The sequence below is a fragment of the Dyella jiangningensis genome, from assembly GCF_003264855.1.
Lineage (GTDB): Bacteria > Pseudomonadota > Gammaproteobacteria > Xanthomonadales > Rhodanobacteraceae > Dyella > Dyella jiangningensis_C.
This window is the reverse complement of record NZ_NFZS01000004.1, coordinates 511,999-565,627: the sequence shown is the minus strand read 5'-3', so window position 1 is coordinate 565,627 and position 53,629 is coordinate 511,999. Positions and strand designations below refer to the sequence as shown.

Here is a 53,629-nt window from a genome sequence, read left to right as displayed (position 1 = left end):
CGAATGCGTTGATGGGCGGTCGCCTGCTGCAGCCGGCGTTGAAGTAACCCTCCTCGCCGTCGCAGCGAAGGAAGACATGCGGTGAATACCGCACCGTCCATTTCTCAGGAGAGTTCCCATGAAGACCTTGCTTTCGCTGGTTCTTGCAGCTTCGTTCGCCTGCGTGTCGATCGCTTCCGCGCAGGACGCCATGCAACCGGCGAGCGCCGGCAGCGCCATGAAGCCGGACGCGATGAAAAGCGGCGACATGATGATGAAGAAAGATGCTTCAGGCATGAAACACGACAGCATGAAAAAGCCTGACGCCATGAAAAAGGGTGATGCGATGCACCACGGCGACGCCATGAAGAAGGACGGCGGCGGCGACCATGCCGCTGGCGTGTCCGGTGGCCAGTGACCTTGGCGCGTCACCGCAAGAAAACGCGGCTTTGCACGAGGCGTGAGCACCGCAGCAAACCCGCTTGAACATGTGCGGTCTGTCGATATTGACGCTGAACGAAGGTGTCGGCAGGTCGCATTTCGGCCTCGGGCATGGGTATAGGCTTTAGGCCGTTTCGGGCGAGTGCGACAGGGGCTGGCCCGGCGACATGGCTTCTCGAACCAGGGATGGATCGTTCGCATCGGGCAGGACTGCTGATGTGGCATGGCCGGAACCGACGTGAGCCGGTGCCGGATCGTCGGGCCTCTCTGGAAGAGTGGTGCCGGCCGTTCCATGGAAGTGCGGCGCGGCCGCACGGTTACCTCACCGCTTCAGGAGACACGTACTCATGAAAGTTTCCCGTTACGCCGTACTCGCCCTCGCCACTGCCGTCGCTCTTGGCTTCGCCGTGTCACCTGTCATGGCGCAGAGCACGTCGCCGCAGTCCGCCCAGGACACCAGCAAGGACGCGATGAAGTCCAACTCGGATGCCATGAAGTCAAATTCCGATGCGATGAAATCGAATTCCGATGCGATGAAGTCCAACTCCGATGCCATGAAATCCAACGCGGATGAAATGAAGTCCGCCAATGATTCGATGAAGAGCGACACCAACAAGAGCAGCTCGCACCACAAGAAGCACAAGAAGAGCAGCGAGCCGGCGTCATCCTCCACCAGCGGTCACTGATTCCCATTGCATCGCCATGCAAGGCTCCCCCCGCGGGAGCCTTGTTTTTTTGGTCGTGTGGTCATGAGGGCATGGTGTAATGGCGCATCGTCCACGCGACGGAGCACGCGTCATGCCCCACGGTCTGCTGCAACGCCTGGGTATCACCCAGCCGATCGTTCTCGCCCCCATGTCGGGCGCCTCGACACCCGCGCTGGTGGCAGCCGTGTCCCGTGCCGGTGGGCTGGGTTCGCATGGCGTGGGTTATCTCGCGCCACAGGCCATCCTCGACGATGCGGCAAAGATCCGTGCGGCGACCGACCGTCCGTTCGCGCTCAACCTGTTCGCGCTGCCGGATGACGTGCAGGCGGATGAAGCCGCCATCGATCATGCGCGCGCCGCGCTGGATGCGCTGATGGAGCACGAAGGGCTCGCCGCGCGCACGACCCGGCCGGAACGCTGGTCGCCGCGCTTTTCCGATCAGTTCGCCGCGCTGTGCGAGGCGCGCCCCGCCGTGGCGAGCTTCACCTTCAATCTCCTTACGCCGAGGCAGGTGGATGAACTGAAGCGCCGCGATATCGCCGTCGTCGGCAATGCGACCTCGTTGGCGGAGGTGCGTGCCTGGGCAGCGCTGGACGTGGACGCCATCAGCCTGCAGGGTGCGGAGGCAGGCGGCCATCGCGGCACCTTCCTGCACGAGCCGGAGGAGGCCATGATCGGGCTGTTTGCCCTGATCCGGCTGGCGGCGCGCGCGGTGGACGTGCCCCTGATCGCCGGCGGCGGCATCATGGACGGGCGGGGCATGCTGGCAGCCGAAATGCTGGGTGCGGCCGTCAGCCAACTGGGCACCGCATTCCTGGCCTGCCCGGAATCTGCTGCCGCGTCCGCCTGGAAGCAGGACATCCCCACTACCGAGGACACGCGCGTCACCACCATTCGCAGCTTTTCCGGCCGCGCGGCGCGGGGCCGGCGCAATACCTACGTGGAGGCGATGGAGTCGAAGGCAGGGGCTTTCCCCGCCTATCCCGTCATGAACGCGCTCACGTCGCCCTTGCGCAAGGCCGCGGCCGCTGCGGGCCGGAGCGATCTGGTATCCGAGTGGTGCGGCCAGGCGGCGAGCCTGTCCCGTGCCATGCCGGCCGCGGAATTGGTCGCGATCTTGCTTGCGGAATACGCCCAGGCTCGCGCCAGCCTGGCTTGACGTGGGCTTCAGAGTGGGGCGGTATACTGCCCCCGCGCCATTCCGCGCATCGATCATGCATCGAGGCAACCGCACTTGAGTCAGACTTCCCCGCGCAGCACCAAATCCGCCACCACGGCGGTCATTCGCCAGCAAGTCCTCGACGCGCTGGACGAACTGAAGGCCAAGGACATTCGTGAGATCGACGTCCGCGGCAAGACCTCCATCGCCGATCTGCTGGTCATTGCCTCCGGCACTTCCGCGCGCCATGTGAAATCCATCGCCGACGAAGTCGTCAAGTTCGCCAAGAAGGCGGGCGTGATGCCGCTTGGCGTGGAAGGCGAGCAGGAAGCCGAATGGGTACTGGTGGACCTGGGTGACGTGATCGTCCACGTCATGCTTCCGCGCATCCGCGAGTTCTATGGCCTGGAAAGGCTGTGGACCGTCGGTGACCGCGAAATGGACGCCGAAGTCGCCAGCGTGGGCTGATGTCCCGCGCCATGGCGGTCGTTGCCGCGCGCCTTCGGATGCGCGCGGCGGTTCTCTTTGTTTCCCCGCTTTTCGGTGAAGACGCATGCGTGCGCGCCTGATTGCCGTCGGTGAACGCATGCCCGCCTGGGTGGCGGAAGGGTTCGCCGAGTACCGCAAACGACTGTCGCACGACTTGCCGCTCGAACTCATCGAGCTGAAACCCGGCGTGCGCGGCAAGGGACGCGACGATGCTCGGGCCATCCAGGACGAAGGCGCGGCGATCCTCGCCGCCCTGCCGCGCGACATCCACGTCGTTGCGCTGGATGGCCGTGGCAAGACGTGGTCCAGCGAAGATCTCGCCGCGCAGTTGGCGAAATGGCGGATGTCGGGACGCGACCTCGCATTCCTCATTGGCGGGCCGGACGGCCATGCGCCCGAGGTGCTCGCGCGAGCCGACCAGAGCTGGTCGCTGGGACCGCTGACGCTGCCGCACATGCTCGTGCGTCTGGTCCTGGCCGAACAGCTCTATCGCGCCACCACGCTGCTTTCCGGACATCCGTACCATCGCGCCTGATCGCGGGCCTCCGCCACGCACCTGCGGGCCATCGACCACGACGGCCATTTTGCGTGGAAAGTGGTCATATGCCGGCCCGGCATGCTGCCGCATACTGCGCCCACTTCAGCCTCTCGGGACCGGCCCATGTCCTTCACGGTGCGCCAGGCCACCATCCACGACGTCGACCTCGTTGCGCCGCTGTTCGATGCGTATCGCCAGTTCTATGGCAAGCCCGCCGATTCCGAGCTGGCGAGACATTTCTTGCTCGAACGTTTCCGGCACCTTGAGTCGGTGATCCTGCTGGCGATCGACGAGGAAGGGCGCGGCGTAGGTTTTACCCAGCTCTATCCCCTGTTTTCGTCCGTGCGCGCCGCACGCACCTACCTGCTCAACGATCTTTTTGTCGCAGCGAATGCGCGACGAGGCGGGGTGGCTGCGGCGTTGATTCACGAGGCGATGGATTTCTCGCGTGCCGCCGGTGCCGTGGGCATGTCGCTCACCACGGCGCACACGAATGAAGCGGCGCAACGGCTGTACGAGTCGCTGGGGTGGAAACGGGATCAGGAGTTTCGCGAGTACAGCATCGCTTTGTAAGCGAAATCCTGCCTCAGACCATGGTCTAGCTTGCCAAGAGTTTGACGGGACCGGGCGCTACCATGAGTGGATTGCACTTCAGGAGCAACCACCATGGACCATCGCATTCGCCACGCCGGGCTCGGAGCCAAGGTCATGACGGCGACCAAGGCCGCGGAGCTGGTCGACCACGGCATGACGATCGGCATGAGCGGCTTCACCGGCGCGGGTTATCCGAAAGCCGTGCCGCAGGCGCTGGCGGCGCGCATGGTGGCGACGCACGAGCGCGGCGAGTCGTTCCGCGTGCGCGTGCTCACCGGTGCATCCACGGCGCCCGAGCTGGATGGTGCGCTCGCACGCGCCGACGGCATCGACCTGCGCCTGCCTTACCAGTCGGATCCCGAGCTTCGTGCGCGCATCAACCGTGGCGAGATGGACTATCTGGACATCCATCTCAGCCATGTTGCGCAGTACGCGTGGTTCGGCTTCTTCGGCAAGCTCGACCTCGCCGTGGTCGAAGCCACCGCCATCATGCCCGATGGTCGCTTGTTGCCATCGTCGTCGGTGGGCAACAACAAGACCTGGCTCGATCTCGCGGACAAGGTGATCGTCGAGGTCAATCATTGGCAGCCGATGGAAATGGAGGGCATGCACGACGTGTACTACGGCACCGCACTGCCGCCAAATCGCAAGCCGATCCCGCTGCTGAAACCGGACGACCGCATCGGCGAGCCGTACCTGCGGCTCGATCCGGACAAGGTGATCGCCGTGGTCGAGACCAACGCACCGGATCGCAACAGCGCGTTTTCTCCTCCGGACGACTGCTCACGGCAGATCGCGGGACACCTGATCGAGTTCTTCCGCCACGAGATCGCCAAGGGTCGGCTTTCGCCGCAGCTGCTGCCGCTTCAGTCGGGCGTGGGCAACATCGCCAACGCCGTGCTGGGTGGTCTGCGCGATGGTGGCTTCAAGGGGCTCACCGCATTCACCGAGGTGATCCAGGATGGCATGCTCGACCTGCTCGCGAACGACGTGCTTTCGGTGGCGTCGGCGACGTCGTTCTCGCTGAGTCCCGCCGGCATCGAGCGCTTCCTCGCCGACATCGAGTTCTTCCGCAAGCGCATCATCCTGCGCACCCAGGAGATCTCCAACCATCCGGAACTGGTGCGCCGACTCGGCTGCATCGCCATGAACGGCATGGTGGAGGCCGATATCTACGGCAACATCAATTCCACGCATGTGGCCGGCACCAGCATCATCAACGGCATCGGCGGTTCGGGCGATTTCGCGCGCAACGGTTTCATGTCGTGCTTCCTCACGCCGAGCACGGCCAAGAACGGCGCGGTGTCGTGCATCGTGCCGATGGTGAGCCACGTCGACCATACCGAGCACGACGTCGCCGTGGTGGTCACCGAGCAGGGCCTTGCCGACCTGCGCGGGCTGTCGCCGCGGCAGCGCGCCAAGGTCGTCATCGAGCGCTGCGCGCATCCGGATTACCGCCCGTTGTTGCAGGATTACTTCAACCGCGCGCTGCATGACAGCCGTGGCAAGCACACGCCGCACCTGTTGAGCGAGGCGTTGGCCTGGCACCAGCGTTTCCTCGAGACCGGCGATATGCGACCTTAGGGCCTCCTTACGTCATCGGTCGCGCGTCAGCCATGCTCTATCTCGCCTCGCAGTCGCCCCGACGCCGTCAATTGCTCGAGCAGATCGGCGTCGAGTTCCAGGTGGTCGATGTCAACGTGCCGGAACAGCGTGCGCTGGCCGAAGCGCCGCGCGAGTACGTCAGTCGCGTGGCACGCGAGAAAGCGCTGGCGGGCTATGCCGCGTTGAACGATCCGCAGGCCGTCGTGCTCGGGGCCGATACCGAGGTGGTGCTCGACGACGAAGTCTTCGGCAAACCCGCCGACGCCGCCGATGCCGCTGCGATGCTGCGCAGGTTGTCGGCGCGCGTACACGAAGTGATTTCCACCATCTGGCTGGTGGGCCGCAAGGGCGAGTGGAGCGACACCAGCCTGTCGCGCGTACGCATGCCCGAACTCGACGACGCCGTCATCGCCGCCTACATCGCCACCGGCGAACCGTTCGGCAAGGCGGGCGCGTATGCGATCCAGGGACACGGAGCGAAGCTGGTCGAACACCTCGATGGCAGCCACTCGGGCGTCATGGGTTTGCCGGTGTTCGAAACGGCGAGGTTATTGCGCGCGCATGGCGTGATACGCCATGGATGAAACGCTGCCGCGATCGTCGCTTCAGTTGCCCGGCATCATCATGAACCACGACACCACGGCGAGCAGGTTGTTCGCACCGTGAGCCAGTACGGCCGGCCAGATCGAGCCGGACTGTACGCGCAGCCAGCCGAGCACCAGACCCAGCAGCGCGAGGTTCGGCAGCGCGTACCAGAGGAACGACAGGTCGGGCAGGTGCACGCAGGCGAACAGCACGGCCGTGATGACGATGGCCCAGCCACTGCCTACATGGCGACTGATCGCCGAAAGCAGCACGCCGCGGAACAAGAGCTCCTCCACCAGAGGTCCCACGCTGACGACGAGCAGTGCCAACGGCAACCGCAGCAGTGGCGAGATGTGCGCGCCGAGCTGCTTGATGTCCTGGCTGACTTCATGGCCTTGAGCCAGCCATTGCGTCAGCAGGCCGCCGATGAAAGGCATGAGCATGCCGAGCACGACGGCAACGGCATACAGCGTCGGCGCCCGCGTCGGGGTGAATCCCAATCCCGGAAGGTCGCCGCGATGCCAGAGCAATGGCCAGCGTCGGTGGGCGAGATGCACGATCAGTGACGCGGACACCACCAGCGTGGCCATCACTGCCGTGGCGCTGGCATTGGATTGGCCCAGCCAGGCGCGGGCCTGGTGGACCACGTCGCCCAGGCCTCCGCCATGCTGCAGCACGATGGCCACACCGGCCGTGAGCCCGATGAGGCCGCCCACCGCGAGCTGCAAGGCGAAGTACAGCGCGATGAGTCCGAAAGCATGCCAGGCGGTTGGCGCCGGCGTCGGGAAGGACAGGGATGGCGGCGAATCAGAGGCGTATTTCAATCGGTTCGCATCCATCGATGGCGGGTCCAGCAGGCGCGCGTGCAGGTCGATCCGCCAGGGCGCAACGCGCTCGTCGCCTGACGGAACCACGCTAGTCCCTGCCGCGGCGCGGGCGCAATCCTGTCCTTTGGCACGGTCGACGTAGCGGCTTTCGCCGTGTTCACGCGGTCGCCCTGTATAGTGGCGGCAGTTCCAAGGAGGAAAACGGCGCGCCGAGCGCCGACCCATGTTCGCTTTCGATTGGCTGGCCGACCCTACTGCGTGGGCAGGACTCCTCACCCTGGTGGTGCTGGAGATCGTGCTCGGCATCGACAACCTCGTCTTCATCGCGATCCTCGCCGACAAGCTGCCGGCCAAGAAGCGCGACCATGCCCGCGTGCTGGGCCTGTTGCTGGCGCTGGTCATGCGCCTGGTCCTGCTGGGGGCGATGTCCTGGCTGGTGAAGCTCACCGCGCCCATTCTCGAATGGGGCGCGCTGTCATTGTCGTGGCGCGACATCATCCTGCTGCTGGGTGGTGCCTTCCTGCTGTTCAAGGCGACGGTGGAGCTGCACGAGCGGCTTGAGGCAGACGACCACCATGACGCCGCCAAGCGCGCACCGGCGCGCTTCTGGCTGGTGGTCGCGCAGATCGTCGCGCTCGACGCGGTGTTCTCGCTCGATTCGGTGATCACCGCCGTGGGCATGGTCGACCAGCTCTCCGTGATGATGATCGCGGTGGTGGTGGCGATGATCCTGATGATCAGCGCCAGCAAGCCGCTGACGAACTTCGTCAACGCGCGGCCGACGGTGGTGATCCTCTGCCTGTCGTTCCTGTTGATGATCGGCTTCAGCCTGGTGGCGGAAGGGTTCGGCTTCCATATCCCGAAGGGCTATCTGTACGCCGCGATCGGCTTCTCGATCATGATCGAGGCCTTCAACCAGACCATGCGCCGCAATCGCCAGCGCAGCCTGCTGGGCAGCGCACGCACGCTGCGCGATCGCACGGCGATGGCGGTGATCAATCTGCTGGGCGGTGCGGGCAAGGAGGAAGAGGAGGCCGCACCTCATCCCACCGCCGCGAGCCCCGAAGGCAACGTGGCGGTGTTCGGCAAGGATGAACTGGCGATGGTGCAGGGCGTGCTCGATCTCGCGCATCGCCCGGTGCGTTCGATCATGACGCCGCGCCCGGAAATCAACTGGATCGATCCGCGCGAGGGCGTCGATCAGCTTCGCGCGGAAGTGAGCGCGTCCAGCCATGCGTGGCTGCCGGTGGCCGGCGATGATCTCGACCAGTTGGTCGGCGTAGCATCGTCGCGCGACCTGCTGGCAAGCCTGCTCGAGCACGGTCGCATCGACGTGGAAAAAGTGGTGCGCAAGCCGCTGACCGTGCTCGAGTCGCTGAGCGTGCTGCGATTGATCGAGGAGTTCCGCCGTTCACCGTTGCAGGTGGCGTTGGTGGTGGACGAATACGGCAGCGTACTCGGCCTGGTGACGCCGACCGATGTGCTCGAAGTGATTGCCGGTGAATTTCCCGACGATGAAAGCGGCGATCCGTCTGCCGTGCAGGCAGTGGACGGCAGCTGGTTGCTCGATGCCAGCCTGGACCTGCGTCGTGTCGAACACCTGCTGGGCTTCAAGCTGAGCGGTGATGACAGTTTTTCCACGCTCGCCGGCTATGTGCTGCAGCAACTGGGTCGTCTCCCCAGCGTCGGCGATACCTTCGTCAGCGAAGGGCTGCACTTCGAAGTGGTGGCGATGGACGGGGCGCGCATCGAGCGCCTGAAGGTGACGCCGGAAGGATAAGGTGCGCTGTCGCGCACGGGGTGCGCTGCCACAAGAAGCAGCGCTGACTTGCGGGAGCGCACCCTGTGCGCGACAGCCTTTCGCCTCAAGAGGCCATCAGCGCCCGCGCCAATCCGACCACGCCGAGCAACAGCGTGGCGATCCAGCCCATTGAAGCCACCATGTAGCCCGGTCCGCGCTTGGCGGCATCCTGCAGGTAGGCCATCGCGTACCACACGCGGCCGATCACCCACACCAGGCCGGTCAGCCCGCCCCACAGCGGAAACCCGTACTGCACGGCCAGCCACAGCGAAGGCAGGAACATCACGGTCGCTTCCAGCGTGTTCATCTGCACGCGCAACGCGCGTTCGAAGGCCGGATGACCGCTCACCGCCGGCGCCTTGATGCCGTACTTGCCGCGTGCGTGGCCCGCTGCCCACATGGTGCCGAACTGCAGCAGGACGGTGAGCAGGACGACAATGGCGGGCAAGTGCTGAATCATGGCGAGCTCTCGGAGAAAGGTGGCCCACTCTAGGGCAACACTGAATAAGTATCGACGTCGTCCCACGGGACTAGCTTCGCGTCGTCACCCGTCCTGTCGGTTCGCAGGCCACAGGGCCGTTGACGCACGCGGGGAGCGGCCATGGATGGCCGCGGCTTTGAGGAGCGAGGAAGGCAGACTGGCTGTCTGTCGAGACAACGGACCGAAGGCGTGCGGACAGACAGGACGGGCCCCAGCGTATTGAATGGAAAGTGTGGGGTGACGTTTGGAAGGCCCGCTGGCTGCGCCGCGCGACTTGGCAAGACAGCCAGTCTTGCCTGCGCCACGCAACACAGCCAGCGGGCCTTCCAAACGTCATGACGACGGCGATACTTATTCAGTGTTGCCTAGCCATCGACGCTGGGCGGCGGGAGGGGGTATCGTGCTCCGGTAGCACCGTCGCGTGCGGTTGGGAGGGGCATCGGATGGACTGGCAGAAGGGCGAGCGCAGTCAGAATGTCATCGTCGACGACGGCAGTGGCGGGGGCGGTGGCCCACGCTTCGGCGGCGGGCGCGGCATGGGCATCGGCGGCATCATCATCCTGGCCATCCTGGGCCTGGTGTTCTTCAAGGATCCCACCGCGCTGCTCAACCAGGCGGATACGGGTGGCCAGGTGGCGGCGCCGAGTGGGCAGCGCGCCGAAGTCGATCCGCAGACCGAGGATTTCATCCGCGCCGTGCTCGGTTCCACCGAGAAGACCTGGACGGACATCTTCGCCAGCCACGGGCGCCAATACGTCGACCCGCAGCTCAAGCTCTTCAGCGGCGGGGTGAATACGGCGTGCGGCATGGCGTCCACCGCGGTGGGGCCGTTCTACTGCCCTGGTGACCAGATGGTGTATCTGGACGTCGCATTTTTCCGCGAGCTGGAGAACCGCTTCCACGCTTCCGGCGATTTCGCGCGCGCCTATGTGATTGCCCACGAAGTGGGCCATCACGTGCAGAACCAGCTGGGCATCTTCGATCAGGTGGAGCAGGCGCGGCGGCGCGGTGCGCGCATGGAAGGCGCCGACGGCCTTTCGGTGCGGCAGGAGCTGCAGGCCGACTGCTTTGCCGGCGTGTGGGCGAACCGCACCCAGCAACGCCTGCAATGGCTGCAACCGGGTGACATCGAGTCCGCTCTCAACGCGGCCAGCAAGATCGGCGACGATGCCCTGCAGCAGCAGGCGCAGGGACGCGTGGTGCCCGACTCCTTTACCCATGGCACGTCGGAGCAACGCGTGAAGTGGTTCCGCGCCGGATTCGAGGGTGGCGACCTGGGTAGTTGCAACACGTTTGCCGGGGAGCCCTGAGCCGCGGCGCCGCCATCGTTCGGAATCCGGTCCCGGCACCCCGCTGCATGGGCGGCCGGCGCGTTCTAGAATGCCGCTGCTGCGCGCCTTGGGGTGCGCCTCAAAGCCGCCTGCATGCTCCATCCCTGCCTACGTTGCGGCGCCTGTTGCGCCTATTTCCGCGTGGCCTTCCACTGGTCCGAGGCGGATGCCTCGCTGGGCGGCGTGGTGCCACCGGAGCTGGCCGAGACGCTGGACCCTCATCGTCTCGTCATGCGCGGTACGCAGGCGTCCAAGCCGCGTTGCGTGGCGCTGCAGGGCACCGTGGGTGAAGCAGCGCACTGCGGCGTGTACGAGCGCCGGCCGTCGGTGTGCCGCGAGGTGGAACCGGCGTGGGAATCCGGCCGTCCCAGTGCGCAATGCGACAAGGCGCGACTGGCGCACGGCATGCAGCCGTTGGCGCCCTCGGATTGGCCATCCATCGCCCAGCCGGCCTGAGCCGCACTACCTGGCGACGGCGGTGCCACCATCGTTCTGGAAGGCCAGCACGAACTGGCGCAGGTCGCTCTCGTTGACATCGGAGATGGCGATGTACTGCATGCCGGCGTCGGTCCAGCGGATCACCGTGTAGCCGTGCTCCTGCGCGACCGTCTGTGGCGATACGGCACCGGTTTCCACCGGCCACTGGTACAGGTTGATCACGTGCAGCCGGCGCTTGTACACCAGCACGGCGACGCTGCGTCCCTCGACGGCGTCCAACCGTCCGCCGGCCAGCGGGAAGCCTTCGTCGGAGAGGTCCTTCACGCGCGGCGCGAAATCCAGCTTGCCCTCGAACCAGGGCTTGACCGTGTGCTGGTTGGTCGACACCACGTCCATCAGGTGCTGTTGCTGCAGGGAGCGCACATGGCCGGACACCACATCGGCGACCAGTGCATCGGCCGCGCGGCCCGATCGCAGCAGGTGCAGCCACGCCGGTCCGGAAAGCAGCAACGCAGCCACGAAGCCGGCCGCCGCCGCCACCGACAGGGGCGTGCGCGGGCGGCGTGCGCGGGGAGGCGGAGTGACCGCGACTGCCGTGGAAGCGGTCCAGCGCTGGCGTAGCGCGTCGGATGCCCGGTGGTACAGCTCGGGCTGGGACAGCGCCTTGTGCAGCGTGGCGTACGCATCGAAGCGCGCCGTGCATGCCGGGCATTCGCGCATGTGATGGGCGACGGCCGCGCTGTCGCCGGCACCGAGCTCGTCGTCGAGATAGGCGTGGAGCAGCAACTTCGCGTCATCGCACATCATGGCGGCGCACCTCCTTCGGATGATGGCCCAGTTCGGCGCGCAGGCGTTCGCGTGCGCGGGCCAGTCGCGACATCACGGTGCCGATGCGTTGTTCGATGATGGCCGCGATCTCCTTGTACGAGCACTCCTCCAGTTCGCGCAGCACGATGACTTCGCGTAGCGGTGGCGGCATGCGTTCCAATGCGGCGCGCAGGGCGCCCACGTCGACGGCGAGCAGGGTGAGCGTTTCCGGCGAAGGGCTTTCGTCCGCCACCGGATGGAGGTCGTCGTCGAGCTCCGCATGCAGGTCGTCCTGCCGATGCTTGCTGCGCATCGTGTAATAGGTGTGGCGCACGATGGTGAGTAGCCACACCCGCGCATCGCTACCATGGAAACTGTCGAAGTAACGCAGCGCGCGAAGCATCGCTTCCTGCACCACGTCCTGCGCATCGCCGGCATCGCGCGCCAGCCATCGCGCCAGATTGTAGGCCGCGTCGAGATGCGGCAGCACCAGCGACTCGAAGCGGGCGCTTCGCGCGGTGTCAGGGCCGGTCATGCGGGCAGACGAATCCATGGGCATGCAAGGTAATACCTCGACCATGACCACTTTATTCCAAGGACGACCGCAGGCCGCGTGAAGGCGCCAAGGGCGGGAATAAGCGCACGGGCGGAACGGTAGTGGGTAAGGCGGGATGTACCCGTTTCCCCTATCCGGAGAGTCCGACCATGCGTGATTCAGACGACAACACGAGCCCTGGCCGCCGCCAGTTTCTCCAGTGCATGGCGTGGGCGGGCGCCGGCACCCTGTGGCTCATGCAGGGCGGCGTGCTGCGCGCGCAGGCGTTGACCGGGCAGGGCGCCAAGGACGCCGCCGATGCCAGCTTCGCCTTCGTACAGATCAGCGATTCGCACATCGGTTTCCACAAGGCGCCGAACATGGACGTGGCCTCCACGCTGCGCGCTTCGCTGGCGATGGTGAATGCGCAGAAAGCGCGGCCTGACTTCCTGCTGCATACCGGCGATCTCACCCATCTCTCGCGGCCGGACGAATTCGACACGCTGGCCGGCATCATGCAGGAAGCGCATGTGGACAAGACCTTTTACGTGCCCGGCGAGCATGACGTGATCGGCGACAACGGCACGGAGTTCTTCCGCCGCTTCGGCGAGAAGCAGCAAACGGGCGGCTGGTACAGCTTCGATCATCGCGGCGTGCATTTCGTCGGCCTGATCAACGTGCTGAACCTCAAGGCGGGAGGCCTTGGCTCACTGGGCGCCGACCAGCTGGCGTGGCTGAAGAAGGATCTCGCACCGTTGTCGGCGTCGACGCCCTTGGTGGTGTTCGCGCACATGCCGCTGTGGTCGCTCTATCCCGAGTGGGGCTGGGGTACCGACGACAGCGCCGAAGCCATGCGCCTGCTGCAACGTTTCGGCTCGGTGAGCGTGCTCAACGGCCATATCCACCAGATCCAGCAGAAGGTGGAAGGCAACATCACGTTCTACACGGCGCGTTCCACCGCCTATCCGCAACCGGCGCCCGGCGTGGGTCCGGCACCGGGGCCGATGAAGGATGTGCCACCGGAAGCGTTGCATCGTTACCTCGGCATTCGCGAGGTGCGCCACGTGCAGGGCAGCCAGGCGCTCGCGCTCACCGATGAGGTGATGTCATGAAGATGCTACGGCACGCCGCGTTCATGTCGATGCTTTGCCTGAGCTGTGGCGTGACCGCGCCCGCGATCGCGGCCAAGGCGGGGGTGTCTCAGAATGCGGCGGCTACCCAGGTCGAGATCCGCAACTTCGCCTTTGCGCCGAACACGATGACCGTCGCCGTGGGTACGCGGGTGGTGTGGATCAACCGCGACGAGGAACCACACGTGATCACCAGCGCAGGCAAGCAGTTCGCCTCATCGCCTGCGCTGGATACCAGCGACACCTATGCCGTGACGTTCTCCAAGCCCGGCACTTACGTGTACTACTGTTCGATCCATCCGATGATGGTGGGCACCATCATCGTGCAGTGACGGCGCCGTCGAAGCGATAGATGTCCATCGCCAGCAGGCCGTACTCGATGCCGGCGTCGATGCGCGTGGCATGCGCCTGTTCGCCCGCCGCGCCCAGCGCGACGAACAGCGGCAGGAAATGTTCATCGGTGGGATGGGCGCGTTCGGCGAACGGTGCCTGGCGGCGATAGTCGAGCAAGGCCTCGACGTCGCCCTCGGCCAGCTTGCGTTCGACCCACTCGATGAAGGGACGCACGTACGGCGCTTCGCGTTCTTCGCTGTAACCCGAGCGGAAATCGTGCAGGTTGTGCGTGATGCTGCCCGAGCCGATGACCAGCACGCCTTCTTCGCGCAATGGCGCCAAGGCGCGGCCGACGGCGTACTGATGCGCCGGACCGAGCTGGGGCTGGATCGACATCGGTACGACCGGAATGTCGGCTTCGGGGTAGAGCAGGCGCAGCGGCACCCAGGCGCCGTGGTCCAGCCCCTGAGAGGGATCGAGCGTGGTCGGCAGGCCGGCCTTGTCCAGCAGCTCCGTGATGCGCGCGGCGAGCGCGGGCTCGCCCTTGGCCGGGTACTGGATGTCGAACAGCGCCTGCGGAAAGCCGTAGAAATCGTGGATGGTTTCCGGTCGCGTCGCGCCGCCGACATGCGGCTGGCGTGCCAGCCAATGGGCGGTGGCGATGACGATCGCCTTGGGCCGTGGCAACGCCTTGGCCAGCTCCGCCAGGCGCTCGCCTACGCGCCGCGGCTGGATGGCGGTCATCGGCGATCCGTGGGAGATGTAAAGGCTGGGCAGGGTGGTCATGGCGGTTACCTCGAAAGTACCGCCCTAGATTAGGGATATCGGCGCCGATTGCAGCGCGCGTGCGGTGAACGATCCGTCACCGCAGGGGAACGATAAGAGGGACCCCGCGTCCCATGATCCGAAACACCAACTCGTCATTCCGGCGCAGGCCGGAATCCAGCCGCGATGATGGTCGGCTTTCGCGCGAGGCTTTCATGTGCTTGGCGAAAAGCAGACGTGTCGCAACGGGATGACCAGCCTTCGGCTGTTGTAAAGCGCCTCCGGCCTTCGCCGGAATGACGGCGGTGTGGGCCTGGTTACTTCCCGCGACGCGGCGGCTTGCCGCCGCCGTGGCTGTGCGGACGCGGCTTGCCGTGCGGCTTCTTGAAGCCACCCGGACGGTAGCCGCCGGCACGGCGCGGTGCCGGTTCGTCGGCGCCGCTGTCGTCGCCGTCCCACTCCTTGATGCGCAGCTGCTGCTGGCTCACCCACACCTTTTTCAGGTGCTCGAATACTTCCTTGGGCATGCCGTCGGGCAGGTCGATCAGGCTGTATTCGCCGCGAATGCTCAGGCGACCGATGAAGCCGCTTTCCAGACCGGCTTCATTGGCGATGGCACCGATGATGTTGCCGGGCTTCACGCCGTGCTCGTGACCCACCTCGATGCGATAGGTGCGCTTGCCTTCCTCGGTGTGATGCGGCCGCACGGGACGCTGCACGAATTCGCGAGGCGCGCCGTCGCGATCACGCGAGCGGTGCTCACGTTCGCCACGATGCTCGTGCCCGTCTCGCTCACGGCCATGCTCGCGCTCGCGCGGCGCATGTTCGCGTTCGCGCTTGGGTGGCGGCGTCAGCAGCAAGGGCTGGTTGCCCTGCGCAATGCGAGCCAGCGCGGCGGCGATCTCGATGGCGGGAATGTTGTGTTCCTGCTCGTACTGCTCGATCAGCTGCTGGAACAGTTCCAGCTCGCCCACGGCCAGCGTGTCGCTGATGCGCTGCTTGAACTTGGCGATGCGCACGTCGTTGACCGCTTCCACGGTCGGCAGCTTCATTTCCTCGATCGGCTGGCGCGTGGCGCGCTCGATCGCACGCAGCATGCCCTTCTCGCGCGGCGTGACGAACAGGATCGCCTCGCCGCTGCGACCGGCGCGACCGGTGCGGCCGATACGGTGCACGTAGCTTTCCGTGTCGTAGGGAATGTCGTAGTTCATGACGTGGCTGATGCGCTCCACGTCGAGGCCGCGCGCGGCCACGTCGGTGGCGACCAGGATGTCCAGCTTGCCGTCCTTCAGCTGCTGGATCACGCGCTCGCGCTGCGCCTGCGCGATGTCGCCGTTGATGGCGGCAGCGGCGAGGCCGCGCGCCTGCAGCTTCTCGGCGAGCTCTTCGGTGGCTTGCTTGGTGCGGGCGAAGATGATCATCGCGTCGAACGGCTCGGCTTCGAGGATGCGCGTCATCGCATCGAGCTTGTGCATGCCGCTGACGAACCAGTAGCGCTGGCGGATGTTGGCGGCGGTGGTGGTGGCGGCCTTGATGGTCACCTCCACCGGATCCTTCAGGTGCTGCTGCGCGATCTTGCGGATCGGCGCCGGCATGGTGGCGGAGAACAGCGCGACCTGGCGCGTCGGCGGCGTGGCCTCCAGCACCTTCTCCACGTCGTCGATGAAGCCCATGCGCAGCATTTCGTCGGCTTCGTCGAGCACCAGGAACTTCAATTCCGAGAGATCGAGCGTGCCGCGCTCAAGGTGATCGATCACGCGGCCGGGCGTGCCCACCACGATCTGCACGCCACGCTTGAGCGAGTGCAGCTGCGGGCCATAGCTCTGGCCGCCGTAAATCGGCAGCACCTGCAGGCCGGGCATATAGGTGGCGTAGCGCTGGAACGCTTCGGCCACCTGGATGGCCAGCTCGCGCGTGGGCGCGAGGATCAGCGCCTGCGGCTTGCCGGGCTTGAGGTCGATGCGCGAAAGGATCGGCAGCGCGAACGCGGCGGTCTTGCCGGTGCCGGTCTGCGCCTGGCCGAGCACGTCGCGGCCTTCCAGCAGCGGTGGAATGGTGGCGGCCTGGATCGGCGAAGGCGATTCGTAGCCGACGTCGGACAGAGCGCGCAGCAGCTCGGAATGAAGGCCAAGCGCAGCAAAGCCGACGGCTGCCGGCTGGGAATCGGAAGACGGGGAGGACATGGGGAACCTCGACATGGCATGCACGAGGGCATGCGGGAGAATGACGGTATTGTAACAGGCCGGCCCGCCCAAACCGGTGATTTTGTTGCGCCAAAGGCGCCATCGACGAGGAAAATTCATGTCCAAACCCCTGGAAGGCCGTATAGCGCTGGTGACCGGCGCCTCCTCCGGCATCGGCGAGGCCACGGCACTGGCGCTGGCCGAGGCGGGCGCCAAGGTCGCCATTGCCGCACGCCGGCGCGACCGGCTCGAGGTCTTGGCTGCGCAGTTGGCGACGCTCGGCGCCGAGCCGTTCGTGTTGACCGCCGATCTCGCCTCCGAAGACGAAGCGCAGCGGATCGTGAAGGAAACCGAGGCGCATTTCGGACGTCTGGACATCCTGGTGAACAACGCCGGCGTGATGTACCTGGAGCCGGTCGAGGAGGCCGACCTCGGTCGCTGGCGCCGGATGCTGGAACTGAACGTGCTCAGCCTCATTGCCTCGACGCAGGCGGCGCTGCCCGGTATGCGCGAGCGACGCGACGGCCATGTCGTGAATATTTCATCGACGGCAGGGCGCGTGGCCAACCCCAACGCGGCGGCCTATTCGGCGACCAAGTTCGGTGTCGGCGCATTTTCCGAAGCGCTGCGGCGCGAGGTGTACAAACACAACATCCGCGTCACGGTGATCGAGCCGGGCGTTGTGCAGACGGAGCTGCGCGATCACATCGGCCACGCCGAGGTGAAGGCCAACCTCAATGCGTGGGCCGACAGCATGCGTCAGCTTCAGGCGCGCGACGTGGCGGACGCCATCGTGTTCTGCGTATCGCGGCCTTCGCACGTCAACATCAACGAAGTGTTGATGCGGCCTACCGACCAGGAGCGTTGATGCCGCAAGCCCCACTATCATGGTGCGCTTGCGTCATCCACGGAGAATTGCCATGACCGAGATCGAAACGATCTCCGAGCAGCGCTGCCACGGCGGCACGCAGGGTTTCTATCGGCATCACTCGGAAAGCTGCGGCGGGCCGATGCGTTTTGCGCTCTACCAGCCGCCGCAGGCCGCCAGCGAAGTGTGTCCGGTGTTGTATTACCTCGCCGGACTCACCTGCACCGAAGAGACCGCCACCATCAAGGCGGGCGCGCAGCGGCTTGCTTCCGAGCTGGGGCTGATCCTGGTGATGCCCGATACCAGTCCACGCAACACCGGCTTCGACGGCGCAACGGGCGATTGGGAATTCGGCGAGGGCGCCGGCTTCTACGTGGATGCCACGCAGGCGCCGTGGTCGTCGCGCTTTCGCATGCACAGCTATGTGGTGGATGAACTGCCGGCGCTCATTGCAGAGCACTTTCCGGCCGACCGCGAGCGCAGCGGCATCATGGGCCATTCGATGGGCGGTCATGGCGCGCTGACCATCGCGCTGAAGCATCCCGGCCGCTATCGCTCGGTATCCGCGTTCGCGCCGATCGTGGCGCCGACGCAGGTACCCTGGGGCGAGAAAGCCCTCCCGCGCTACCTCGGCGAAGACACGTCCGCATGGGCGGCATACGACGCGTGCGAGCTGGTGCGCCGGCAAACCTTCGACGGCACCATCCTGATCGACCAGGGCGAGGCCGACGGCTTCCTGTCCACGCAGCTGAAGCCCGAGTTGTTCGACCAGGCATGCGCGGAAGGAGGCCAGTCGCTGGTGCTTCGTCGCCATGCCGGCTACGACCACAGCTACTACTTCATCAGCACGTTCATCGATGACCATCTGCGTCATCACGCCAGCGCGCTCGGACGTCCGTGAACCTGATCTATCCCATCCACACGCCCCGCACCCTGGTACGTGTGGTTGATGCGGGCGATGCGCAGCGGCTGCTGCGCTATCGCGTGCAGAACCGCGAACATCTGGCGCCGTGGGAGCCGCTGCGCGATTCGTCCTACTACACGCTGGACCACTGCATCCGGACGCTGGCCGACGCACGCGAAGCGATGCGCACGGATCGCGTCTATCCCTTCGTCGTGCTCGACCTCGTCGGCAACGACGTCATCGCCAACTTCACGTTCGCCAACATCGTGCGCGGCGCCTTCCAGGCCTGTCATCTCGGCTACAGCATTGCCGGGAGCAGGGAGGGACAGGGGCTCATGTACGAGGCACTGTCGGCGGTGATGCCCTGGGCGTTCCGCGAGCTGGACATGCATCGCGTGATGGCGAACTTCATGCCGCGCAACGAGCGCAGCGGCAGGCTGCTCGAACGCCTGGGCTTCGAGCGCGAAGGTTACGCGAAACGGTATCTGCAGATCGCCGGCGTGTGGGAAGACCACGTGCTCACCGCCCGCATTCGCGACGATTGATCGCCGGCCGTTGTCGGGATGGCAACCTCTTTTGTAGGAGCGCACCCAGTGCGCGACCGCAGCCTGACAAAATCATCGCTCCGTCGGCTTTTCGCGCACTGGGTGCGCTCCTACAACGGAATCCAGAGGTTAGGCGATAGGCCTCAACAGCACACCCAGGGTCGCCCGCTGCTGCCACGCCAAGGCGAGGTACATCAGCAACAGGAGAAGCCCCGGGCCCAGCAGGTGATCTTCCATTACCGCGTGGTAGCCGAAAATCACCACCACCGGCGCCGCCAGCATTACCAAGGCCAGCGCGACGAAGCGGTTGGCGAGCAGGCAAAGTCCGCTCACGGTGTACAGGATGCCGAGCACGGGGAAGATGTAGCCGCTGCCGGCGAGGCCTTGCATGAAGACCTGCGACTGCGGCGTCACCGGTGCGGGTGGCTGCCAGAAATGCAGCAGGTCATTGAGGCCGGCAAAGACGAACCAGGCGCCGAAAATCAGCCGCAGGGGGAACAACAGCCAGTGGAAAAACGCTTTCATGCAGGGACTCCTCGATACGGAAGGCCCTGCATGATCGGGACGAGAACGCCGGCGTTGTATTCCACGTATCGCCTAGGCCCAACCGTCTAGGACAGTGGTTGGGCCCCGTGCGTGCCGATCGTCACGCCTTGGCGGCGGGCCGGCGCGGGCGACGACGCTTCCGGTTGCCTTCCGCCGGGCGCTCACTGCCGTGTGCGTATCCGTTGTTGTGCGGGCGATGCGAACCCTGCGGACGAGCCTGGCGCGGCTGGCGCTGGCTCTGGCCTTGCACCGGCTTCGGCGCATTGGCGTCGGTGCGCAGCGGATGCGACGGCTCGAAGCCCGGCACGTCGCTCACCGCGATGTCCTGCTTGAGCAGCTTGCGGATATCGCGCAACAGGCCTGCTTCCTCATGACTTACCAGCGACACGGCCATGCCGTCCGCGCCGGCGCGACCGGTGCGTCCGATGCGGTGCACGTAGTCTTCGGCGACCATCGGCAGGTCGAAGTTGATCACGATGGGCAACTGGTCGATATCGATGCCGCGTGCCGCGATGTCGGTGGCGACCAGCACGGTGATGCGGCCGCTCTTGAAGTCGCTGAGCGCGCGCGTGCGGGCGTTCTGGCTCTTGTTGCCGTGAATGGCGGCGGCGCGCAGGCCGGCCATTTCCAGCTGCTTCACCAGCTTGTCGGCGCCATGCTTGGTGCGGCTGAACACCAGGGTCTGGCGGCGGCTGTCCTGCGAAAGCACGTGCAGCAGCAGGTCGCGCTTCTTGGCGGCGTCGACCGGGTGCACATGATGTGTGACCGTGGTGGCCACCGAGTTGGCCGGCGTCACCGACACTTCGCGCGGCTGATGCATGAACTGCATCGCCAGCGCCTTGATCGGCGGCGCGAAGGTGGCCGAGAACAGCAGCGTCTGGCGCTGGCGCGGCAGCGCCGCGAGGATGCGCTTGAGCGCCGGCAGGAAGCCCATGTCGAGCATGCGGTCGGCTTCGTCGAGCACGAGCACTTCCACGCCCGACAGGTCGATGGAGCGCTGCTGCATGTGGTCGATCAGGCGACCCGGCGTGGCGATGACGATGTCCACACCGCGACGCAGGGCCTGCATCTGCGGGCCCATGCTCACGCCACCGAAGATGGTGGTGCTGCTGATGCGCAGGTGCTTGCCGTAATCGCGCAGGTTGTCATGTACCTGGGCGGCGAGCTCGCGGGTCGGAGTCAGTACCAGCGCGCGCGGACGACGCGTCTGCGTGGCGCCGGCGGTGGAAAGGTGCTGCAGCAACGGCAGCGAGAAGGCGGCCGTCTTGCCGGTGCCGGTCTGCGCGGCAGCCAGCAGGTCACCGCCTTCCAGCACGACGGGAATGGCAGCGGCCTGGATCGGGGTAGGTTCGGCGTAGCCCTGTTCGGCAAGCGCGCGCAACAACGCGGGCGCAAGGCCCAGCGATTCGAAAGACATGGAAGCTCCAGAGCAACTCGGAGCGTTCTAACGAACCGCGTTGCAGTATTCAAAAGGGGAGGGAGGCGTTTAGCCCGGCGTGGAGTATAGCGGAAAAGGCGCCGCCACGCTGGGTGGGCGCGGTGGGCCGCTCATTGGCCGCTCAGCAAGGCCTTTCGCCCACGATGAGATAGCAGTCGAACGGGGTCTTTCCGTGCAGCGAACGGATGCTCACGACCAGGCCGGCATCAGCCAGCAGGGCGCGCAGCTCGTCCCCGCTGGGATAGTGCTGCGCGCCCACGCGCATCCAGCCGCTGGCGCTCAGGAAGAACTCCGAGACGCGCGTGGCGGCATAACGCCAGCTGCGCTCGCGCAGCACGCTGCGGACGATCAGCATGCCGCCCGGCGCCAAGTGGGCCGCCGCATTCGCCACCAGTTCGCGCTGGCGTTCCACGTCGAGGTAATGCAGTACGTCGAGCAGGGCGACATGGCCGCGCAGCGAATACGCCGTGGCGCCGTCGGCGAGGCGCAGGGGCAGCACGCCCTCCAGCCCGGCCAGGCGCATGGCGCGACGTCCGGCATCGATCTTGCGGGCATCGTGGTCCACGCCCAGGTATTGCGGCAGCTCGCCGTGTGCGTGCAGGTACTGCCCGAGCAGGCCGATGCCGCAGCCGATATCGAGCAGCGGCATCGGGCGGCGCGCGATCAGGTCGGCCACGGCTGCGTAAGCGGGATCGGCCGCCAACTTGCCCTGGACGTAGCGGCGTTGGAACCAGTGATCGTAGGAGTCGGCGATCCGATCGAGAGCGGTAGCATCCATGGCGGACATGTGAGCCGACTCCGTGACTGCGTGGTGTGAAGAGAGTCTGCGCCGAGCATTTGCCATCCGCCACTTCCCGAAGCGCTCTCTTGCGCCGCGGCCGCCATGATGGTTCGCTTGGCGCCCTGTGCGCCGCAGGGGCGGGCACGACCACACGGAGCCGCCGATGTCGCCGTTTGCACCTCTGCGCGAGTTGAACACCACCCAGCGTCACACCGTATTGGCCAGCTTTCTCGGCTGGACGCTGGATGCGTTCGACTACTTCCTGCTCACCTTCGTGATCGTGAGCGTGGCGCAGGAGTTCCACGTCGGCAAGGAACACGTCACCTATGGGCTCTTCCTTACCCTCGCGGCGCGTCCACTGGGCGCGTTGCTGTTTGGACGCCTGGCCGACCGCTACGGGCGGCGACCCATCTTGATGCTCGACGTGATCCTGTTTTCGCTCTTCGAACTGGCGACCGCGTTTGCCAACTCGCTCACGGCGTTGCTGGTGCTGCGGTTCCTGTTCGGCATCGCGATGGGTGGCGAATGGGGTATCGGCGCCTCGCTGGCGATGGAGTCCATTCCCGCGAAGGCGCGCGGCGTGGTATCGGGCCTGCTGCAAAGCGGCTATCCCGTGGGGTTCTTCCTGGGCGCGTTGGTCAACTGGCTGCTGGTGGACCACATCGGCTGGCGTGGCCTGTTCGTGGTTGGCGCGGCACCGGCCTTGCTGGTGCTCTACATCCGTCGCACCGTGCCCGAGTCGGAGGTATGGCAGCAGGGCCAGGCGACCCAGCCCAGGCGCGGCCTGCTGGAATCGATGCGTGGCCACTGGAAGCTTGCTATCTACCTGATGCTGCTGATGATGGCGTTCAACATGTTCAGCCACGGCTCGCAGGACCTCTATCACACGTTCGAAGAGGAAAGCCTGCACCTGCCGACCGGTTCCGGCGCCGCCTTCATGCTGGTGGCGATGCTCAATCTCGGCGCGCTGGTGGGTGGCCTGTTCTTCGGTGCCCTGTCAGAACGCTTCGGACGGCGGCGGACCATCATCCTGGCGGCGCTGCTGGCCATTCCCGTCATTCCGCTGTGGATGCACGGCGGCTCGCTACCGTTACTGGCCCTGGGCGCCTTCCTGGTCCAGGTGATGGTGCAGGGCGCCTGGGGCGTGGTGCCGACGCACCTGAACGAATTGGCGCCGGAAGGCATGCGCGGCACGTTGCCCGGCTTCGCTTACCAGACCGGCAACCTGCTGGCCGCCGTGACGGCCAACGCCCAGTTGTGGATCGCCGGCTGGCACGGCGGGGACCTGGCCTTCGCCATGTCGGTGTGGATTGCCGGCGTGGCGGTGCTGCTGGCCGTGCTGGCCTGGCTGGGGCCGGAGGCGCGTGGCGTGAGGTTCGGCCAGCCTCGCCCGGAAAAGGGCGTCTAGGCGGCCAGGCTGCTAGAATACGGGGTTTGCATTCCTCACGAGACACGCAATGAAGGCTGGCAAGGACAAAGTCATCTCGCTCCACTACACGCTTACCGTGGACGGCGAGAAGGTCGAGAGCTCGCTCGACCGCAACGAACCGCTGTGGATCCTGCTCGGCCATGGCCAGCTGATCCCGGGCCTGGAGAAGGCGCTGGAAGGCCACGAGGCAGGCGACACCCTGCAGGCCGAGATCGCCCCGGCCGAGGGCTACGGCGAGCGCCAGGAAGGCCTCACCCAGCGCGTGCCGAAGAAGTACTTCCAGCAGGCTGCCAAGCTCAAGCCGGGCATGACCACGGTGCTGGCGCTGAAGGAAGGCGGCCACCGCGTGGTGGTGGTGCAGAAGGTGGGCATGACCACGGTCGACGTGGACCTCAATCATCCGATGGCCGGCAAGACGCTGAACTTTGACGTGACCGTCAATGAAGTGCGTGACGGCACCGAGGAAGAAATCCAGCACGGTCATGCGCATCCGCCGGGTGCCGAGGCGCATTGATGCTTGGCCGCTCCGCTCTCGTTGGATGAGGGCGGACTAGGGGCGTGGCCTGGCCGGAATGGGGGCGGGCCATTGCCTTGGTTAGCTAGTGAACTTTTAGGGGCGCGCGTCGTCTGTGCGAAACCCTGGCCTCAACCCGACGCGGCACCTCCCTGCAGGAGCGCACCCCGTGCGCGACAGCCTTTCCGGTCCGCACGTTTATCGCTCTAGCTAAGAGCGGCCGTTGCCTTCGGTAGCCGTGCTGCCACGAGCATGCCGTTTACGACCGAAGGGAGTCCCCGTGGGACGCAGCGGGCGTTTCGATCCCCTGCCGGCGACGCGAAGCTAGTCCCTGCGGGGCGACGCGAAGCTGGTCCCGTGGGAAGCTCGAGACCCTTTCTTTTGTTGGCCCACGCACGCGTTCTTGGCGTGCGAACGACGAAGCCGGCCCAAAGGGCGGAGGGCGCTAGCCCGGAGTCAAAGTCCCGCGGGATGAGCTTCGCGTCAAAAGTAACCCAAAGTAGTGGCCTTTTAGAGCCAAGGCTCATAGCAGTACGGGGAATGGAAGCGTCGGAGGAACGAGGCCAGCCTTGCTGCGCTCGTTACTACCTCGAACGGAGCGGCTACACCGCAACGCGCCGTAGCGAAGAGGACTTAAAGCAGCTTTGTTTTGCGCCTCGGTGCTCCACTTCTCCCTCTCCCCGCCGGGGAGAGGGCCGGGGTGAGGGGCAGGTGCTCGCGATAACGTTGGTTACCGTGCGTGCAGCACCCTGACTAGTCGAGAGGCAAGCCGCTCAAAATCCGGCCCTCGACGGCACGCGCAAACCCACAAAAAGACAACGGCGCCTCTCGGCGCCGTTATTTTTTCCACGCTACAACCACTCACACCAGCGTGATCTGCACATCCACATTGCCGCGCGTCGCATGCGAATACGGGCAGATGTCGTTGTGCGCGGTGTCCACCAGATCCTGCGCCACGGCGCGGTCGATGCCGGGCAGGCTCACGTCCAGCTTCACGGCGATGCCGAAGCCGGTCGGTTCGCGCGGGCCGATGCCGACGTGCGCGGTTACCGAGGCGTCCTTCAGCGTCACGCCCTTCTGGCGCGCCACGAAGCGCACGGCGCCTTCGAAGCAGGCTGCATAGCCGGCGGCGAACAGCTGTTCCGGATTGCTGCCGGCGCCGCCCGGGCCGCCCAGGCCCTTGGGTACGACCAACTGCAGGTCGAGCACGCCGTCGCCGCTCTTGGCGTGGCCTTCGCGGCCGCCGGTCACGGTAGCGGTGGCGGTGTAGAGAATCTTGCTGATGTTCATGGTCAGTCCTCGATGGGGGAGAGTTGGAGTTGCCGGGTCATTCGCTTCAGTTCATCGCGCAACGTTTGCATCTGTTCGAGCGAAAGCTGCAGGCGTTGGGCCATGCATTTGGGTACGTCGCTGGCCTGGTCGCGCAGGGCGAGGCCGGCGTCGGTCAGGCGGATGTCCACCTCGCGCTCGTCTTCCGTACGCCGTTGACGGTCGACCAGTCCGGCCGCCTGCAACCGCTTCAGCAGCGGTGTGAGCGTTCCCGAATCCAGTTGGAGGCGTTGCCCCAGCTCGCGCACGGTCAGGCCGTCCTGCTCCCACAGCACCAGCATCACCAGGTATTGCGGGTAGGTCAGCCCCAGTGGTTCCAGCAGCGGCCGGTACAGGCCGGTGACGGAACGCGAGGCGGCGTACAGCGCAAAACACAGTTGCTGGTCCAGCAGCAGGTGATTAGGGGTTGGCTTGCGTTTCATGGCTGCAATTCTACGTGCAAAATTAAATTGTATACAATTCAATTTTCCGATCGAAACGATAGGCCATGCCTAAGGCTTGGTCCATGGAGGGGCGGAGGCTAATCGAGCAGGCGTTTGCCGAAGGCGAAATGATCGCGCCAGTAGGGGCCGTCGATATCGTCCAGCCGTACGGTGCCGCCGCTGTTGGGGGCGTGGACGAAGCGACCCTTGCCCACGTAGACGCCGACATGGCTGATGCCCGTATGGCCGCCGAAGAACACCAGGTCGCCGCTTACCAGGTCGGTCATGCGGCGCACGCGTTCGCCGTTCAGTTCCGACATCTCGCGTGAGCTGTGGGGCAGCGAAAGGCCTGCCGCATTGCGATAGATGTAATCGACCAGGCCACTGCAATCGAACCCGCCGTCGGGTGTGTTGCCGCCCCAGCGGTAGGGCGTGCCCACCAGGGCGATCGCGCGGAACAGTACGTCGTTGGCCGTGCCCGCGTTGCCGGCCGGAGCGCGCGCCGGAAGATTGGCCAGGGCGGATTGGGATTCACGCGGTGCCGGCTTGCGCGGGCCGCTCGCGCAGGCGGTCAGCAGCAGGAGGGCCGAACCCAGCAGGAGCAGACGCGCCGATCGCCACGGCGCGTTCGCTGTGGATGGAGCGTCGACCTCCGGGCTCATCGGCTATCCCTTCTGCGTGGATTGGCCGTGAGACTAGCAAATCAATTACTTATCTGAAAGAGCGAAGAGTTTGCGCGAAATAATCTCAGCTAGGGCGAAGATTCCGAGCCATCGACCGTGAGGTTGCGCTGCCCCAGGTTGTGGCCGTCCCGGTTCTTCGCGATCACCCGGTACTCGCCGGGGCGCAGATACAGCGTGTTGATGCTGTTGGCGGTGAGGAAGGTATAGCGGTCGGCGGGAATGGAGTCGTCGCTTTCGTTGGCGTAGTGCGCTTCCACCACGCAAGGCAGTTGGCTCTGGCAAAAATCGGTTGATACCACGCGAGGGACGCGCGCCCCGTTGAGCGTCAGCCAATGCGGGCGGCGCTGGTGGCCGGGCGGCGGCAGGATCACGTCCACGTCGTGCCGATCCGGATCGGAAGACCACACGCTGCCGTTCTGGCGGCTGATCAGCACGGAAGGGTCGGTGACCGGAAACTGGGCGGTGAGTCGCTTGTAGAGATCCTTGTCGGGCATCGGCCCGATGTCGCGCCAGCGCGTCTGGTCGATGCTCAGCGGGTCGAAGCCGGAGAGCTGCTTGAGCAGCATCGCCATCGGCTTGATCGAGCCGCCGAGGTTGCCCGGCGCCTTGTCGATGTGCGCGTAGCCCGCGTGCACGAACAGTTTGGCCTTCGGATCCTTGGCGAACACCTTCTGGTAGAGCAGGTTGGCCTGCCCCTGCTCGCGGTCGGCCAGCACGTCATTCTCGGACTCGTAGGACACGACCTGGAAACCGAGCTTGATCGCCTGGCGGATGATGTCGCCATACAGCGGTTCGTGCAGGTACTGGCTGCCGGAGGTGTTGATCGGGTAGCCGCGCTTCATCAAGTCAGTGTCGGTGTTGACCAGCGCTTCGGCCGCGAAATAGTTGAAGCCTTCGGCGCGCAGCTTGGGCAGCAGCTCCAGGGTCAGTTCGCGCGTGTGCGCATCGTGGTGCGCCTCGTTGATCATCACGATGTGCCGGTCGGTCGCCAGCTTCACGATTTCATCCACCGCGCTCGTGGGCTGCCAGTCGACGGGCGAGGGCAGCGGCACGGGTGTCTGCACCCGGTTGTCGAACGGAAAGTCGTAGACCGCTTCGCTGTAGAGGCCCAGCTCGTCCTCGACCGACGCCAGCAGTTGCTGGTCGATCAGGCGGTCTTCCCGCGTGAGCTGCTGCATGACCTCCTTGAGGTACATGTAGCGGGCGAGGTCGCTGCGCATGCGCGCGGTTTCCGAGAACAGGTCGCGCGACACCTTGGTGCTCGACGACGCCGTTGCCGGTTGTTGCGGCGGCTGCGCCTGCTGCTGTTTTTCCTGTTGCTGTTGTCGCAACTGCTGCTGCAATTCCTGCAGCTGTTGTTGTTGCTGTTGTTGCCCTGTCGCACCGAGGCAGGCCGGGGAAGCCATGCCTCCTGCGATCGCGCAGATCACTGCCAGGTACCGCACGTGCTTCAACCTGCCGAACTGCACAACGGATCGTTCCATCGCTCAGGTCACTCGGGGTAGGGGCGGGCGTTTGCGACGCTACAATAACCGGATGGATGCTTCACGCAGTGATGTGTTGATTCTTGGCGGCGGCGTCATCGGCCTGGCCTGTGCGTTGTACCTGCTGAAGTCCGGAGCTACCGTGCGCGTTTTGGAGCAGGGTACCCCGGGTTGTGGCAGTTCGCACGGCAATTGTGGAACGATCACCCCCAGCCACGCCGCCCCCCTGGCCATGCCAGGCATGCTCGGCGTCGCCTTGCGCTCGATGCTTCGCGCCGACGCGCCGCTCTACCTCAACCCCCGATTCGACGGTCCCCGCCTTCGCTGGCTGCTGGGCTTTGCCCGGCATTGCAACTGGCGCGACTTCGAGCATGCCGCCCGGGCGCGGTCGGCGATCCTGCAGCGTTCACGCGGCCTGCTGGGTTCGCTGGTGCGCGAGGAGCCGTTGGACTGCGAGTTCGGTGAAGAGGGCGAGCTCTATGTGTACCGCACGCCACAGGCGCTCGAGGCGGACGAACGGCATCACGCCCAGGTGCTCGAGCGCCTGGGCGTCGAGGTGCAGCGCCTCAAGGGCGACGAGGTGGAAGCGCGCGAACCCGCGTTGAAGCCGGGCGTGGCCGGTGGCCTGTTTCATCCCGGCGATGCGCGCCTGCGACCCGACCGCTATGCGGCGGAACTGGCGCGCCGCGTGATGGAACTGGGTGGCGCCATCGAAACCGGCGCGCGCATCGACGACTTCGGCCTGCGCGAGGGTCGCATCGAACATGTGCGGACGACGCGCGGCGTGTTCCGCTCGGACCGCGTGGTGATGGCGCTGGGCGCCTGGTCGCCATTGCTCGGTCGCAGCCTTGGCCTGCGGCTTCCGATGCAGCCTGGCAAGGGATACTCGCTCACCTATACGCGACCCACGCGGGTGCCGCGCCATGCACTGGTGCTGCGCGAAGCCGCGGTCTGCGTGACGACCTGGGAAACCGGCTACCGGCTCGGCAGCACCATGGAGTTCTCCGGCTACGTGGAAGGACTCAACCGCACGCGCCTCGATGCCTTGCGCCGCGGCGCCGCCCAAGGGCTGCACGAACCCGAAGGCCCGCAATTGCTGGAAGAGTGGTGGGGTTGGCGACCGATGAGCATGGACGAGGTGCCGATCATCGGTCCGAGCTCGCGCTGGTCCAACCTCATGTTCGCCACGGCGCACGGCATGCTTGGCGTAAGCATGTCGGCCGCCACCGGTGAACTGGTGGCCGCACTGATGCGTGGCGGCACGCCGCCGATCGATCCGTCCCCGTATGCGCCAGCGCGCTTTGGCGTGTGATCCTTACGCCATGTGGCCGTTTGCTCGCTTAGGGTCATACCTCGACTGGAGATTTCGATGGCCGACACCTTCGACCTGATCGTGCTGGGCGGTGGCTCCGGCGGTTTGGCCGCTGCGTTCCGTGCAGCCCGCCACGGCGCGCGCGTCGCCTTGCTGGAACCGGGTGCGCTGGGTGGCACCTGCGTCAACGTCGGCTGCGTGCCGAAGAAAGCGCTGTGGTTTGCGGCGCAGCTGGCGCAGCAGCAGACGCTCGCCCAGGACTACGGCTTCGCGACCCGCGTGGGCCAGCTCGACTGGGAGCACTTCCGCCAGCTGCGCCAGAGCTACATCGACGGTATCCGGCTGCGCTACGACGCCCGCCTGGAGGAAGCCGGCATCCAGGTGTTTGCGGAAACTGGTCGCTTCGTCGCTCCGGACACCATCGCGACCTCCAGCGGCGACGAACTGCGCGCCACGCAGATCCTCATCGCCACGGGCGGCAGGCCGCGCCGGCTCGACCTGCCGGGTTTCGACCTCGGGCTCGTGTCCGACGACATCTTCGCGCTGCACCAGTTGCCGCGTCGCATCGCGGTGATCGGTGGCGGCTATATCGCGGTGGAATTCGCCGGCCTGTTGCGCGCGCTCGGCAGCGAAGTGACGCTGCATGTGCGCAACCGCATGCTCACCGACTTCGACGCGGAACTGGTCGACGCGCTGGGTGAACGCATGCACGAGCAAGGCATCGCGATTACCGGCCAGGTGCAGGTCACGGGCCTTCATCGCGAAGGGCAGGACATCGTGATCGACGACGAAGTGAATGGTCCCTGCGGCCCCTACGATGCCGTGCTGTGGGCGGTGGGTCGCGTACCCAACAGCGACCGGTTGGACCTCGATGCCGCCGGCGTGCATGTCGACGAAGGTGGGCACGTGGTTACCGACGCCTGGCAGGCCACCAACGTCGCCGGCATCAGTGCGGTGGGAGACGTCACCGAGCGTCCACAACTGACGCCGGTGGCCGTGGCGGCGGGGCGTCGCCTCGCCGATCGCCTGTTCGGCGGGCAACCGAACAGCCGTCTCGACTACGAGAACATCCCCACCGTGGTGTTCGCCGAGCCGCCGCTCGCCATGATCGGCATGACCGAAGCGCAGGCGCGCGAATTCCACGGCGACCAGGTGCACGTCTATCGCAGCCGCTTTACGCCGCTGCAATGGGCTGTGGCTGGCCGTACCGCCCCAAGCCTGATGAAAGTCCTCTGCGTGGGCGACGACGAGCGCGTGGTAGGCATCCACGTGCTTGGACCGGGAGCGGACGAGATGCTGCAGGGGTTCGCGGTGGCGATGAAGATGGGGATGCGCAAGCGCGACCTCGATGCCACCGTGGCGATTCACCCCAGTTCCGCCGAAGAGCTCGTGCTGATGGGCTAGCGTCGCCGCACCGCCGCGTGCCGACGTTTCAGGCACGACGCTAAACTGCCGTCATGACCACCACGTTCACGCTCGATCGCGGCACCGCGCCGCTGCTCATCAGCCTGCCGCACGACGGCAGCCATATTCCCGAGGCCATCGCTGCGCGCATGCATCCGGCGGCGCGGCGCGCACCGGATACCGACTGGCACGTCGGCCGCCTCTACGAGCCGCTGGCAAAGGAGCTCGGCGCGAGCGTGCTGCGCCCGCGCCTGTCGCGTTACGTCGTCGATCTCAACCGGCCGGCGGACGGCCACGCGCTGTATCCGGGACGCAAGGAAACCGGGCTGGTGTCGACCGTGGGTTTCGACGGCGCGCCGCTCTACCTGGACGGCGAAGAGCCGACGACCGAGGAAATCCAACGTCGGGTGAACGAATGCTGGCAGCCGTATCACCAGGCGTTGTCGCAAGAACTTGAACGCCTGCTCGCCGAACACGGGCGCGCGGTGCTGTGGGAAGGCCACTCCATCCGCAGCCAGGTGCCGATGCTGTTCGAAGGTCGCTTGCCTGACCTGAACCTCGGTACCGCCGACGGCGAGAGTTGCGGGCCGGCATTGCAGCAGCAGCTGCAGGGCGCATTGGAGAGCCAATCGCGATACAGCCATGTGCTCAACGGGCGCTTCAAGGGCGGTTACATCACGCGCCACTATGGCCGTCCGGATGCCCATGTGCAGGCGGTCCAACTGGAGCTGGCGCAGCTCAACTACATGGACGAAGACAGCTTCGCGTATGACTCGGCCAAGGCGGCGCCACTGCAGGAAGTGATCCTGCAGCTGCTGCGCCTGTGCACGGGGACGTAAGAAGCTTCGCTCCGTGTTAGGGACTTGCAATGTCAAGCCGCGGGCCCCGGAAATCTCACGCAGAGGCAGGAAAACCCGTATTCAAGGCTGCGCCGAAACGTGTCATGGTGTAGCCGTCGCGCCGCCCGCGTCGCCGGGTTCCGGCCGGGTCCGCGACACATGACGTTCGAGGTTCTGCACCATGCGTAAGTTCGCGATCGCTTCCCTCCTCGTGGCGGGCGTTGCTCTCTGCGGTTCCGTGATGGCTCAGGATGCTGCCCCGCAGGCGGCGCCCGCGACCAAGGCTGCTTCATCGACCCAACCGGCCCACTCGTCCTCGCATCACCACAAGAAGAAATCCGACCAGTCGGGCACCAGCAACCACAAGGGCAAGTCGGCCAAGAAATCAGCCAAGTCGGCCTTGCCGGCCACGACCACCAGTCACTGATACCGCGGCCGCTTCAACGAAAAACCCCGGCACGCATGCCGGGGTTTTTCGTTTGGTGCCCTTGTCGAGACTTCACCGCACGCGCCGTGATCACTCTTCGTTCCGTGGCAGCGACGCGACGCACTTCAGCTCGATGGCGATCGGCGTGGGCAGCGCGGTGATGCCCAGCGTCGTGCGACACGCGTCCACGCCGGCGAAGTGTTCGGCATAGAGCCGGTTGTAGACGGGAAAGTCGCGTGTCATGTCGGTGAGGAACACGGTGACATCCACCAGGTCTTCCCAGCGCGCTCCGCTGGCGTCGAGCACGGCGCGCACGTTGGCGAATACCTGGCGGCACTGTGCCTCGATGTCGTAGCTCACCAGCTTGCCGTGCGCGTCGTACACGTTGCCGGGGATGGCGTTGTCGTCCGGCTGGCGCGGACCCACGCCGGAGAGGAACAGCAGATCGCCGACGCGTCGCGCATGCGGGTAGGCGCCAACCGGCGCCGGCGCCTTGCTGGTGCGGACGATCTCGCTCACCGGTTGAATTCCGGAATGGTGCCCAGGCGCTGCAGCGCATGCTCATACGCAGGCTTGAGGTCTTCGCGCGAGCTCACGTGCATGCCAAGGTCATTCACGTGGCCATCGAACAGGCTGTAACACCACGCATGCACGGACAGCTTCTGCCCGCGCTCCCATGCATCCATCACCATGGTGGTGTGGCACACGTTGACCACCTGTTCCATCGCATTGAGTTCGCACAGGCGTGCGTTGCGAAGATTCATCAGGTCGATGGAATTGAGCAGGCCGGAATGCTTCTGCGCCACGTCCCCTACATGGCGCAGCCAGTTGTCGACCAGGCCGATGCGGCGTTCGTCGAGGACGGCCTGCACGCCGCCGCAGCCGTAGTGGCCGACCACGATGATGTGCTCGACCTTCAGCGCATCCACGGCGAACTGGATGGTGCTGAGGCAATTGAGGTCGGTATGCGACACCACGTTGGCGACGTTGCGCTGGACGAAGATGTCGCCGGGCGGCAAATCGACGATCTGGGTCGCCGGCACGCGCGAATCGGAGCAGCCGATCCACAGATACTTCGGTGCCTGCTGTTGCGCGAGGCGCTCGAAGAAACGGGGATCTTCCGCGCGTACGGCGGAGGACCAGGCGCGATTGCTTTCGAGCAGGTTCTGGAGTGGGCTTTTCACGTCGGTCGTCTCAATAGCGAATGCAGATGTTTTTCGGCTCGGTGAAGAAGCGCAACGCTTCCGTGCCGCCTTCGCGGCCGAGCCCGGATTGCTTCGTGCCGCCAAAGGGCGTGCGCAGGTCACGCAGCAGCCAGCAGTTGATCCACACGATGCCGAAATCCAGTAGTGCGCCGAAACGATGCGCGCGCGACAGATCGCGCGTCCACACCGACGCGGCGAGGCCGTAGCCCGTGCCGTTGGCGATGGCCAGTGCCTCGGCTTCATCCTCGAAGGGAATCAGGCTCACCACCGGACCGAAGATTTCCTGCTGGTTGGTGGCGGCATCGCTGTCCAGGCCTTCGATGACGGTGGGCGCCACGAACCAGCCTTCAGCACAGCGCCCCGCGATTTGTACCGCATCGCCGCCACAAAGCACCCGGCCGCCTTCCTCGCGCGCGGTGGCGACGCAGCCCATCACCTTGTCGAAATGCTCGCGCGAGACGAGTGCGCCGAGGTCGCTGCCTGCCTCGTTCGGATCGCCCACGCGAAGCGCCTTCACGCGTGCCAGATAGCGCTCGCGGAAGCTGTCGTAGATCGAGCGCTGTATCAGCAGGCGCGAGCCGCACAGGCAGATTTCGCCCTGGTTGGCGAAGCCCGAACGCACGATGGTGTCGAGGTTGGCATCGCTGAGGTCGGCGTCGTCGAACACGACGGCGGGATTCTTGCCGCCCAATTCCAGCGAGACCTTCTTGAAGTGCGTCGCCGCCGCGGCAGCGATCTGCGCACCGGTGCGCGTGCTGCCGGTGAACGACACAGCCTTCACCGCGACGTGCTCCACGATCGCCTGGCCTACGCTGGGGCCCCGACCCTGCACGATATTGAACACGCCCGGTGGAAAGCCGGCCTCGATGCTCAGTTCGCCCAGCAGGGCGGCCGTGCACGGCGTGATTTCCGAGGGCTTGGCGACCACGGCGTTGCCGGCGGCAAGCGCAGGCGCGATCTTCCAGGTGAACAGGTACAGCGGGAGGTTCCACGGACTGATGCAGCCGACCACGCCCAAGGGCTGGCGCAGCGTGTAGTTGATCGCGCCGGTTTCCATCGCGTGCGACTCGCTGCTCCACGCCACGATGCCTGCCGCGAAATGGCGAAGGTTGGCGACGGCGCGCGGGATATCCAGGTTGCGCGCCTGCGCCAACGGCTTGCCGCTGTCGCGCGATTCCAGCGCCACGAACTCCTCGAGCCTGGCTTCGATGAGATCGGCGAGGGCATTCAGGAGGCTGGCGCGGCGTTCCGTGGGTGTCGCCGCCCACGCCGGTGCCGCACGCTGCGCCGCGGCGACCGCTTCGGCGACATCTTCGGCAGAGGAATCGGGACAGTGTGCGAAGACCTGGCCGGTGGCCGGTTCGAACACGTCCAGCCAGCGATCATGTCGCGGTGCCTGCAGGCGACCGTCGATCAGGTTGGCGAGGCGCAGGGTTGGCATCGGTACAAGCTTAAGGCCTGGGGCACCGGAATGCACCGGACGCGTGCGTATGCGCAGGGCAGAGGCTCAACGGTAGGAGCGCACCCAGTGCGCGACCGCGGTGTTGCGGCGTCAGCGCTTCGTGGGCTTTTCGCGCACTGGGTACGCTCCTACAAAAGGGCCGGTCGCGCCCTGTATCAGGCCAGCGTGCGCGTGCGCCCGCCGTCGACGGGAATGCTCACGCCATTCACGTAGGCCGCAGCAGGCGTGCAGAGGAATGCGATCACCGACGCCACTTCCGACGCTTCGCCAAACCGGCGCGCCGGCACGGAGGCCAGGATGCCCTGGGCGATCTCGTCGCCCGAGCGGCCGCTGGTGCTGGCCTGCGCCGAAAGCAGGCTGTCCAGTCGCGAGGTGCGCGTATAGCCCGGCAGTACGTTGTTCACCGTGATGCCGTCGGAGGCCAGTTCGCTGGAAAGCGTTTTCGCCCAGGCGGCCACGGCGGCGCGCACGGTGTTGGATACGCCGAGGCCCGCGATGGGTTCCTTCACCGACGTGGAGATCACGTTGACGATGCGGCCATAACTGCTGGCCCGCATGCCCGGCAGCAAGGCCTGCAACAGCGTCTGGCCGGCCAGCAGGTGCTGTCGGAACGCCGCCTCGTAGGCGCCTACCTCGGCGGTATGCGCCGGACCACCCGGCGGGCCGCCCGTGTTGTTGATCAGTATCTGGATCGGATTCGGCGCAACGATGTCGACCAATGCCGTGCGCAGGTTGTCGGTCTGCGACATGTCCACCGCGAACCAGCGATGCTGCTGTCCATGCTTGCGCGGCAGTTCGTCGGCGACTGCCTTGAGTGCATCCGCGTTGCGCGCCAGCACGGTGATGCTGGCGCCCAGTTCGGCCAGCTCGATGGCGCTTGCGCGGCCGATACCTTGCGAGGCACCGCAGACAAGGGCGTGACGTCCGCTCAGGTCCAGCTGCATGGGAGAGGCTCCTTGCGGTGGAAGGGAACTAGCGTGCGTTGAGCTGGATGCCGAGGGCGCCGAACCAGCACAGCCACGCTACCCACAGACTGTAGCGCCATGCGCGACGCCAGCGCGTGATGGCGCTGTCTTCGAGTGCGGGCAATACCGGCGAACGCAGGGCGAGCTGCAGGCGCATCCAGGTGCGCAGCAGGTTCGCGGGCCGGCCGTCGGCCTCGGCGATGATCTGCCATTCGTGCGGATGATGGCGGCGCAGCAGCGAGGCCACGCGATACTGCGATCCGAAATGCAGCAGGAAGCAGGCGACGCCGGCCATCAATAGGGTGAGGTAAAGCTCGATCATGCCGTGCCTGTCTTCAGGGTTGCGTGGGCGCCGCCGTGCTCAGCTGCTCGGCGAGCTGCCCGTTGCCGGGGTGTTCGGGGCGTCCGTCCCGTTGCTCTTGGGTGTTGCGGAAGCGGGCGCGCCGGGCTTGTTGCCGTCGCCGATCACCGGGAACGGAATGGAATCGCGCAGCGTGCTCAGCACGCCTTCGCCCTGCTGCGCCTTCGCGCAGATCGCATTGTCCACGGCGCCCTGGTAGGTCTTGTCCATCATGCCGATCCACACGGTCCCATCCGGACCATGCGGGACCTTGAACGTGCCGGCGGCAGCCATCTTCACCGGTGCTTCGGCGGAGAACGCCGCCGGCGACTGTTCCCAATACGTGCTGCTGGCCTGCTGCTTGGCCGAGCTGTACAGCACCAGGTAGCGCGCGCGCTTGTCGGTGACCTCGATGCTGCCGAAGGCGCCGGTCGTCTCGTCCGTCCAGCCCATGTGCTCGCACAGGCCCACGTCCTGCGTGGCGATCGGCTGGAAGGCGTCGTCCAGTAGCACCACGGTGGGCGCGAACAGGTAGCTGGCGCGCAGCCAACGCCCGTTCAATTCCGACTTGAGGGCGACGCGGTAAGGCAGCTGCGTCTCGCGAGGCAGGCTGAAGCTGAGGAAGTAACTGTGCTCGCCGTTGAAGCTGACCACCGTGCTGCCCGGGCCGAGCACGAATTTCTTCGGTTGCCAGGGAAGATTGTCCTGGAAGGAGAAGTCCGCGAACGTGCTGCAGCAGGGCGTGGCCTGCTGCAGCGTCTTGCGCGCCTGCTCGAGGCTGCCGTTCGCGTTCTCCGGCGCCCGCAGGTTGGGCGGCACGAAGGTTTTCATGCTGTGGCATCCGGCAGCGAGGGCGGCGGAAGCAGCGATGGCAATGGAGGCGATCAGGCGATAACGCATGGCATAACCGTCAATCAGAATTCGGCCGTCCCCGCCGCGCGAGGGTAGGGGATGGCATCGCGAATGTTGGACAAGCCGCACACATACACCAGCAGGCGCTCGAAGCCGAGACCAAATCCTGCGTGCGGCACCGTGCCGTAGCGGCGCAGGTCACGGTACCAGCCATAGGTGGCTGGATCGAGACCGAACTGCACCATGCGGCGGTCGAGATATTCCAGGCGCTCTTCGCGCTGGCTGCCGCCGATGATTTCGCCGATGCCAGGCGCCAGCACGTCCATCGCGGCGACGGTCTTCTCGTCGTCGTTCAGGCGCATGTAGAAGGCCTTGATCTGCTCGGGATAGTTCATCACCACGACCGGACGGCCGACGTGCTTCTCGGCCAGGTAACGCTCGTGTTCGGTCTGCAGGTCGATGCCCCAGGCCACCGGGAATTCGAACTTCTGGCCCGATTTCTTGAGGATCTCGACGGCCTCGGTGTAATCGATGCGTTCGAACGGTTTGGCAATAAAGGCTTCCAGACGGCTGATCGCATCCGGCGTCACGCGCTCGGCGAAGAACGCCATGTCGTCCGCGCGCTCCTCCAGCACGGCCTTGAAGATGGCCTTGAGGAAGCCTTCGGCGCAGTCCGCGTCGGCGTGCAGGTCGGCAAAGGCGATCTCCGGTTCCACCATCCAGAACTCGGCCAGGTGGCGCGGCGTGTTGGAGTTCTCGGCGCGGAAGGTCGGGCCGAAGGTGTACACCTTGCTCATGGCCAGGCAGTACGCCTCGACGTTGAGCTGGCCTGACACCGTGAGGAATGCCTCGCGACCGAAGAAATCCTTGCGGAAGTCGATCTTGCCCTCGGGCGTGCGCGGCAGGTTGGCCAGGTCCAGCGTGGACAGGCGGAACATGTCGCCGGCGCCCTCGGCGTCGGACGTGGTGATGATCGGCGTATTGATCCAGAAGAAACCCTGCTCGGTGAGCCAGCGGTGGATCGCCGTCATCATCGTGTGGCGCACGCGGGTCACCGCACCGAACAGGTTGGTGCGCGGGCGCAGGTGCGCCACTTCGCGCAGGAACTCCATGGTGTGCGGCTTGGGCTGGATCGGGTAGGTGAGCGGATCGTCCACGAAGCCGGTGACCTCGACCGACTCGGCCTGGATCTCGAAGCGCTGGCCCTTGCCCTGCGATGGCACCAGCGTGCCGGTGACGATCAGGCCGGCGCCGGTGGTGAGGTGCTTCACCTCGCTCTCGTAGTTGGCGACCTTGTCGGTGACCACCGCCTGGATCGGGTCGAAGCAGGAACCGTCCGTCACGTTCACGAAGGACAGGCCACCCTTGGAATCGCGGATCGTGCGCACCCAGCCGCGCACCGTGACCACGCTGCCGGCTTCGATAGAGCCGGAAAGAGCCTGCTTGACGCTAACCACCGCCATGGATTGAAACTCCTGCTGGGCGCCGCATATCGGACGCATAAGACGAATCTGGCATCATAATCGACGTTCCGTTCAGGTCGCGACCCTCGCGTCCGTTTTCCGACCATCAAATCCCTGCGGTAGTTGCATCGCCCATGACCATCACCATCACTCCTGCCGCCAGCGAGCGCATGCGCGCCTTCCTTGCAGGCACCCCCGGCGCCGCGGGTGTGCGTTTCGGCGTGAAGAAAACCGGCTGCTCCGGCTTCGGCTACGTAGTGGACCTGGCCCAGAGCGTGGGTGAGGGCGACGAGACGCTGAACGTCGACGGCGTGCCCCTGATCGTGGATGGCAAGAGCCTGCCGCTCATCGACGGCACCGTCATCGACTTCCAGCGCCAGGGCCTCAACGCCAGCTTCGTGTTCCACAACCCCAACGCCACGGGCGAGTGCGGCTGCGGGGAGAGTTTCACGGTCGGCTGAACGCTTCGCCGGGGCCAGGTTGCGTCGCAACGGGCGTGCCCATGGGGTAACCGCTTGCCCCAAACCCCTGAATTCCCTTACACTTCCGCTTCTGTCCACGCCCAGCAGGCTTGGACGGAACCTTGCCTCACCGCATAGGGCGGGAGGCTGCCAGGCCCCAAAAAGGCCGCATCCACAAGGAGTTATCCACCAATGTCCCTGCGACATTACGAAGTCGTGTTCCTGGTCCACCCTGACCAGAGCGAGCAGGTCCCGGCGATGATCGAGCGCTACAAGGCGCTGATCGAGACCGACGGCGGCAAGATCCACCGCCTGGAAGACTGGGGCCGCCGCCAGCTGGCTTACCCGATCGTGAACCTGGCCAAGGCTCACTACGTCATGCTCAACATCGAAGTGAGCCAGAACGTGCTGAACGAGCTGGAGTCGGGCTTCCGCTTCAACGACGCCGTCCTGCGCCACCTGGTCATCAAGCGTGACGCTGCCGACACCGAGCAGTCCTTCATCCTGAAGTCCAAGGAAAAGGATGACGCCAAGTCCTCGCGCCGCCGCGACGACGAAGCCCGTGACGACAACGATCGCGACAGCGACGACTGATCAGGAGCACTAAGCCATGTCCAAGTTCTTCCGCCGCCGCAAGTTCTGCCGCTTCACGGCTGAAAACGTGAAGGAGATCGATTACAAGGATCTCAACACGCTGCGCCAGTACGTGACCGAGAACGGCAAGATCGTGCCGAGCCGCATCACCGGCACCAAGGCCCGCTACCAGCGTCAGCTGGCGACCGCCATCAAGCGCGCCCGCTTCCTGGCCCTGCTGCCGTACACGGACAACCACGACGTCTAAGTCGTGACTTTGCTTCCTCTCCCCTGTGGGGAGAGGACTGAGGTGAGGGGTGGGTGCTCGCGGTAGAGCATGCCAAGCGAGCTTCGATCCAAGATGCTCGCAAGGTTGGCCCCTCATCCCGGCCTTCTCCCCGCAGGGGAGAAGGAGTGGAAAACCAACTTCGGACAACCGTCCACGGCTGCGCCGGGCCACACCGGTGCTAACGAAAAGGAACCACCATGGAACTGATTCTTCTCGAGAAAGTCCGCAACCTCGGCAACCTGGGCGACAAGGTCAAGGTCAAGCCGGGTTACGGCCGCAACTACCTCCTGCCGCAGGGCAAGGCCGTGCCGGTCACCGCCGCCAACCTCGAAGCCTTCGAGAAGCGCCGCGCCGAGTACGAAGCCAAGGCTGCCTCGCAGCTGTCCGGCGCCGAAGGCCGCAAGGCCAAGCTGGAAGGCGTTGAGGTGACCCTCACCGTCAATGCCAGCCCGGAAGGCAAGCTGTACGGCTCGGTCGGTCCGCGCGAAATCTCCGAAGCCCTGCAGGCTGCCGGTCACGACGTGCACAAGAACGAAGTGATCCAGGGCGAAGGCCCGATCCGCCACACCGGCGAGTTCGAAGCCGTGATCGCGCTGCACGCCGACGTGCAGACCCAGGTCAAGGTGATCGTGGTCGGCGAAAAGTAAGCCGATCCATCGCTTGCGATACCCAGACGGGCGCCTCCGGGCGCCCGTTTGCTTTTGGTCTGGCGCCTGGCGTTGTCCACCGCCTTATCCACAGATAAACACAGCTTTTCCACAGGGTTATTGTCTCGTCGCCTGAGATGGCGCCGCGTATGCTCTGTGCCTATTGCCACGCCACCGGCGGATTGCCGTCGGTTCGCTCCGAGGAACCGCATGTCCTTCGTTTCCGACCGTTCCGACGAACCCGGCCGCCGGCGGCGCTCCGAGCGCAAGCCGATGTCCAGCGTTGATGCGTTGCGCGTGCCACCGCATTCGATCGATGCGGAACAGGCCGTGCTGGGCGGCCTCATGCTCTCGCCCGATTCGCTGGACAAGGTGGCCGACCGCCTGAGCGAACAGGATTTCTACCGCAAGGATCACCGCCTGATCTGGCGCGCCATCACCGAGCTAGCGGGCAAGGGCATGCCTTGCGATGCGGTGACCCTGGGCGACTGGTTCGAAGCGAACGGGCTGGCCGAGATGGTCGGCGGCGCCGCTTACTTGATCGAGCTGGCCAACACCACCCCGAGCGCGGCGAACATCGGCGCCTACGCGGAAATCGTGCGCGAGAAGTCGGTGCTGCGCCAGCTCATCGATGCCGGCGTGGGTATCACCGAGGACGGTTATCAACCTGATGGCATGGGTGTGCAGGAGGTGCTGGAGCGCGCCGAGCAGGCCGTGTTCAAGATCGCCGAGTCGGGCGCGCGCGGCAAGAAGGACACCGTGTCCATGCGCGAGGCGGTGAAGGATGCCTTCCGCATTCTCTCCGAGCGCTTCGAGAATAAGGGCCAGCTCACCGGCGTATCCACCGGCTTCACCGATCTCGATGAACTGACCTCGGGCCTGCAGCCGTCGGATCTGATCATCGTCGCGGCGCGCCCCTCGATGGGCAAGACCGCGTTCTCGGTGAACATGGCCGAAGCAGTGGCGATGCGCGGCAAGAAGGCCGTGGCGATCTTCTCGATGGAAATGTCGGCCTCGCAGTTGGCCTTCCGAATGATTTCCTCGGTGGGTCGCATCCACGCGCAGCACCTGCGCAACGGCGATCTGGCCGAAGAAGACTGGCCGCGTGTCACCAACGCGATCGCGTTGCTGTCCGAAGCGAAGATCTTCATCGATGACACGCCGGGCCTGTCGCCGGTGGAAATGCGTTCGCGCGCCCGACGCCTGCACCGCGAACATGGCGGTCTCGGACTGATCGTGATCGACTACCTGCAGCTGATGCAGGTGCCGGGCATGAAGGAAAACCGCGCGACGGAGATCTCCGAGATCTCGCGTTCGCTCAAGGGCCTGGCCAAGGAACTCAACTGTCCGGTCATCGCACTCTCGCAGTTGAACCGCTCGCTGGAGCAGCGCGCCGACAAGCGCCCGATGATGTCGGACCTTCGCGAGTCGGGCGCTATCGAGCAGGACGCGGACGTGATCATGTTCATCTACCGCGACGAGTACTACAACAAGGAATCGCCGGACAAAGGCCTGGCTGAAATCATCATCGGCAAGCAGCGTAACGGCCCGACCGATACCGTGAAGCTGACCTTCCTCGGTCACTACACGAAGTTCGAGAACTACGCGCCCGATTCCTTCGTCGGCGCTTTCGACTGAGCCGACGCGCGGCAAGCGCCGCGTGCTTTAGGCTCCATTCCGTTTCGCGAATGGCGCCTGTACCGATCGCGTCCGTATGCGTTTCGTGCACGTAAAACCCGTGGGCGGTTCACATCCGCGGGCGCACCCTCGTGTCGTCTTCACCGCAAGAGGCACAACGCATGTCGCTGATCCTTCTGCTTATCATCGTGTTGCTGTTGCTTGGCGCTCTGCCTACCTGGCCCTATAGCCGCGCATGGGGTTACGGCCCCAGCGGCGGTTTGGGGCTGATCCTGATCATCCTGATCGTTCTGCTGGTGTTGGGCGTTATCTGAGGACGCCGCCATGAACCGAGTCGTGATCCCTGCGTTGCTGGCAACCGCATGCCTGGCGTTGGGCGGTTGCGGCGGCCGCACCCACGTGGTGCAGGCCAACCATGAAACCTGCGGCAAGCAAATGACCGACTTGCAGGATGCGCTTGCCTCGGGAGCGATGACCGAGCACGAGTACAACAAGGCTCATCGCGCCGCGATGGAACGCTGCACTCGGCGCGACGACCGCGACTAGCGACCGTCGCCCCGGAAATGCCACGTCGGTGACCGCGAACCGACGCGGCCTGGGGTTAGGGTGAACCACACGAGACCGGCTGGTTCCGGACAAGGCTGCTAAGCTGGCGGCCTGTCCGGGCCGCCGGCCCTGGCTTCTTTTTCCCCACTCTTCCGTCATGCGCCGCAGCCGGCGCCAAGCAGGCATGAGCCGCACGACCGTCGCCACCATCCATCTGGGCGCCTTGCGCCACAATCTCGCCCGCATCAAGCAATTGGCGGCTCCCGCCAGGGTCATGGCCGTGGTGAAGGCCGATGCGTATGGCCATGGCTTGGAGCGTGTTGCACGAGCATTGGACGGCGACGCCGATGCCTTTGCCGTGGCGGCACTCGGGGATGGCCTGCGCTTGCGCGCGGCGGGTCATCGGCAGCGGATCGTGGTGTTGTCGGGGCCCGATCGCGCAAGCGATATCGCCGAAATGCAGCGCCTGAACCTCGATGCCGCGATTCATCACGAGGAACAGCTGCACTGGTTGAAGGCGGCGTCACCCGCACGCGGCTCGCTGCGCGTGTGGCTGAAGGTCGACAGCGGCATGCACCGCCTCGGTTTTGCACCGGAAGCGGTCGCCTTCGTGCATGCGCAGCTTGCGGCGATGCCGGGCATCGATCCGGAGATCGGCTTGCTGACGCATTTCGCCGAGTCCGAAGTTTTCGGCGGCACGGAAACGATGGCTCAGATCGCGCGTTTTGCCAAGGCAACGCAAGGATTGCGCGGCCCTCGCTCGCTCTCCAACTCGGCGGCCGTGCTCGGTTGGGCCGAGGCGAAGGGTGATTGGGTGCGTACGGGCGGCCTGCTGTACGGGTTGTCGGTAGTGGACGGCAAGTCGGGCGCGGACTTCGGTTTTCGTCCTGCGATGACGCTGAGCACGCGGCTGATCGCCATCAACCGCATCGGCCGGGGCGAACGCATTGGCTATAACGGCACCTGGACTTGCCCGGAAGACATGCCGGTTGGCGTCGCCGCGGTGGGCTATGGCGATGGCTACCCGCGCAGTGCCGTGGCTGGCACGCCAGTGCTGGTCGGTGACCGGCAGGTGCCGCTCATCGGTCGTGTCTCCATGGACCTGATCACGCTGGATCTGCGCGCTGCACCGGAAGCCGCGGTGGGCGATCGCGTCACACTGTGGGGGCCGGAACTCCCGGTGGAGGTCGTTGCGTCGCAGGCCGGCACCATCTCCTATGACCTGACCTGCGGCATGACCCGACGCGTGTTGTTCGTCGAAGACGAGTCCTGATCCGCGTCTCGCCACCTGCGATGGCGGCCGGCTAAGCTCAGCGCATCAAGCAACGTTTTTCGGGGATTCCGGATGGCCAAAGCCAAGACCGCCTATGTCTGTGCCGACTGCGGCGCCGAGCATTCCAAATGGCAGGGCCAGTGCATCGAATGCAACGCGTGGAACACGCTGAGCGAATTCGTGGTGCAGCCGTCGATCAAGTCGGTGGCTGCGGCGCGCACGACCGGCTATGCCGGCGCGGCAGCGGGTTCGCCGAAGGTCACGCCGCTCACGGCGGTGGCACTCACCGCGGAGTCGCGCACGCTCACCGGTATCGGCGAGCTCGATCGCGTGCTGGGTGGCGGCCTCGTGGATGGCTCGGTGGTGCTGATTGGCGGCGACCCGGGCATCGGCAAGTCCACGCTGTTGCTGCAAATGCTCGGCACGCTGGGCTCCCGTGTACCCAGTGTCTACGTCACGGGTGAGGAATCGCTCGCGCAGGTGGCGTCCCGCGCGCAACGCCTGGACTTGCCGTTGGGTCCATTGCACGCGCTGGCGGAAACCTGCATCGAGCGCATCATCGAGCAGGCACTGAATAGCCGCCCGCGTGTGCTGGTGATCGACTCGATCCAGACCATCTGGACAGAACTGCTTACCGCGGCGCCGGGCTCGGTGAGCCAAGTGCGCGAGTCGGCGGCCAAGCTCACGCGCTTCGCCAAGGAAACCGGCACCTCGGTGTTCCTGGTGGGCCACGTCACCAAGGAGGGTGGCATCGCCGGTCCGCGCGTGCTCGAGCACATGGTGGACGCGGTGCTGTACTTCGAAGGCGAATCCGGTAGCCGCTTCCGCGTGCTGCGCGCCTTCAAGAACCGCTTCGGTGCGGTGAACGAACTGGGCGTGTTCGCCATGTCGGAAAAGGGCCTGCGCGAAGTGCCCAATCCGTCGGCGATCTTTTTGTCTGCACACAGCGGTCCGACTTCCGGCAGCGCGGTGATGGTGACGCGCGAAGGCACGCGGCCCCTGTTGGTGGAGGTGCAGGCGCTGGTCGACCAGTCTTCCCTGGGCAATCCGCGCCGCGTGGCGCTGGGCCTGGAGCAGAATCGCCTGGCGATGTTGCTTGCCGTGCTGCACCGTCACGGCGGCGTCGCGGCGTACGACCAGGACGTGTTCGTCAATGTCGTGGGTGGCATCCGCGTGCAGGAAACCGCCGCCGACTTGCCGGTGCTGCTGGCGGTGCTGTCGTCGCTACGCGACCGCCCGTTGCCGGAGAAGACCATCGCGTTCGGTGAAGTGGGCTTGTCTGGCGAAATCCGTCCTGTGCCCAACGGTGAGGAGCGTTTGAAGGAGGCCGCACACCACGGCTTCCAGAAGGCCATCGTGCCCAAGGCGAACGCGCCGAAGAAGGGCAAGGTGGGTGAGATGGAAGTGGTGGCGGTGGAGCGCCTGTCGCAGGCGCTGGATGCGTGCCGTTAACCAGCTGCGCAGGTTCTTGATCGTTCTGTAGGAGCGCACCCAGTGCGCGAAAAGCCTACGGAGCAATGACGCCGCGGCTTTGCGGTCGCGCACTGGGTGCGCTCCTACAACGACAGGTTCGCCGCTTTATACCGGCGGTAGCGCCGCGAAATCCGGATGTTGCTCCGCCCGCTGCGAGAATGTCGCCAGCGTCGGATAGACCTTCGCGTCGATGACATCGGCCGCAACGATCTGGGTAAAACCCCATGCCACGGCAATCGATACGTCAGCCTGTGTAGGCGCGTCGCCAAACAACCAGCCCTGCACGCCGTCCAGTTCACGTTCGAGGAGATTACAGGCCGACTGCAGCTGTCCCCGTACACGCTGCAGCCAGCCGGCATCGCGCTTGTCTTCCTCGCGCTTGTGCTCGTACACGATCTGCACGCTCTTCTCGCTGGCGGCGATGGCGATGCCGATGAGGCGTGTGGCGCGCAGGCGCTGCGTGGCGTCGTCGGGCATCAGCGCCGCTTTGCGGCTGATGGATTGTGCCCAGTCGATGATCAGGCCGGACTCGGTGAGCAGCGTGCCATCGTCCAGCACCAGCGTGGGCGCTTTTACCAGCGGGTTCACCCGTTGGAACTCGTCGAAGTTGCGGAATACCGACCAGTTGCGGTGCGTGAATGGAATGCCCAGCAGTCGCAGGGAAATCGCCGTGCGGCGTACGTAGGGCGAGTCGAGCATGCCGATCAGTTCCACGAGCTTCTCCCGTCAGGAATGGAAAACCACGGTCTTGCTGCCATTGAGCAGCACACGATCATCAAGATAAAGGCGGAGTGTGCGCGCCAATACGCGCCGTTCGATGTCACGGCCGATGCGGATCAGGTCGTCGGGCGTGTCCGCGTGCGTCACGCGTTCGATGTCCTGCTCGATGATCGGGCCTTCGTCGAGATCGGTGGTCACGAAGTGGGCCGTGGCGCCGATCAGCTTGACGCCGCGCCGGTGTGCCTGGTGATACGGGCGGGCGCCCTTGAATCCCGGCAGGAACGAGTGATGGATATTGATGCAGCGGCCAGCGAGGCGATCGGCAAGCTCGCTGGAAAGCACCTGCATGTAACGTGCAAGCACGACCAGTTCGGCGCCCGATTGCTCGATCAGCGACCATAGCTGGGCTTCCTGCTGGACCTTGCTGTCGCGGTCGACCGGCAGGTAATGGAACGGAATGCCGTCGAAGTCGAGGTGGCGATAGGTCTCGATCGGATGGTTGGCCACCACGCCCACGATGTCCATCGGCAACTCGCCGATCCGCCAGCGGTACAAGGTGTCCGCGAGGCAATGATCGAACTTCGATACCAGCAGCATCACGCGCCGGCGCTGCGAGCGGTCACGCAGCGTCCACTGCATCTTCAGCGAGGGGGCAAAGCCGTCGAGCCCTGTGCGCAGGGCCTCTGGCCCATGTTGCGTGCTCTCGAATACCAGGCGCATGAAGAAGCGGCCGGTTTCGGCGTCGCCGAACTGCTGGGCTTCCACGATGTTGCATTGGTTGGCGGCCAGGTGGTTCGAGACCGCCGCCACGATGCCGGCACGATCCGGACAGGACAGCGTGAGCACGAACTGGCCGGCGGCGCTCATGGCATGCGATGCAGTATCAGCTCCAGCACCGCCTTGGTGCCGAAGAAGGCAAGCAGCAGCACGCCCATGCCGACCAGGGTGAGGTTGACGGCGCTGCGGCCGCGCCACCCGTAACGCCAGCGTCCGAACAGCAGCGCGCCGAACACGAGCCACGCGATGATCGACAACACCGTCTTGTGCACGAGGTGCTGCCCGAACAGGTTGTCGACGAACAGGATGCCGGTCAGCAGCGTGAGCGTGAGCAGCAGGAAGCCCGCGCCGATCAGTCGGAACAACAGGGTTTCAGTCAGCGTCAGCGGGGGCAGTGAGCGCAGCCATGGTCCAAACTGGCGATGGCGCAGCGCGCGCTCCTGGATGGCCAGCAGTATGGCAAGCACGGCCGCGATGGAGAGCACGCTGAAGGCCAGCAGCGCCACCGTGACATGCAGCTTGATCTGCCATTCCAGCGGTTGCGGGGCGGTGGGCGGTGCGGCGAAGGTGTCGACGGCCAGCAGCAGCGCGGACAGTGGAAAGACGATGCCGCCCAAGGCCGCCACCGGACGCCAGATGTTCACGACCAGGGTCAGCGCCGAGACGACGCAGGCCACCAGGGACAACGCCGCGAAAAAGTGCAGGTCCAGCGTGCCGCTGTGCAGGCTGAGCAGGATGGTTGCATGCGTGAGCACCGCCACAGTGGCCGCGGCCAGCGCCACGCGTTGAAGCACCGACGAGGTGTTGTGGCGCGCAAACAGCGGCCACGTGGGAAGACCCGCGGCGAGCAGGTAGTCGACGATGGCGATCAGTGCGGCGGCGGTCAGCATGGCGGGCAAGTGTGGCACAGGGTCGTCAGCGCGTGAACGGCACTTGCAGGGACGCGACGGTTTGCCCAAGGTTCGCCACGGGTACGGTCGCGTCCTTGGGGCAACCCACTTTGCCAGGGAGAAAGCGATGCGCCGGGTGAGCCTGATCGCGTGCGCGGGTTTGATGGGCTGGGCCGTCATGGCACAGGCCGCGGCGGACACGTGCATGGCGCGATCGGCCGACATCATCGACGCCTTGCGCAAAGGCGACTTTGCTGCGGCGACCCGCCATTTTGACGGGCGTGTGAAGGCCGCCGTGGATGCGCCAAGGCTCGGCGATATCTGGCAGCACATGCTGCCGACGAAGTTCGGCGCATTCGAGCGTGCGGACGCTCCCAAGGCCGGCGCGCAGGACAGCGGCACGGTCGAAACGCCTTTGCATTTCGCCCAGGGGCAGTTGGTCATGCGCGTCGCCTGCAATGGTGAAGGCGAGGTCAGTGGGTTGCGTTTTCTGCCGATGCCGTCATCCGTGTCGACGGAGGCGCTTGGAACCGGCGAGCGGCGTCTTGCCGTGTCGACGCCGCTCGGGCCGCTGCCCGGCATTCTCACTCTGCCGGCCGGCGAGGGGCCGTTTCCTGTCGTCGTGTTGGTCGCGGGCTCAGGCCCTCACGACGGCGACGAAACCATCGGTCCGAACAAGCCGTTCCGCGACATCGCGCAGGGTCTCGCGGCCGCGGGCATCGCCAGTCTTCGCTACGACAAGCGCAGCTTGACCTATGCGACGCGGATGGCGGCGACCACCGACGTGACCATCGATGACGAAGTCACCGACGACGCGCTGACGGCAACCCGGTTGGCGGGCTCGCAGCCCGGCATTGATCCGCACCGGGTGTTCGTGCTCGGGCATAGCCTGGGTGCTTACATGGCGCCACGCATCGGGCAGCGGAACCCGGGATTGGCCGGATTGGTCCTGCTGGCCGCGCCTGCACGATCGTTGCTGGACGTGCAGGCCCAGCAGGTGCGCGAGGTGGGCAAGCGACGGGGAATGAGCGACGAGCAGGTGGCCCACGGCCTGAAGGCCATCGCGGACGAGAAGCAATGGCTGGCAGAGGCGGGCGTTGGCAAGCATCCCACGGGATCGTTCGAAGGCGTGCCGCAGAGTTACCAGCTGAGCCTGCGCGACTACGACGTGGTGGCCGTAGCCAAAGGCCTGCACGTCCCGCTGCTCCTGCTCCAGGGCGGCAGCGACTTCCAGGTGTCGCCGCAGCAGGATTTCGCCCGCTGGCAAAGCGCGCTCGCGGGGCGACCGCAGGTCACGTTCCATCGATACGACGGCCTCAGCCACCTGTTCATGCCGGCAGGCAGCAGCGGCACGCCAGCGGACTACCAGGCGCCGGCGCACGTGGACGATCAGGTCATCCGGGATATCTCCAATTGGGTCAAAGCGCAGCCTCCGCGGCGCTGATCCCGTGCTGATCCACGCCTCTGCTATATTTAGTCGCTTGTCCCTGGACTCCTGTCTGCCATGTTCGAATCGCTCAGCCAACGCCTTTCCGCCACCGTCAACCGCCTGCGTGGCCGCGGTCGCCTGACCGAGGAAAACATCCGCGAATCGCTGCGGGAAGTGCGCATCGCCCTGCTGGAGGCCGACGTGGCCCTGCCGGTGGTGCAGGCGCTGATCGAGCGCGTGAAGGTGCGCGCGGTGGGCCAGGAAGTGCTCAAGAGCCTGTCGCCGGGCCAAGCCCTGGTGAAGGTGGTCAGCGACGAGCTGACCGCGCTGATGGGCACGGCCAACACCGAGCTCAACCTTGCCCAGCAGCCGCCGGCCGTGGTGCTGATGGCGGGCCTGCAGGGCGCCGGCAAGACCACCACGGTGGCCAAGCTCGCCCGCTTCCTCACCGAGCGCAAGAAGAAGAAGGTGATGGTGGTGAGCTGCGACGTGTACCGTCCGGCCGCCATCGAGCAGCTGCGCACGCTGGCCGAGCAGGTCGACGTCAAGTTCTTCCCGTCCGAGGCGGGCCAGAATCCGGTCGATATCGCCAAGAACGCGATCGCCGCGGCCCGTCGCGAAGTGGTCGACGTGTTGCTGGTCGACACGGCCGGCCGCCTGCACGTGGACGAAGCGATGATGGCGGAGATCAAGGCGCTGCACGCCGCGATCACGCCGGTCGAAACGCTGTTCGTGGTCGACTCCATGACCGGCCAGGACGCCGCCAATACCGCCAAGGCGTTTGCCGAGGCGCTGCCGCTCACCGGCGTGGTGCTGACCAAGACCGACGGCGATGCGCGCGGTGGTGCGGCGCTGTCGGTGCGCTATGTCACCGGTCGTCCGATCAAGTTCCTCGGCGCCGGCGAGAAGACCGATGCGCTGGAGCCGTTCCATCCCGATCGCGTCGCACAGCGCATCCTCGGCATGGGCGACGTGCTGTCGCTGGTCGAGGAGGTAGAGCGCAAGGTCGACCAGGAGAAGGCGCAGAAGCTCGCCGAGAAGGTCATCAAGGGCAAGCGCTTCGATCTCAACGACATGCGCGACCAGCTCGAGCAGATGACCAACATGGGCGGCCTGGCCGGCCTGATGGACAAGCTGCCCGGCGTGTCCGCGCTGCCGGAGAACGTGAAATCCAAGGTCAACGACGGCGAGATCAAGCGCATGGTCGCGATCATCCAGTCGATGACCAAGAAGGAACGTCGCCATCCGGACCTGCTCAATGGCTCGCGCCGTGCCCGCGTGGCACGCGGTTCGGGCACGCAGCCGGCCGACGTGAACCGTCTGCTCAAGCAGTACATGCAGATGGAAAAGATGATGTCCAAGCTCTCCAAGGGCGGCACCAAGGGCCTGCTGCGGCAGATGCGTGGCGCCATGAAGGGTATGGGCGGCATGGGCGGCGGTTTCCCGCCGATGCGCTGAGGCTGAACGGATCGGGCCGACATGTTCGGTCCGATCTATCTGTCAGCTCTTCCTTTTTCCCCAAAATTCATTAAAATGTCGCGTTCACCGCGCACGGCCACGTGCGTGCTGCCGGCATTCCGGCAACTCTGGAGCTTTTATTTATGGTCAAGATTCGTCTTTCGCGCGGCGGCGCCAAGGGCCGTCCGTTCTACCACATCGTTGTCACCGATCAGCGCAACAAGCGCGACGGTCGCAGCATCGAGAACGTGGGTTTCTACAATCCGGTGGCTTCGGGCAAGGACAAGCGCCTTGAGCTGAACGTCGCTCGCGTCCAGGAGTGGATTGGCAAGGGTGCGCAGCTGACCGACAAGGTCGCCTCCCTCGTCAAGGAAGCCGGCAAGCAGCAGGCTGCCTGAGCATGACGGCAGCCGGTCGGCGCGTCCTGGTGGGACGCATCGTCGGACTGTATGGCGTGCAGGGCTGGCTCAAGATCGAATCCTGGACCGAGCCCCGCACGAAGATCTTCACCTACCAACCCTGGCTGCTCACATCGGCGCCGGGTGTGGAAACGGAGATCACGGGAGTCAAAGGTCGTCCGCAAGGCAAGGGGCTCATCGCCCAGTTTCCTGAAGTGGACGATCGAGACGCAGCAGCAGCGTTGGTGGGACAGGACATCTATGTCGCCCGCGAACTGCTGCCGCCTCCCGGCAAGGATGAGTATTACTGGGTCGACCTCGAGGGTCTGGAGGTCGTCACCACGGAAGGCGTGGCACTGGGGCGGGTCAGTCATCTGTTCGCCACCGGCGCCAACGATGTCGTGGTGGTGAAGGACGGTACGCGTGAGCGGCTGATTCCTTTTATCCAGGGTTCGTATGTGCGTTCGGTGGACTTGTCCGGTGGGCGCATGGTGGTGGACTGGGATCCTGAATTCTGAGCGCGCCACGCGCCGCCACAAGGGTTGAGGATCATGCGCATCGACGTCGTCACGTTGTTTCCCGACTTCATGCGTCAGTGTGCTGCCGTGGGTGTCGTGGGACGTGCGCAGCAGCGTGAGTTGCTGCAGGTGGAAACCTGGAATCCGCGCGACTTCGCCACCGACAATTACCGTACCGTGGACGGCCGCACCTGCGGCGGCGGGCCCGGGATGGTGATGCTGATCCAGCCTTTGCGCGATGCCCTCAGGGCCGTGCGCGAGGCCGCATCGGAACCGGTGCATGTGATTTACCTCAGTCCGCAGGGAGCGCGGCTGACGCAGGGCAGGGTGGAAGCGCTGGCGAAGCTGCCGCGTATCGCCTTGCTCTGTGGGCGTTACGAGGGTGTGGACGAGCGTCTGCTGGCGCACGAGGTCGACGAGGAGATTTCCATCGGCGATTATGTGCTGTCCGGCGGCGAGCTGGGCGCGGCAGTGATCATCGACGCCGTGGGCCGCTTGCAGGACGGCGCGTTGAACGACGCGCAGTCGGCGCAGCAGGATTCGTTTTCGGACGGACTGCTGGATTGCCCGCACTATGCAAAACCGGTGCATGACGCACTGGGCGACGTACCGGACGTACTGCTCTCCGGTGACCACGCGGCGATCCGCCGTTGGCGCCTGAAGCAATCGCTGGGACGGACCTGGTTGCGGCGTCCCGACCTTTTGGCGCAGCGCGCGCTGGATGCGGAATCCCGAGCGCTGTTGGATGAATTCCGTCGCGAGCATGCTCAGCAGTCGCGGCACGACGATACGGCCCACTAAGGGCGAGAAATTAGACAGGTGTTGCCATGAACAAGATCATCGAACAGTTCGAAGCCGAGCAGATCACCCGCCAGCTGCCGGAATTCGGCCCTGGTGACACCGTGGTGGTCAACGTGAAGGTGAAGGAAGGTAACCGCGAGCGCGTCCAGGCGTTCGAGGGCGTCGTCATCGCCAAGCGCAGCCGCGGCCTGCATTCGGCCTTCACCGTGCGCAAGATCTCGCACGGGACCGGCGTGGAGCGCGTGTTCCAGGCCCACAGCCCGGCCATCGACTCGGTCGAAGTGAAGCGCAAGGGCAAGGTGCGTGGCGCCAAGCTGTACTACCTGCGCAACCTGGAAGGCAAAGCTGCCCGCATCAAGGAAGACGTTGCCGCCGTCTCGGCCGCCAAGGCCGCGAAGAAGGCTGCCGCCGCGGAGTAATCCCGGCGTCTTACCGAAATACCGAAAACCCCGCGGAGCGATCCGCGGGGTTTTTGTTTGAGCGACTGTCTGCGCCAGCTTTCTGTAGGAGCGCACCCAGTGCGCGATCGGCGTCGGCGCATGCGGCAGGCGTCATGCGCAAAAAAAGCCCGCCATAAGGCGGGCTTTCGCGGGTCAATGATTTACGCGGTCCCCTGATCGCGCACTGGGTGCGCTCCTACAAAAGGCAGCTATCAGGCCAGCCGCTGCGGCTCCTGCAGGAAGTTGCCCTGCACGAAGTCCACGCCGCAGGCGAACAGCAGCGAGGTGCTGGCGGCGTCCTCGACCCATTCGGCGATGGTCTGCTTCTTCAGTTCGCGGGCCTGGCGGCAGATCTCCGCCACCTTCTTCTGGCTTTCCTGTTGCTGAGGCAGGTCGGCCATGTAGCTGCGGTCGATCTTCAGGTAGTCCGCGTCGATATGGTTGAGCAGCTGGAACGAGTTGAGGCCGGAACCGAACTGCTCCAGCGCGAACTGGCCGCCCAGCTGCTTCCACGCCTTGATGAATTCCTGCGCGGGACGCAGCGCCGTCACCACCTTGCTCTCGGTGGTCTCGAGCACCAGCTTGCCGTTCTTCAGGGCCGCCTGCTTCAGGCGTTCGCCCAGCCAGGGCAGCAGCTGGGTGTCTTCGAGCGAGCGGGAAGTGAGCTTGACGAAGAAGGTGGTGGGAGAGCCGCTGCGGTCGCGGGCGCGCAGATGCTCGATGGTCTGGTTCAGTACCCAGCGGTCAATGGCCGGGGTGAGATTGTGCTTTTCGGCGATGGGCATGAAGAAGCCCGGCAGCACCTCGCCCTGCGGGCCGTTGAGGCGCAGCAGGATTTCGGAGAACTCGCCCTCGGCGTCCTGCAGGCTGATGGTCTGCTGGTGGTAGAGGACGAAGTCGTCCTGCGTGAGCGCCTGCTTCAGCACGCCCAGCCAGTAACGCTCGCGCTCTTCCTCGGCCTTCTCGCGCGCAGCCGGGTCGTGCAGTTCGCTGCGGTTGCCACCCTGACTCTGCGCATTGCGCAAAGACTGGCTGGCCTGGTTGAGCAGCAGCTCGGTATTGGCATTGCGCTCGCCCAGCAGGCTGCCACCGATGCTGACGGTAACCGTGAGCGAGTGGCTGCCCAGGTCGAAGATGCCGCCGGCGATGGCCTGCTGCAGGCCGGTGATCCACTGCTTGATCGCCTCGTCGTTGCGAGTGTGCAACAACACGCCGACGGTGTGTTCGGCGAGGAGGCCCGCCGTATCGTGGGCGCCGAGCTGGCCCTCCACGCGATTGGCGAAGGCGGCCAGCAGCTCGTCGGCCTTGGCCAGGCCCACGCCGCCCACGATCGCCTGCCAGTTGTCCGGTTCGATCAG

Annotated in this window: 62 protein-coding genes (2 of these 62 running past the window's edge); 38 read left to right on the top strand and 24 right to left on the bottom strand. The window is 65.5% G+C overall.

Annotated features, from left to right (window positions below):
* From CA260_RS15255 to CA260_RS15215, 9 genes are all read left to right on the top strand, one after another.
* Nucleotides 1-47, top strand: partial view of an NrsF family protein gene (locus CA260_RS15255; protein WP_111983898.1) — the 3' end only. The gene continues 613 nt to the left of window position 1, outside the view; the window shows 47 of its 660 coding nt (coding positions 614-660); the start codon falls outside the window, past its left edge; it ends in the stop codon at nt 45-47.
* A 71-nt stretch (nt 48-118) separates the two neighbouring features.
* Nucleotides 119-397 (top strand): pentapeptide MXKDX repeat protein, encoded by a 279-nt coding sequence (locus tag CA260_RS15250; protein WP_111983897.1) that lies wholly within the window; start codon nt 119-121, stop codon nt 395-397.
* Between the two features lie 370 nt (nt 398-767).
* Nucleotides 768-1,106 carry a hypothetical protein gene (locus CA260_RS15245; protein WP_111983896.1) on the top strand — a complete coding sequence of 113 codons (339 nt, stop codon included), beginning with the start codon at nt 768-770 and terminating at the stop codon, nt 1,104-1,106.
* Nucleotides 1,107-1,185: 79 nt separating this feature from the next.
* Complete coding sequence (locus tag CA260_RS15240; RefSeq protein ID WP_338065737.1) at nt 1,186-2,286, top strand: nitronate monooxygenase; 1,101 nt, start codon at nt 1,186-1,188, stop codon at nt 2,284-2,286.
* Between the two features lie 75 nt (nt 2,287-2,361).
* Complete coding sequence (gene rsfS / locus CA260_RS15235) at nt 2,362-2,754, top strand: ribosome silencing factor (protein WP_111983895.1); 393 nt, start codon at nt 2,362-2,364, stop codon at nt 2,752-2,754.
* 85 nt (nt 2,755-2,839) lie between these two features.
* Nucleotides 2,840-3,310, top strand: a complete 471-nt coding sequence (gene rlmH, locus CA260_RS15230; protein ID WP_111983894.1) for a 23S rRNA (pseudouridine(1915)-N(3))-methyltransferase RlmH — start codon at nt 2,840-2,842, stop codon at nt 3,308-3,310.
* A 126-nt stretch (nt 3,311-3,436) separates the two neighbouring features.
* Nucleotides 3,437-3,886, top strand: coding sequence for a GNAT family N-acetyltransferase (locus CA260_RS15225; protein ID WP_111983893.1), 450 nt, complete (start codon nt 3,437-3,439; stop codon nt 3,884-3,886).
* Nucleotides 3,887-3,979: 93 nt separating this feature from the next.
* Nucleotides 3,980-5,491 carry an acetyl-CoA hydrolase/transferase family protein gene (locus tag CA260_RS15220; protein WP_111983892.1) on the top strand — a complete coding sequence of 504 codons (1,512 nt, stop codon included), beginning with the start codon at nt 3,980-3,982 and terminating at the stop codon, nt 5,489-5,491.
* A 32-nt stretch (nt 5,492-5,523) separates the two neighbouring features.
* The gene (locus CA260_RS15215) at nt 5,524-6,096 is read left to right on the top strand and encodes a Maf family protein (RefSeq protein WP_111983891.1); all 573 of its coding nucleotides are present in this window, start codon (nt 5,524-5,526) and stop codon (nt 6,094-6,096) included.
* 21 nt (nt 6,097-6,117) lie between these two features.
* On the opposite strand, the gene CA260_RS15210 is transcribed toward CA260_RS15215, so the two are convergent.
* Nucleotides 6,118-7,011 carry a CPBP family intramembrane glutamic endopeptidase gene (locus CA260_RS15210; RefSeq protein WP_172461866.1) on the bottom strand — a complete coding sequence of 298 codons (894 nt, stop codon included), beginning with the start codon at nt 7,009-7,011 and terminating at the stop codon, nt 6,118-6,120.
* Nucleotides 7,012-7,147: 136 nt separating this feature from the next.
* Between CA260_RS15210 and CA260_RS15205 the strand changes: the two genes are divergently transcribed.
* Nucleotides 7,148-8,704, top strand: a complete 1,557-nt coding sequence (locus CA260_RS15205; RefSeq protein WP_111983890.1) for a hemolysin family protein — start codon at nt 7,148-7,150, stop codon at nt 8,702-8,704.
* 85 nt (nt 8,705-8,789) lie between these two features.
* Here the strand turns inward: CA260_RS15205 and CA260_RS15200 are convergent, their stop codons facing one another.
* Complete coding sequence (locus CA260_RS15200; RefSeq protein WP_111984408.1) at nt 8,790-9,182, bottom strand: MAPEG family protein; 393 nt, start codon at nt 9,180-9,182, stop codon at nt 8,790-8,792.
* Between the two features lie 467 nt (nt 9,183-9,649).
* On the opposite strand from CA260_RS15200, the gene ypfJ reads away from it, so the two are divergent.
* Together ypfJ and CA260_RS15190 are read left to right on the top strand one after the other, a co-directional pair.
* A complete protein-coding gene (gene ypfJ, locus CA260_RS15195) occupies nt 9,650-10,516 on the top strand; it encodes a KPN_02809 family neutral zinc metallopeptidase (protein ID WP_111983889.1) in 867 nt (288 codons plus the stop codon).
* A gap of 114 nt (nt 10,517-10,630) precedes the next feature.
* Nucleotides 10,631-10,993, top strand: coding sequence for a YkgJ family cysteine cluster protein (locus CA260_RS15190; RefSeq protein WP_111984407.1), 363 nt, complete (start codon nt 10,631-10,633; stop codon nt 10,991-10,993).
* Between the two features lie 6 nt (nt 10,994-10,999).
* Here CA260_RS15190 and CA260_RS15185 read toward each other — a convergent pair whose 3' ends face one another.
* Nucleotides 11,000-11,782: an anti-sigma factor family protein gene (locus tag CA260_RS15185; RefSeq protein WP_111983888.1), complete on the bottom strand. Its 783-nt coding sequence runs from the start codon at nt 11,780-11,782 to the stop codon at nt 11,000-11,002.
* Complete coding sequence (locus tag CA260_RS15180; protein ID WP_111983887.1) at nt 11,769-12,317, bottom strand: sigma-70 family RNA polymerase sigma factor; 549 nt, start codon at nt 12,315-12,317, stop codon at nt 11,769-11,771. Before CA260_RS15180 ends, CA260_RS15185 begins: the two co-directional genes overlap by 14 nt.
* Nucleotides 12,318-12,487: 170 nt before the next feature.
* Between CA260_RS15180 and CA260_RS15175 the strand changes: the two genes are divergently transcribed.
* Together CA260_RS15175 and CA260_RS15170 are read left to right on the top strand one after the other, a co-directional pair.
* Complete coding sequence (locus tag CA260_RS15175) at nt 12,488-13,429, top strand: metallophosphoesterase family protein (protein ID WP_111983886.1); 942 nt, start codon at nt 12,488-12,490, stop codon at nt 13,427-13,429.
* A complete protein-coding gene (locus CA260_RS15170; protein WP_111983885.1) occupies nt 13,426-13,779 on the top strand; it encodes a cupredoxin domain-containing protein in 354 nt (117 codons plus the stop codon). The genes CA260_RS15175 and CA260_RS15170 overlap by 4 nt, the downstream gene beginning before the upstream one ends.
* On the opposite strand, the gene CA260_RS15165 is transcribed toward CA260_RS15170, so the two are convergent.
* Entirely contained in the window at nt 13,766-14,566 is an 801-nt protein-coding gene (locus CA260_RS15165) for a dioxygenase family protein (protein WP_111983884.1), read from the bottom strand. The genes CA260_RS15170 and CA260_RS15165 overlap by 14 nt on opposite strands.
* 296 nt (nt 14,567-14,862) lie before the next feature.
* Nucleotides 14,863-16,728 carry a DEAD/DEAH box helicase gene (locus tag CA260_RS15160; RefSeq protein ID WP_111983883.1) on the bottom strand — a complete coding sequence of 622 codons (1,866 nt, stop codon included), beginning with the start codon at nt 16,726-16,728 and terminating at the stop codon, nt 14,863-14,865.
* Nucleotides 16,729-16,846: 118 nt separating this feature from the next.
* Between CA260_RS15160 and CA260_RS15155 the strand changes: the two genes are divergently transcribed.
* From CA260_RS15155 to rimJ, 3 genes are read left to right on the top strand one after another with little or no spacing between them, the layout of a single operon-like run.
* The gene (locus CA260_RS15155; protein ID WP_111983882.1) at nt 16,847-17,596 is read left to right on the top strand and encodes an SDR family NAD(P)-dependent oxidoreductase; all 750 of its coding nucleotides are present in this window, start codon (nt 16,847-16,849) and stop codon (nt 17,594-17,596) included.
* A gap of 52 nt (nt 17,597-17,648) precedes the next feature.
* A complete protein-coding gene (fghA, locus tag CA260_RS15150) occupies nt 17,649-18,497 on the top strand; it encodes an S-formylglutathione hydrolase (RefSeq protein WP_111983881.1) in 849 nt (282 codons plus the stop codon).
* Nucleotides 18,494-19,045, top strand: a complete 552-nt coding sequence (gene rimJ / locus CA260_RS15145; RefSeq protein WP_111983880.1) for a ribosomal protein S5-alanine N-acetyltransferase — start codon at nt 18,494-18,496, stop codon at nt 19,043-19,045. Before fghA ends, rimJ begins: the two co-directional genes overlap by 4 nt.
* A 129-nt stretch (nt 19,046-19,174) precedes the next feature.
* Here the strand turns inward: rimJ and CA260_RS15140 are convergent, their stop codons facing one another.
* From CA260_RS15140 to CA260_RS15130, 3 genes are all read right to left on the bottom strand, one after another.
* Nucleotides 19,175-19,570: a DoxX family protein gene (locus CA260_RS15140; protein ID WP_111983879.1), complete on the bottom strand. Its 396-nt coding sequence runs from the start codon at nt 19,568-19,570 to the stop codon at nt 19,175-19,177.
* A 121-nt stretch (nt 19,571-19,691) separates the two neighbouring features.
* A complete protein-coding gene (locus tag CA260_RS15135) occupies nt 19,692-21,008 on the bottom strand; it encodes a DEAD/DEAH box helicase (RefSeq protein ID WP_111983878.1) in 1,317 nt (438 codons plus the stop codon).
* Nucleotides 21,009-21,150: 142 nt separating this feature from the next.
* The gene (locus tag CA260_RS15130; RefSeq protein WP_338065736.1) at nt 21,151-21,816 is read right to left on the bottom strand and encodes a class I SAM-dependent methyltransferase; all 666 of its coding nucleotides are present in this window, start codon (nt 21,814-21,816) and stop codon (nt 21,151-21,153) included.
* Between the two features lie 157 nt (nt 21,817-21,973).
* Here CA260_RS15130 and CA260_RS15125 point away from each other — a divergent pair, with 157 nt between their 5' ends.
* Together CA260_RS15125 and CA260_RS15120 are read left to right on the top strand one after the other, a co-directional pair.
* Complete coding sequence (locus CA260_RS15125; protein ID WP_111983877.1) at nt 21,974-23,218, top strand: MFS transporter; 1,245 nt, start codon at nt 21,974-21,976, stop codon at nt 23,216-23,218.
* A 49-nt stretch (nt 23,219-23,267) separates the two neighbouring features.
* Nucleotides 23,268-23,753: an FKBP-type peptidyl-prolyl cis-trans isomerase gene (locus CA260_RS15120; RefSeq protein WP_111983876.1), complete on the top strand. Its 486-nt coding sequence runs from the start codon at nt 23,268-23,270 to the stop codon at nt 23,751-23,753.
* A gap of 861 nt (nt 23,754-24,614) precedes the next feature.
* Here CA260_RS15120 and CA260_RS15115 read toward each other — a convergent pair.
* The 4 genes from CA260_RS15115 to CA260_RS15100 form a co-directional block, all read right to left on the bottom strand.
* Nucleotides 24,615-25,043, bottom strand: coding sequence for an organic hydroperoxide resistance protein (locus CA260_RS15115; RefSeq protein ID WP_111983875.1), 429 nt, complete (start codon nt 25,041-25,043; stop codon nt 24,615-24,617).
* 2 nt (nt 25,044-25,045) lie between these two features.
* Nucleotides 25,046-25,504 (bottom strand): MarR family winged helix-turn-helix transcriptional regulator, encoded by a 459-nt coding sequence (locus CA260_RS15110; protein WP_111983874.1) that lies wholly within the window; start codon nt 25,502-25,504, stop codon nt 25,046-25,048.
* Nucleotides 25,505-25,602: 98 nt separating this feature from the next.
* Nucleotides 25,603-26,166, bottom strand: coding sequence for a C40 family peptidase (locus CA260_RS15105; protein ID WP_111983873.1), 564 nt, complete (start codon nt 26,164-26,166; stop codon nt 25,603-25,605).
* Nucleotides 26,167-26,255: 89 nt separating this feature from the next.
* On the bottom strand, nt 26,256-27,671 hold the full coding sequence (locus tag CA260_RS15100) for a hypothetical protein (protein WP_191983776.1): 1,416 nt from the start codon (nt 27,669-27,671) through the stop codon (nt 26,256-26,258).
* 52 nt (nt 27,672-27,723) lie between these two features.
* On the opposite strand from CA260_RS15100, the gene CA260_RS15095 reads away from it, so the two are divergent.
* From CA260_RS15095 to CA260_RS20965, 4 genes are all read left to right on the top strand, one after another.
* The gene (locus tag CA260_RS15095) at nt 27,724-28,983 is read left to right on the top strand and encodes an NAD(P)/FAD-dependent oxidoreductase (RefSeq protein ID WP_111983872.1); all 1,260 of its coding nucleotides are present in this window, start codon (nt 27,724-27,726) and stop codon (nt 28,981-28,983) included.
* A gap of 57 nt (nt 28,984-29,040) precedes the next feature.
* Nucleotides 29,041-30,387 (top strand): glutathione-disulfide reductase, encoded by a 1,347-nt coding sequence (gene gorA, locus CA260_RS15090; protein WP_111983871.1) that lies wholly within the window; start codon nt 29,041-29,043, stop codon nt 30,385-30,387.
* Nucleotides 30,388-30,440: 53 nt separating this feature from the next.
* Nucleotides 30,441-31,226 carry an N-formylglutamate deformylase gene (gene hutG / locus CA260_RS15085; RefSeq protein WP_111983870.1) on the top strand — a complete coding sequence of 262 codons (786 nt, stop codon included), beginning with the start codon at nt 30,441-30,443 and terminating at the stop codon, nt 31,224-31,226.
* Nucleotides 31,227-31,407: 181 nt separating this feature from the next.
* On the top strand, nt 31,408-31,653 hold the full coding sequence (locus CA260_RS20965) for a hypothetical protein (protein WP_146745359.1): 246 nt from the start codon (nt 31,408-31,410) through the stop codon (nt 31,651-31,653).
* A gap of 90 nt (nt 31,654-31,743) precedes the next feature.
* Here CA260_RS20965 and CA260_RS15080 read toward each other — a convergent pair whose 3' ends face one another.
* The 7 genes from CA260_RS15080 to asnS all read right to left on the bottom strand — a co-directional run bounded on the left by CA260_RS15080 (nt 31,744) and on the right by asnS (nt 37,940).
* Nucleotides 31,744-32,172, bottom strand: a complete 429-nt coding sequence (locus tag CA260_RS15080) for a RidA family protein (protein WP_111983869.1) — start codon at nt 32,170-32,172, stop codon at nt 31,744-31,746.
* On the bottom strand, nt 32,169-32,837 hold the full coding sequence (can, locus tag CA260_RS15075; RefSeq protein ID WP_111983868.1) for a carbonate dehydratase: 669 nt from the start codon (nt 32,835-32,837) through the stop codon (nt 32,169-32,171). Before can ends, CA260_RS15080 begins: the two co-directional genes overlap by 4 nt.
* A 10-nt stretch (nt 32,838-32,847) precedes the next feature.
* Nucleotides 32,848-34,299 (bottom strand): aldehyde dehydrogenase, encoded by a 1,452-nt coding sequence (locus CA260_RS15070; RefSeq protein WP_111983867.1) that lies wholly within the window; start codon nt 34,297-34,299, stop codon nt 32,848-32,850.
* A gap of 176 nt (nt 34,300-34,475) precedes the next feature.
* Nucleotides 34,476-35,264, bottom strand: a complete 789-nt coding sequence (locus CA260_RS15065) for an SDR family NAD(P)-dependent oxidoreductase (RefSeq protein WP_111983866.1) — start codon at nt 35,262-35,264, stop codon at nt 34,476-34,478.
* Between the two features lie 28 nt (nt 35,265-35,292).
* The gene (locus CA260_RS15060) at nt 35,293-35,607 is read right to left on the bottom strand and encodes a hypothetical protein (protein ID WP_111983865.1); all 315 of its coding nucleotides are present in this window, start codon (nt 35,605-35,607) and stop codon (nt 35,293-35,295) included.
* 39 nt (nt 35,608-35,646) lie between these two features.
* Nucleotides 35,647-36,525, bottom strand: coding sequence for a MalM family protein (locus CA260_RS15055; RefSeq protein ID WP_111983864.1), 879 nt, complete (start codon nt 36,523-36,525; stop codon nt 35,647-35,649).
* 14 nt (nt 36,526-36,539) lie between these two features.
* On the bottom strand, nt 36,540-37,940 hold the full coding sequence (asnS, locus tag CA260_RS15050) for an asparagine--tRNA ligase (protein ID WP_111983863.1): 1,401 nt from the start codon (nt 37,938-37,940) through the stop codon (nt 36,540-36,542).
* Nucleotides 37,941-38,074: 134 nt separating this feature from the next.
* Between asnS and CA260_RS15045 the strand changes: the two genes are divergently transcribed.
* The 9 genes from CA260_RS15045 (at nt 38,075) to radA (ending at nt 44,819) form a co-directional block, all read left to right on the top strand.
* The gene (locus CA260_RS15045; protein WP_111983862.1) at nt 38,075-38,401 is read left to right on the top strand and encodes a HesB/IscA family protein; all 327 of its coding nucleotides are present in this window, start codon (nt 38,075-38,077) and stop codon (nt 38,399-38,401) included.
* A gap of 192 nt (nt 38,402-38,593) precedes the next feature.
* Complete coding sequence (gene rpsF, locus CA260_RS15040; RefSeq protein WP_111983861.1) at nt 38,594-38,995, top strand: 30S ribosomal protein S6; 402 nt, start codon at nt 38,594-38,596, stop codon at nt 38,993-38,995.
* Nucleotides 38,996-39,011: 16 nt separating this feature from the next.
* Complete coding sequence (gene rpsR, locus CA260_RS15035; protein ID WP_111983860.1) at nt 39,012-39,242, top strand: 30S ribosomal protein S18; 231 nt, start codon at nt 39,012-39,014, stop codon at nt 39,240-39,242.
* Nucleotides 39,243-39,460: 218 nt separating this feature from the next.
* Nucleotides 39,461-39,910, top strand: coding sequence for a 50S ribosomal protein L9 (gene rplI / locus CA260_RS15030; protein WP_111983859.1), 450 nt, complete (start codon nt 39,461-39,463; stop codon nt 39,908-39,910).
* A gap of 210 nt (nt 39,911-40,120) precedes the next feature.
* A complete protein-coding gene (locus tag CA260_RS15025) occupies nt 40,121-41,548 on the top strand; it encodes a replicative DNA helicase (protein ID WP_111983858.1) in 1,428 nt (475 codons plus the stop codon).
* Nucleotides 41,549-41,709: 161 nt separating this feature from the next.
* On the top strand, nt 41,710-41,862 hold the full coding sequence (locus CA260_RS15020; RefSeq protein WP_038616052.1) for a DUF3309 family protein: 153 nt from the start codon (nt 41,710-41,712) through the stop codon (nt 41,860-41,862).
* Nucleotides 41,863-41,872: 10 nt separating this feature from the next.
* Complete coding sequence (locus tag CA260_RS15015) at nt 41,873-42,094, top strand: hypothetical protein (RefSeq protein ID WP_146745358.1); 222 nt, start codon at nt 41,873-41,875, stop codon at nt 42,092-42,094.
* 184 nt (nt 42,095-42,278) lie between these two features.
* Nucleotides 42,279-43,367 carry an alanine racemase gene (alr, locus tag CA260_RS15010; RefSeq protein WP_111983856.1) on the top strand — a complete coding sequence of 363 codons (1,089 nt, stop codon included), beginning with the start codon at nt 42,279-42,281 and terminating at the stop codon, nt 43,365-43,367.
* Nucleotides 43,368-43,439: 72 nt separating this feature from the next.
* A complete protein-coding gene (gene radA / locus CA260_RS15005; RefSeq protein ID WP_111983855.1) occupies nt 43,440-44,819 on the top strand; it encodes a DNA repair protein RadA in 1,380 nt (459 codons plus the stop codon).
* A 126-nt stretch (nt 44,820-44,945) separates the two neighbouring features.
* Here radA and CA260_RS15000 read toward each other — a convergent pair whose 3' ends face one another.
* From CA260_RS15000 to CA260_RS14990, 3 genes are read right to left on the bottom strand one after another with little or no spacing between them, the layout of a single operon-like run.
* Complete coding sequence (locus tag CA260_RS15000) at nt 44,946-45,554, bottom strand: glutathione S-transferase family protein (protein ID WP_111983854.1); 609 nt, start codon at nt 45,552-45,554, stop codon at nt 44,946-44,948.
* 12 nt (nt 45,555-45,566) lie between these two features.
* Nucleotides 45,567-46,427: a formyltetrahydrofolate deformylase gene (gene purU, locus CA260_RS14995; RefSeq protein WP_111983853.1), complete on the bottom strand. Its 861-nt coding sequence runs from the start codon at nt 46,425-46,427 to the stop codon at nt 45,567-45,569.
* Entirely contained in the window at nt 46,424-47,227 is an 804-nt protein-coding gene (locus CA260_RS14990) for a cytochrome C assembly family protein (RefSeq protein WP_111983852.1), read from the bottom strand. The genes purU and CA260_RS14990 overlap by 4 nt, the downstream gene beginning before the upstream one ends.
* On the opposite strand from CA260_RS14990, the gene CA260_RS14980 reads away from it, so the two are divergent.
* The 6 genes from CA260_RS14980 to rplS all read left to right on the top strand — a co-directional run bounded on the left by CA260_RS14980 (nt 47,199) and on the right by rplS (nt 52,250).
* The gene (locus CA260_RS14980) at nt 47,199-48,671 is read left to right on the top strand and encodes an alpha/beta hydrolase (protein WP_146745357.1); all 1,473 of its coding nucleotides are present in this window, start codon (nt 47,199-47,201) and stop codon (nt 48,669-48,671) included. The genes CA260_RS14990 and CA260_RS14980 overlap by 29 nt on opposite strands.
* Nucleotides 48,672-48,731: 60 nt before the next feature.
* Nucleotides 48,732-50,114: a signal recognition particle protein gene (ffh, locus tag CA260_RS14975; RefSeq protein ID WP_111983850.1), complete on the top strand. Its 1,383-nt coding sequence runs from the start codon at nt 48,732-48,734 to the stop codon at nt 50,112-50,114.
* A gap of 143 nt (nt 50,115-50,257) precedes the next feature.
* The gene (gene rpsP, locus CA260_RS14970; RefSeq protein WP_038616072.1) at nt 50,258-50,512 is read left to right on the top strand and encodes a 30S ribosomal protein S16; all 255 of its coding nucleotides are present in this window, start codon (nt 50,258-50,260) and stop codon (nt 50,510-50,512) included.
* A 2-nt stretch (nt 50,513-50,514) separates the two neighbouring features.
* The gene (gene rimM / locus CA260_RS14965; RefSeq protein WP_111983849.1) at nt 50,515-51,030 is read left to right on the top strand and encodes a ribosome maturation factor RimM; all 516 of its coding nucleotides are present in this window, start codon (nt 50,515-50,517) and stop codon (nt 51,028-51,030) included.
* Nucleotides 51,031-51,063: 33 nt separating this feature from the next.
* A complete protein-coding gene (trmD, locus tag CA260_RS14960; RefSeq protein WP_111983848.1) occupies nt 51,064-51,831 on the top strand; it encodes a tRNA (guanosine(37)-N1)-methyltransferase TrmD in 768 nt (255 codons plus the stop codon).
* A gap of 26 nt (nt 51,832-51,857) precedes the next feature.
* Nucleotides 51,858-52,250, top strand: a complete 393-nt coding sequence (gene rplS, locus CA260_RS14955; RefSeq protein ID WP_038616079.1) for a 50S ribosomal protein L19 — start codon at nt 51,858-51,860, stop codon at nt 52,248-52,250.
* A 233-nt stretch (nt 52,251-52,483) separates the two neighbouring features.
* On the opposite strand, the gene CA260_RS14950 is transcribed toward rplS, so the two are convergent.
* A protein-coding gene (locus CA260_RS14950) for an EAL domain-containing response regulator (RefSeq protein WP_111983847.1) crosses the window boundary here: on the bottom strand, nt 52,484-53,629 show its 3' portion. 897 nt of this gene lie beyond the right edge of the window; only the last 1,146 of its 2,043 coding nucleotides appear in the window; its start codon lies beyond the right edge, outside the window — the gene reads right to left on this strand; the stop codon is at nt 52,484-52,486.

Excerpts from the sequence above, each read along its gene's own strand:
- CA260_RS15250 (WP_111983897.1), top strand. The coding sequence starts at position 119 with ATGAAGACCTTGCTTTCGCTGGTTCTTGCAGCTTCGTTCGCCTGCGTG.
- CA260_RS15245 (WP_111983896.1), top strand. The coding sequence starts at position 768 with ATGAAAGTTTCCCGTTACGCCGTACTCGCCCTCGCCACTGCCGTCGCT.
- CA260_RS15240 (WP_338065737.1), top strand. The coding sequence starts at position 1,186 with ATGGCGCATCGTCCACGCGACGGAGCACGCGTCATGCCCCACGGTCTG.
- rlmH (WP_111983894.1), top strand. The coding sequence starts at position 2,840 with ATGCGTGCGCGCCTGATTGCCGTCGGTGAACGCATGCCCGCCTGGGTG.
- CA260_RS15225 (WP_111983893.1), top strand. The coding sequence starts at position 3,437 with ATGTCCTTCACGGTGCGCCAGGCCACCATCCACGACGTCGACCTCGTT.
- CA260_RS15220 (WP_111983892.1), top strand. The coding sequence starts at position 3,980 with ATGGACCATCGCATTCGCCACGCCGGGCTCGGAGCCAAGGTCATGACG.
- CA260_RS15215 (WP_111983891.1), top strand. The coding sequence starts at position 5,524 with ATGCTCTATCTCGCCTCGCAGTCGCCCCGACGCCGTCAATTGCTCGAG.
- CA260_RS15205 (WP_111983890.1), top strand. The coding sequence starts at position 7,148 with ATGTTCGCTTTCGATTGGCTGGCCGACCCTACTGCGTGGGCAGGACTC.
- ypfJ (WP_111983889.1), top strand. The coding sequence starts at position 9,650 with ATGGACTGGCAGAAGGGCGAGCGCAGTCAGAATGTCATCGTCGACGAC.
- CA260_RS15190 (WP_111984407.1), top strand. The coding sequence starts at position 10,631 with ATGCTCCATCCCTGCCTACGTTGCGGCGCCTGTTGCGCCTATTTCCGC.
- CA260_RS15185 (WP_111983888.1), bottom strand. The coding sequence starts at position 11,782 with ATGATGTGCGATGACGCGAAGTTGCTGCTCCACGCCTATCTCGACGAC.
- CA260_RS15180 (WP_111983887.1), bottom strand. The coding sequence starts at position 12,317 with ATGACCGGCCCTGACACCGCGCGAAGCGCCCGCTTCGAGTCGCTGGTG.
- CA260_RS15175 (WP_111983886.1), top strand. The coding sequence starts at position 12,488 with ATGCGTGATTCAGACGACAACACGAGCCCTGGCCGCCGCCAGTTTCTC.
- CA260_RS15170 (WP_111983885.1), top strand. The coding sequence starts at position 13,426 with ATGAAGATGCTACGGCACGCCGCGTTCATGTCGATGCTTTGCCTGAGC.
- CA260_RS15165 (WP_111983884.1), bottom strand. The coding sequence starts at position 14,566 with ATGACCACCCTGCCCAGCCTTTACATCTCCCACGGATCGCCGATGACC.
- CA260_RS15160 (WP_111983883.1), bottom strand. The coding sequence starts at position 16,728 with ATGTCCTCCCCGTCTTCCGATTCCCAGCCGGCAGCCGTCGGCTTTGCT.
- CA260_RS15155 (WP_111983882.1), top strand. The coding sequence starts at position 16,847 with ATGTCCAAACCCCTGGAAGGCCGTATAGCGCTGGTGACCGGCGCCTCC.
- fghA (WP_111983881.1), top strand. The coding sequence starts at position 17,649 with ATGACCGAGATCGAAACGATCTCCGAGCAGCGCTGCCACGGCGGCACG.
- CA260_RS15140 (WP_111983879.1), bottom strand. The coding sequence starts at position 19,570 with ATGAAAGCGTTTTTCCACTGGCTGTTGTTCCCCCTGCGGCTGATTTTC.
- CA260_RS15135 (WP_111983878.1), bottom strand. The coding sequence starts at position 21,008 with ATGTCTTTCGAATCGCTGGGCCTTGCGCCCGCGTTGTTGCGCGCGCTT.
- CA260_RS15130 (WP_338065736.1), bottom strand. The coding sequence starts at position 21,816 with ATGTCCGCCATGGATGCTACCGCTCTCGATCGGATCGCCGACTCCTAC.
- CA260_RS15125 (WP_111983877.1), top strand. The coding sequence starts at position 21,974 with ATGTCGCCGTTTGCACCTCTGCGCGAGTTGAACACCACCCAGCGTCAC.
- CA260_RS15120 (WP_111983876.1), top strand. The coding sequence starts at position 23,268 with ATGAAGGCTGGCAAGGACAAAGTCATCTCGCTCCACTACACGCTTACC.
- CA260_RS15115 (WP_111983875.1), bottom strand. The coding sequence starts at position 25,043 with ATGAACATCAGCAAGATTCTCTACACCGCCACCGCTACCGTGACCGGC.
- CA260_RS15110 (WP_111983874.1), bottom strand. The coding sequence starts at position 25,504 with ATGAAACGCAAGCCAACCCCTAATCACCTGCTGCTGGACCAGCAACTG.
- CA260_RS15105 (WP_111983873.1), bottom strand. The coding sequence starts at position 26,166 with ATGAGCCCGGAGGTCGACGCTCCATCCACAGCGAACGCGCCGTGGCGA.
- CA260_RS15100 (WP_191983776.1), bottom strand. The coding sequence starts at position 27,671 with ATGGAACGATCCGTTGTGCAGTTCGGCAGGTTGAAGCACGTGCGGTAC.
- CA260_RS15095 (WP_111983872.1), top strand. The coding sequence starts at position 27,724 with ATGGATGCTTCACGCAGTGATGTGTTGATTCTTGGCGGCGGCGTCATC.
- gorA (WP_111983871.1), top strand. The coding sequence starts at position 29,041 with ATGGCCGACACCTTCGACCTGATCGTGCTGGGCGGTGGCTCCGGCGGT.
- hutG (WP_111983870.1), top strand. The coding sequence starts at position 30,441 with ATGACCACCACGTTCACGCTCGATCGCGGCACCGCGCCGCTGCTCATC.
- CA260_RS20965 (WP_146745359.1), top strand. The coding sequence starts at position 31,408 with ATGCGTAAGTTCGCGATCGCTTCCCTCCTCGTGGCGGGCGTTGCTCTC.
- CA260_RS15070 (WP_111983867.1), bottom strand. The coding sequence starts at position 34,299 with ATGCCAACCCTGCGCCTCGCCAACCTGATCGACGGTCGCCTGCAGGCA.
- CA260_RS15065 (WP_111983866.1), bottom strand. The coding sequence starts at position 35,264 with ATGCAGCTGGACCTGAGCGGACGTCACGCCCTTGTCTGCGGTGCCTCG.
- CA260_RS15060 (WP_111983865.1), bottom strand. The coding sequence starts at position 35,607 with ATGATCGAGCTTTACCTCACCCTATTGATGGCCGGCGTCGCCTGCTTC.
- CA260_RS15055 (WP_111983864.1), bottom strand. The coding sequence starts at position 36,525 with ATGCGTTATCGCCTGATCGCCTCCATTGCCATCGCTGCTTCCGCCGCC.
- asnS (WP_111983863.1), bottom strand. The coding sequence starts at position 37,940 with ATGGCGGTGGTTAGCGTCAAGCAGGCTCTTTCCGGCTCTATCGAAGCC.
- CA260_RS15045 (WP_111983862.1), top strand. The coding sequence starts at position 38,075 with ATGACCATCACCATCACTCCTGCCGCCAGCGAGCGCATGCGCGCCTTC.
- rpsF (WP_111983861.1), top strand. The coding sequence starts at position 38,594 with ATGTCCCTGCGACATTACGAAGTCGTGTTCCTGGTCCACCCTGACCAG.
- rpsR (WP_111983860.1), top strand. The coding sequence starts at position 39,012 with ATGTCCAAGTTCTTCCGCCGCCGCAAGTTCTGCCGCTTCACGGCTGAA.
- rplI (WP_111983859.1), top strand. The coding sequence starts at position 39,461 with ATGGAACTGATTCTTCTCGAGAAAGTCCGCAACCTCGGCAACCTGGGC.
- CA260_RS15025 (WP_111983858.1), top strand. The coding sequence starts at position 40,121 with ATGTCCTTCGTTTCCGACCGTTCCGACGAACCCGGCCGCCGGCGGCGC.
- CA260_RS15020 (WP_038616052.1), top strand. The coding sequence starts at position 41,710 with ATGTCGCTGATCCTTCTGCTTATCATCGTGTTGCTGTTGCTTGGCGCT.
- CA260_RS15015 (WP_146745358.1), top strand. The coding sequence starts at position 41,873 with ATGAACCGAGTCGTGATCCCTGCGTTGCTGGCAACCGCATGCCTGGCG.
- alr (WP_111983856.1), top strand. The coding sequence starts at position 42,279 with ATGAGCCGCACGACCGTCGCCACCATCCATCTGGGCGCCTTGCGCCAC.
- radA (WP_111983855.1), top strand. The coding sequence starts at position 43,440 with ATGGCCAAAGCCAAGACCGCCTATGTCTGTGCCGACTGCGGCGCCGAG.
- purU (WP_111983853.1), bottom strand. The coding sequence starts at position 46,427 with ATGAGCGCCGCCGGCCAGTTCGTGCTCACGCTGTCCTGTCCGGATCGT.
- CA260_RS14980 (WP_146745357.1), top strand. The coding sequence starts at position 47,199 with ATGGCGATCAGTGCGGCGGCGGTCAGCATGGCGGGCAAGTGTGGCACA.
- CA260_RS14990 (WP_111983852.1), bottom strand. The coding sequence starts at position 47,227 with ATGCTGACCGCCGCCGCACTGATCGCCATCGTCGACTACCTGCTCGCC.
- ffh (WP_111983850.1), top strand. The coding sequence starts at position 48,732 with ATGTTCGAATCGCTCAGCCAACGCCTTTCCGCCACCGTCAACCGCCTG.
- rpsP (WP_038616072.1), top strand. The coding sequence starts at position 50,258 with ATGGTCAAGATTCGTCTTTCGCGCGGCGGCGCCAAGGGCCGTCCGTTC.
- rimM (WP_111983849.1), top strand. The coding sequence starts at position 50,515 with ATGACGGCAGCCGGTCGGCGCGTCCTGGTGGGACGCATCGTCGGACTG.
- trmD (WP_111983848.1), top strand. The coding sequence starts at position 51,064 with ATGCGCATCGACGTCGTCACGTTGTTTCCCGACTTCATGCGTCAGTGT.
- rplS (WP_038616079.1), top strand. The coding sequence starts at position 51,858 with ATGAACAAGATCATCGAACAGTTCGAAGCCGAGCAGATCACCCGCCAG.